Origin of the sequence: Aequorivita xiaoshiensis, from assembly GCF_022008395.1 — a bacterium.
In the GTDB taxonomy this organism is placed as follows: Bacteria; Bacteroidota; Bacteroidia; order Flavobacteriales; family Flavobacteriaceae; genus Aequorivita; species Aequorivita xiaoshiensis.
Genome location: NZ_JAIRBB010000002.1, coordinates 288357 through 346027 on the forward strand (window position 1 = coordinate 288357; position 57671 = coordinate 346027).

General features: G+C 33.6%; 51 protein-coding genes (2 of these 51 cut by a window edge). 10 read left to right on the top strand and 41 right to left on the bottom strand.

Annotated elements, in window-relative coordinates; genetic code table 11:
• A protein-coding gene (gene gyrA / locus K8344_RS04535; protein WP_237607075.1) for a DNA gyrase subunit A crosses the window boundary here: on the bottom strand, positions 1–1586 show its 5' portion. It extends 940 nt beyond the left edge of the window; the window shows 1586 of its 2526 coding nt (coding positions 1–1586); it begins with the start codon at positions 1584–1586; its stop codon lies beyond the left edge, outside the window.
• 255 nt (positions 1587–1841) lie between these two features.
• Here gyrA and K8344_RS04540 point away from each other — a divergent pair, with 255 nt between their 5' ends.
• Positions 1842–4394, top strand: a complete 2553-nt coding sequence (locus tag K8344_RS04540; RefSeq protein WP_237607076.1) for an ATP-dependent Clp protease ATP-binding subunit — start codon at positions 1842–1844, stop codon at positions 4392–4394.
• Positions 4395–4476: 82 nt separating this feature from the next.
• Here the strand turns inward: K8344_RS04540 and K8344_RS04545 are convergent, their stop codons facing one another.
• Together K8344_RS04545 and hutH are read right to left on the bottom strand one after the other, a co-directional pair.
• On the bottom strand, positions 4477–5361 hold the full coding sequence (locus K8344_RS04545) for a T9SS type A sorting domain-containing protein (RefSeq protein WP_237607077.1): 885 nt from the start codon (positions 5359–5361) through the stop codon (positions 4477–4479).
• 32 nt (positions 5362–5393) lie between these two features.
• Positions 5394–6905: a histidine ammonia-lyase gene (gene hutH, locus K8344_RS04550; protein ID WP_237607610.1), complete on the bottom strand. Its 1512-nt coding sequence runs from the start codon at positions 6903–6905 to the stop codon at positions 5394–5396.
• A gap of 106 nt (positions 6906–7011) precedes the next feature.
• On the opposite strand from hutH, the gene K8344_RS04555 reads away from it, so the two are divergent.
• Positions 7012–8379 carry a TlpA family protein disulfide reductase gene (locus tag K8344_RS04555; protein WP_237607078.1) on the top strand — a complete coding sequence of 456 codons (1368 nt, stop codon included), beginning with the start codon at positions 7012–7014 and terminating at the stop codon, positions 8377–8379.
• Positions 8380–8457: 78 nt separating this feature from the next.
• Here the strand turns inward: K8344_RS04555 and K8344_RS04560 are convergent, their stop codons facing one another.
• Entirely contained in the window at positions 8458–9993 is a 1536-nt protein-coding gene (locus K8344_RS04560; protein WP_237607079.1) for an NAD(P)H-hydrate dehydratase, read from the bottom strand.
• 189 nt (positions 9994–10182) lie between these two features.
• Here K8344_RS04560 and K8344_RS04565 point away from each other — a divergent pair, with 189 nt between their 5' ends.
• Entirely contained in the window at positions 10183–10587 is a 405-nt protein-coding gene (locus K8344_RS04565; RefSeq protein WP_237607080.1) for a glyoxalase, read from the top strand.
• Between the two features lie 90 nt (positions 10588–10677).
• Here the strand turns inward: K8344_RS04565 and K8344_RS04570 are convergent, their stop codons facing one another.
• From K8344_RS04570 to K8344_RS04655, 18 genes are all read right to left on the bottom strand, one after another.
• Positions 10678–11127: a KTSC domain-containing protein gene (locus K8344_RS04570; protein ID WP_237607081.1), complete on the bottom strand. Its 450-nt coding sequence runs from the start codon at positions 11125–11127 to the stop codon at positions 10678–10680.
• Between the two features lie 118 nt (positions 11128–11245).
• On the bottom strand, positions 11246–12559 hold the full coding sequence (locus tag K8344_RS04575) for a DEAD/DEAH box helicase (protein WP_237607082.1): 1314 nt from the start codon (positions 12557–12559) through the stop codon (positions 11246–11248).
• Positions 12559–13905 carry a DEAD/DEAH box helicase gene (locus K8344_RS04580; RefSeq protein WP_237607083.1) on the bottom strand — a complete coding sequence of 449 codons (1347 nt, stop codon included), beginning with the start codon at positions 13903–13905 and terminating at the stop codon, positions 12559–12561. Before K8344_RS04580 ends, K8344_RS04575 begins: the two co-directional genes overlap by 1 nt.
• 85 nt (positions 13906–13990) lie before the next feature.
• A complete protein-coding gene (locus K8344_RS04585; protein ID WP_237607084.1) occupies positions 13991–14446 on the bottom strand; it encodes a GNAT family N-acetyltransferase in 456 nt (151 codons plus the stop codon).
• A gap of 80 nt (positions 14447–14526) precedes the next feature.
• On the bottom strand, positions 14527–15567 hold the full coding sequence (gene arsB / locus K8344_RS04590) for an ACR3 family arsenite efflux transporter (protein WP_237607085.1): 1041 nt from the start codon (positions 15565–15567) through the stop codon (positions 14527–14529).
• A 4-nt stretch (positions 15568–15571) separates the two neighbouring features.
• Entirely contained in the window at positions 15572–16201 is a 630-nt protein-coding gene (locus tag K8344_RS04595; RefSeq protein ID WP_237607086.1) for a low molecular weight phosphatase family protein, read from the bottom strand.
• A gap of 198 nt (positions 16202–16399) precedes the next feature.
• The gene (locus K8344_RS04600) at positions 16400–16864 is read right to left on the bottom strand and encodes a tRNA (cytidine(34)-2'-O)-methyltransferase (protein ID WP_237607087.1); all 465 of its coding nucleotides are present in this window, start codon (positions 16862–16864) and stop codon (positions 16400–16402) included.
• Positions 16865–16973: 109 nt separating this feature from the next.
• Positions 16974–17270 (bottom strand): cupin domain-containing protein, encoded by a 297-nt coding sequence (locus K8344_RS04605; protein WP_237607088.1) that lies wholly within the window; start codon positions 17268–17270, stop codon positions 16974–16976.
• 136 nt (positions 17271–17406) lie between these two features.
• The gene (locus K8344_RS04610; RefSeq protein WP_237607619.1) at positions 17407–18078 is read right to left on the bottom strand and encodes a class I SAM-dependent methyltransferase; all 672 of its coding nucleotides are present in this window, start codon (positions 18076–18078) and stop codon (positions 17407–17409) included.
• Between the two features lie 255 nt (positions 18079–18333).
• Positions 18334–19251: a T9SS type A sorting domain-containing protein gene (locus tag K8344_RS04615; protein WP_237607089.1), complete on the bottom strand. Its 918-nt coding sequence runs from the start codon at positions 19249–19251 to the stop codon at positions 18334–18336.
• A 142-nt stretch (positions 19252–19393) separates the two neighbouring features.
• Positions 19394–20638, bottom strand: coding sequence for a threonine ammonia-lyase IlvA (ilvA, locus tag K8344_RS04620; RefSeq protein WP_237607622.1), 1245 nt, complete (start codon positions 20636–20638; stop codon positions 19394–19396).
• Positions 20638–21681, bottom strand: a complete 1044-nt coding sequence (gene ilvC, locus K8344_RS04625; protein ID WP_237607090.1) for a ketol-acid reductoisomerase — start codon at positions 21679–21681, stop codon at positions 20638–20640. Before ilvC ends, ilvA begins: the two co-directional genes overlap by 1 nt.
• 113 nt (positions 21682–21794) lie before the next feature.
• Positions 21795–22322: an acetolactate synthase small subunit gene (gene ilvN, locus K8344_RS04630; protein ID WP_237607091.1), complete on the bottom strand. Its 528-nt coding sequence runs from the start codon at positions 22320–22322 to the stop codon at positions 21795–21797.
• 6 nt (positions 22323–22328) lie between these two features.
• On the bottom strand, positions 22329–24023 hold the full coding sequence (gene ilvB, locus K8344_RS04635; protein ID WP_237607092.1) for a biosynthetic-type acetolactate synthase large subunit: 1695 nt from the start codon (positions 24021–24023) through the stop codon (positions 22329–22331).
• Between the two features lie 17 nt (positions 24024–24040).
• Entirely contained in the window at positions 24041–25717 is a 1677-nt protein-coding gene (gene ilvD, locus K8344_RS04640; RefSeq protein ID WP_237607093.1) for a dihydroxy-acid dehydratase, read from the bottom strand.
• Entirely contained in the window at positions 25714–26607 is an 894-nt protein-coding gene (locus tag K8344_RS04645; RefSeq protein WP_237607094.1) for a branched-chain amino acid transaminase, read from the bottom strand. Before K8344_RS04645 ends, ilvD begins: the two co-directional genes overlap by 4 nt.
• A 611-nt stretch (positions 26608–27218) precedes the next feature.
• Entirely contained in the window at positions 27219–27410 is a 192-nt protein-coding gene (locus K8344_RS04650) for a cold-shock protein (RefSeq protein WP_139854717.1), read from the bottom strand.
• Between the two features lie 382 nt (positions 27411–27792).
• Entirely contained in the window at positions 27793–28251 is a 459-nt protein-coding gene (locus K8344_RS04655) for a hypothetical protein (RefSeq protein ID WP_237607095.1), read from the bottom strand.
• A gap of 215 nt (positions 28252–28466) precedes the next feature.
• Here K8344_RS04655 and K8344_RS14135 point away from each other — a divergent pair, with 215 nt between their 5' ends.
• The 4 genes from K8344_RS14135 to K8344_RS04670 all read left to right on the top strand — a co-directional run bounded on the left by K8344_RS14135 (position 28467) and on the right by K8344_RS04670 (position 32909).
• Positions 28467–28601: a hypothetical protein gene (locus K8344_RS14135; protein ID WP_262913388.1), complete on the top strand. Its 135-nt coding sequence runs from the start codon at positions 28467–28469 to the stop codon at positions 28599–28601.
• 600 nt (positions 28602–29201) lie between these two features.
• Complete coding sequence (locus K8344_RS04660) at positions 29202–30257, top strand: Fe(3+) ABC transporter substrate-binding protein (RefSeq protein ID WP_237607096.1); 1056 nt, start codon at positions 29202–29204, stop codon at positions 30255–30257.
• The gene (locus tag K8344_RS04665) at positions 30238–31902 is read left to right on the top strand and encodes an ABC transporter permease (protein WP_237607623.1); all 1665 of its coding nucleotides are present in this window, start codon (positions 30238–30240) and stop codon (positions 31900–31902) included. Before K8344_RS04660 ends, K8344_RS04665 begins: the two co-directional genes overlap by 20 nt.
• Positions 31903–31904: 2 nt before the next feature.
• The gene (locus tag K8344_RS04670) at positions 31905–32909 is read left to right on the top strand and encodes an ABC transporter ATP-binding protein (protein ID WP_237607097.1); all 1005 of its coding nucleotides are present in this window, start codon (positions 31905–31907) and stop codon (positions 32907–32909) included.
• 149 nt (positions 32910–33058) lie between these two features.
• On the opposite strand, the gene K8344_RS04675 is transcribed toward K8344_RS04670, so the two are convergent.
• The 10 genes from K8344_RS04675 to K8344_RS04720 form a co-directional block, all read right to left on the bottom strand.
• The gene (locus tag K8344_RS04675; RefSeq protein WP_237607098.1) at positions 33059–33631 is read right to left on the bottom strand and encodes an MliC family protein; all 573 of its coding nucleotides are present in this window, start codon (positions 33629–33631) and stop codon (positions 33059–33061) included.
• Between the two features lie 166 nt (positions 33632–33797).
• On the bottom strand, positions 33798–34319 hold the full coding sequence (locus tag K8344_RS04680; protein WP_139854723.1) for a YceI family protein: 522 nt from the start codon (positions 34317–34319) through the stop codon (positions 33798–33800).
• Positions 34320–34362: 43 nt separating this feature from the next.
• The gene (locus K8344_RS04685; RefSeq protein ID WP_237607099.1) at positions 34363–34788 is read right to left on the bottom strand and encodes a DoxX family protein; all 426 of its coding nucleotides are present in this window, start codon (positions 34786–34788) and stop codon (positions 34363–34365) included.
• A 9-nt stretch (positions 34789–34797) separates the two neighbouring features.
• Complete coding sequence (locus K8344_RS04690) at positions 34798–35079, bottom strand: GNAT family N-acetyltransferase (protein ID WP_237607100.1); 282 nt, start codon at positions 35077–35079, stop codon at positions 34798–34800.
• Between the two features lie 26 nt (positions 35080–35105).
• Positions 35106–35819 (bottom strand): pirin family protein, encoded by a 714-nt coding sequence (locus tag K8344_RS04695; RefSeq protein WP_237607625.1) that lies wholly within the window; start codon positions 35817–35819, stop codon positions 35106–35108.
• A 387-nt stretch (positions 35820–36206) separates the two neighbouring features.
• Entirely contained in the window at positions 36207–37076 is an 870-nt protein-coding gene (locus K8344_RS04700) for an AraC family transcriptional regulator (RefSeq protein ID WP_237607101.1), read from the bottom strand.
• Between the two features lie 237 nt (positions 37077–37313).
• Positions 37314–38000, bottom strand: coding sequence for an urea transporter (locus K8344_RS04705; protein WP_237607102.1), 687 nt, complete (start codon positions 37998–38000; stop codon positions 37314–37316).
• Positions 38001–38222: 222 nt separating this feature from the next.
• Positions 38223–39299, bottom strand: coding sequence for a phytase (locus K8344_RS04710; RefSeq protein ID WP_237607103.1), 1077 nt, complete (start codon positions 39297–39299; stop codon positions 38223–38225).
• 1 nt (position 39300) lies between these two features.
• Positions 39301–40299: a metallophosphoesterase gene (locus K8344_RS04715; RefSeq protein ID WP_237607104.1), complete on the bottom strand. Its 999-nt coding sequence runs from the start codon at positions 40297–40299 to the stop codon at positions 39301–39303.
• A 24-nt stretch (positions 40300–40323) separates the two neighbouring features.
• Entirely contained in the window at positions 40324–43146 is a 2823-nt protein-coding gene (locus K8344_RS04720) for a TonB-dependent receptor (protein WP_237607105.1), read from the bottom strand.
• A gap of 198 nt (positions 43147–43344) precedes the next feature.
• Here K8344_RS04720 and K8344_RS04725 point away from each other — a divergent pair, with 198 nt between their 5' ends.
• Complete coding sequence (locus tag K8344_RS04725; protein WP_185098219.1) at positions 43345–43728, top strand: acyl-CoA thioesterase; 384 nt, start codon at positions 43345–43347, stop codon at positions 43726–43728.
• A gap of 262 nt (positions 43729–43990) precedes the next feature.
• Here K8344_RS04725 and K8344_RS04730 read toward each other — a convergent pair whose 3' ends face one another.
• Positions 43991–44863, bottom strand: coding sequence for a T9SS type A sorting domain-containing protein (locus K8344_RS04730; protein WP_237607106.1), 873 nt, complete (start codon positions 44861–44863; stop codon positions 43991–43993).
• 201 nt (positions 44864–45064) lie between these two features.
• Between K8344_RS04730 and K8344_RS04735 the strand changes: the two genes are divergently transcribed.
• Positions 45065–46837 carry an ABC transporter ATP-binding protein gene (locus tag K8344_RS04735; RefSeq protein ID WP_237607107.1) on the top strand — a complete coding sequence of 591 codons (1773 nt, stop codon included), beginning with the start codon at positions 45065–45067 and terminating at the stop codon, positions 46835–46837.
• Positions 46838–47603: 766 nt separating this feature from the next.
• On the opposite strand, the gene tyrS is transcribed toward K8344_RS04735, so the two are convergent.
• From tyrS to K8344_RS04770, 7 genes are all read right to left on the bottom strand, one after another.
• Positions 47604–48809, bottom strand: coding sequence for a tyrosine--tRNA ligase (gene tyrS / locus K8344_RS04740; RefSeq protein WP_237607108.1), 1206 nt, complete (start codon positions 48807–48809; stop codon positions 47604–47606).
• A 242-nt stretch (positions 48810–49051) separates the two neighbouring features.
• Positions 49052–50674: a GMC oxidoreductase gene (locus tag K8344_RS04745; protein ID WP_237607109.1), complete on the bottom strand. Its 1623-nt coding sequence runs from the start codon at positions 50672–50674 to the stop codon at positions 49052–49054.
• 394 nt (positions 50675–51068) lie between these two features.
• Positions 51069–51776: a DsbA family oxidoreductase gene (locus tag K8344_RS04750; RefSeq protein ID WP_237607110.1), complete on the bottom strand. Its 708-nt coding sequence runs from the start codon at positions 51774–51776 to the stop codon at positions 51069–51071.
• 168 nt (positions 51777–51944) lie between these two features.
• The gene (locus K8344_RS04755; RefSeq protein ID WP_237607111.1) at positions 51945–53105 is read right to left on the bottom strand and encodes a pyridoxal-phosphate-dependent aminotransferase family protein; all 1161 of its coding nucleotides are present in this window, start codon (positions 53103–53105) and stop codon (positions 51945–51947) included.
• 277 nt (positions 53106–53382) lie between these two features.
• Positions 53383–55380, bottom strand: coding sequence for a heavy metal translocating P-type ATPase (locus K8344_RS04760; protein WP_237607112.1), 1998 nt, complete (start codon positions 55378–55380; stop codon positions 53383–53385).
• Between the two features lie 154 nt (positions 55381–55534).
• Entirely contained in the window at positions 55535–56086 is a 552-nt protein-coding gene (locus K8344_RS04765; RefSeq protein WP_237607113.1) for a hypothetical protein, read from the bottom strand.
• Positions 56087–56388: 302 nt separating this feature from the next.
• Complete coding sequence (locus tag K8344_RS04770) at positions 56389–56892, bottom strand: DUF1648 domain-containing protein (RefSeq protein WP_237607114.1); 504 nt, start codon at positions 56890–56892, stop codon at positions 56389–56391.
• Positions 56893–57080: 188 nt separating this feature from the next.
• On the opposite strand from K8344_RS04770, the gene K8344_RS04775 reads away from it, so the two are divergent.
• Complete coding sequence (locus K8344_RS04775) at positions 57081–57602, top strand: DUF421 domain-containing protein (protein ID WP_237607627.1); 522 nt, start codon at positions 57081–57083, stop codon at positions 57600–57602.
• 53 nt (positions 57603–57655) lie between these two features.
• Here the strand turns inward: K8344_RS04775 and K8344_RS04780 are convergent, their stop codons facing one another.
• Positions 57656–57671: the 3' portion of a class I SAM-dependent methyltransferase gene (locus tag K8344_RS04780; protein WP_237607115.1), read on the bottom strand. 605 nt of this gene lie beyond the right edge of the window; 16 of the gene's 621 nt are visible here — the last part of the coding sequence; its start codon lies beyond the right edge, outside the window; it ends in the stop codon at positions 57656–57658.

The window sequence follows — 57671 nt, forward strand, 5'->3', positions numbered from 1 at the left end:
CCTACCCCTCCTCTATTTTGAGTTTTGTATTCTGAAAGTGACGTTCGCTTAATATACCCGGCGTGAGAAATGGTAATAACAACCTGCTCGTCTGCAATTAGATCTGTAATACTTACATCTCCTCCTGCATATTCAATTACTGAACGACGTTCATCGCCATATTTAGCTTTAATTTCCTCAAGCTCTTCTATTATAATTTCCATTCTACGTTCCTTACGAGCAAGAATGTCTTTATAATCTTCAATTGTTTTCATTAACTCTTCGTACTCACTGCGCAATTTGTCCTGCTCCAGTCCAGTTAATTGACGAAGACGCATTTCAACAATAGCCTTAGCTTGAATTTCAGAAAGCTTGAATGCTTCAATAAGCTTTTCTCTTGCTTCATCTGCATTGGAAGACGCTCGGATTAGCCTAATTACTTCATCGATATTATCTGATGCAATAATTAAACCTTCTAAAATATGTGCGCGCTCCTCTGCTTTGCGAAGTAAGTATTCGGTACGTCTTACCACCACCTCGTGACGGTGTTCAACGAAATAATGAATTAATTCTTTTAAATTTAATAATTGTGGTCTTCCTTTTACTAGTGCAATATTGTTTACACTAAAGCTTGACTGCAATGCTGTATACTTATATAAAGTGTTAAGAACGATGTTTGGTATAGCATCACGCTTCAATATATAAACAATACGCATTCCTTTTCTGTCACTCTCATCACGGATATTGGCTATACCTTCAATTTTCTTTTCGTTTACCATATCAGCGGTTTTTTTAATCATATCCGCTTTATTTACTTGGTAAGGAATTTCAGTAACAACTATACACTCTCTCCCATTTACTTCCTCGAAAGTTGCTTTTGCACGCATAACTACACGCCCGCGACCTGTATGAAAAGCCTCACGAACCCCTTCGTATCCATAAATTACTCCTCCTGTAGGAAAGTCTGGTGCTTTAATATGCTGCATTAACTCATCGATGGCTATATCATTATCTTTTATATAGGCAATGGTTCCATCTACAACTTCAGTTAAGTTATGTGGAGGCATATTTGTTGCCATACCTACAGCAATTCCAGAAGCACCATTAATTAATAGTCCAGGAACTCGTGTAGGTAAAACAGTGGGTTCTTTTAATGTATCGTCAAAGTTTAATTGATGATCTACAGTTTCTTTATCAATATCAGCAAGCATATCTTCAGAAATCTTCTGCATTCTTGCTTCTGTATAACGCATTGCTGCTGGACTATCACCATCTACAGATCCAAAGTTACCTTGACCGTCTACCAATAAATAGCGCAAACTCCATTCTTGAGCCATACGCACCATTGCATCATATACAGAGGTATCACCGTGTGGATGATATTTACCAAGTACCTCTCCGACAATTCTCGCAGATTTTTTGTGAGCCCCTGTTGCTCGAATACCTAATTCGTGCATTCCAAATAAAACCCTTCTGTGTACAGGCTTCATTCCATCACGAACATCTGGCAGTGCACGTGACACTATGACCGACATCGAATAATCGATGTAGGCAGATTTCATTTCATCTTCAATGTTAATGGGAATCACTTTCTCACCTTCCGTCATAAAAAATAGAATTAATTATCATTGTTAAACTAATGCAGCAAGATACGCATTTTCGCAGGTTTAACAGGGGGTATTGGCATGGTTTATTCACGAATTTATTAACAAATTTATGCCTATTAATCGTTAATAAGTATCGTGAATTATCTTTTGAAAATCCCTTTATATTTTGTCCTTTTACTAAAACGATATTAAAGAGGAACAGTATTTGCCTTAATTTGGTTAATTTAGTACCTAAAAGAAGAGAGGATTTAAAATATGGATGATAATTTTTCACCTAGAGTTAAAGATGTAATTGCATACAGCAAGGAAGAAGCCTTACGTTTAGGCCACGATTTTATAGGCACAGAGCATTTAATGCTTGGCCTTTTAAGAGATGGTAATGGTAAAGCGGTAACTATACTTAATGCACTTACCGTAGATCTTAACCACTTAAGAAGAAAAGTAGAGATATTAAGCCCAGCAAACCCGGGCGTGATTACAAATACTAACGACAAAAAGAACCTTCATCTCACCCGCCAAGCGGAAAGGGCATTGAAGACAACGTTTTTAGAAGCTAAGCTTTTTCAAAGCAATTCTATTAATACAGCACATTTGTTACTTTGTATTCTTAGGAATGAAAACGACCCTACAACCAAATTATTAAACAAAATGAAAGTTGATTATGACGGGGTAAAAAATCAATTCAAACTTATGATTACAAATGATGACGAATATATAGACACACCAAGTGCTGAGGCTTTTCCAAATGACGATAATGATTCAGCACAGGATGGTGGCAAGGAGAATTTATTTACAGGTTCTTCGGCTAAATCGAATAAAAAATCGAAAACTCCAGTATTAGACAATTTTGGTAGAGACCTAACCGCAATGGCGGAAGAAGGAAATCTCGATCCTGTTGTAGGCCGTGAAGATGAAATTCAACGCGTTTCTCAAATATTGAGTAGAAGAAAGAAAAACAACCCTTTACTTATTGGTGAACCAGGTGTTGGTAAATCTGCTATTGCCGAAGGTTTAGCACTTAGAATTGTACAAAGAAAAGTTTCAAGAATTCTTTACGATAAAAGAGTAGTTACTTTAGATTTGGCTAGTCTTGTTGCTGGAACCAAATATCGCGGTCAATTTGAAGAGCGAATGAAGGCCGTTATGAACGAACTTGAAAAGAATGATGACATTATTCTATTCATCGATGAGATTCACACTATTGTGGGTGCAGGTGGAGCTACAGGTTCGTTAGATGCTTCAAATATGTTTAAACCAGCATTAGCTCGTGGAGAAATACAATGCATTGGAGCAACTACTTTAGATGAATACAGACAGTATATCGAAAAAGACGGGGCTTTAGAAAGACGTTTTCAAAAAGTATTGGTTGAACCAACTACTGTTGAAGAAACAATCGAGATTCTCGAAAATATTAAAGATAAATACGAAACGCATCACAATGTAACATATACTCAAGATGCAATCGAAGCGTGTGTAAAGCTTACTAATAGGTATATGACGGAGCGTTTCCTTCCAGACAAAGCTATTGATGCTCTAGATGAGGCAGGGTCTCGAGTTCACATTACCAATATTCACGTTCCAGATAGAATTTTAGAACTTGAAAAACAACTAGAAGATGTTCGCGAACTTAAAAACACTGTAGTTAAAAAACAGAAATACGAAGAAGCAGCGAAACTTCGAGATGACGAGAAAAATCTTGAAAAAGAACTCGCTACGGAACAAGAAAAGTGGGAAGAAGATTCAAAACTTCACAGAGAAACTGTTTCTGAAGATAATGTTGCTGAAGTAGTTTCTATGATGACTGGGGTACCAGTAAATAGAATTGCACAAACCGAAACAACCAAATTGGCCGCACTACCTGATAGAATTAAAGGTAAAGTTATTGGTCAAGACGAAGCTGTTGCTAAAGTTGTAAAAGCAATTCAAAGAAACCGAGCAGGATTAAAAGATCCAAATAAACCTATTGGGTCATTTATTTTCTTAGGTCAAACGGGAGTCGGTAAAACACAACTTGCAAAAGTTTTGGCAAAAGAGTTATTCGATTCGGATAATGCTTTGATTCGTATTGACATGAGTGAGTATATGGAGAAATTCGCTATTTCTCGTTTAGTTGGAGCACCTCCTGGATACGTTGGTTACGAAGAAGGTGGGCAGCTTACCGAAAAGATTAGAAGAAAACCCTATGCTGTTGTGCTTTTAGATGAAATTGAAAAAGCACATCCAGATGTCTTCAATATGCTTCTACAAGTTTTAGATGATGGATATTTGACAGACAGCCTTGGTAGAAAAATTGATTTTAGAAACACTATTATCATTATGACTTCTAATGTTGGTGCCCGTCAGATTAAAGATTTTGGTCAAGGTGTTGGTTTTGGTACTTCTGCAAAGAAGAGTCAAGAAGAGGCACATACTAAGAGTGTTATTGAAAACGCTTTAAAGAAAACTTTTGCGCCAGAATTCTTAAACCGTATTGATGATGTTATGGTTTTTAACGCTTTAGAAAGAGAGGATATTCATAAAATTATTGATATTGAATTAAACAAGTTATTCTTACGCATTTCAGATTTAGGATACGACCTGAAATTAACTGAAAAAGCCAAGGATTATATTGCTGACAAAGGTTTTGACAAACAATATGGAGCGCGTCCTTTAAACAGAGCGATTCAAAAGTATATAGAAGATGCCCTTGCTGAAGAAATCATCAACAGCAATCTGGATGAAGGCGATTCTATAATTATGGATCTTGATGAAAGTAAAGATGAGCTTACCATAAAAATTAATAAGCAAAAAAAGACCACCGAGTCGTAACATAAGGTGGCTTTAAATTAAAAACTCTTCGCTGATAAATCAACGAAGAGTTTTTTTATGCAGTAAATTCAAATTTTACTACCTATTTTAAAACTTTAAAAGACTTCTTAGAATCTCCCGATCCAGTTGCTAAAAGTATGTATAAACCATTTTGATACGCTGATAAATCTACAGTAATTGAGCCATTTCCGTTATTATTTATATTAGTCAACAGCTTGCCGGATAAATCAAAAACCTTTACACTTTTCACATTCTGTGTATTACTTAAAATGCAAGTATTATTGTTAAATTGTTTTGTAACAGATACTTCTTCCAAATAGTTTTTTGTTACACCTAAATGAATTGGAATACAATCTTGAATAGAGTCTAAATTAGCATAAAAAACTTCTGTATCCTTAAAAAAACAGCTAAGCTCCCCTACTTCATTAATATTTGGATTCCCTCCGGGAGCATTTATTAATGATAAAGACCCTACTCCTTCAACCCAAATAGCATTATTGTTACTAGTGGTATTCCCAGGTGCAGGTGAAAAATAATAATGCTTATAACTATTTCCATCTTGTAAAGGTTTTGCTATAATAGAATCCACTACAAAAAGACCTCCATCACGTGGAAAAGGAGTGACAGGGTTTTTCATATCAAAAACATCTCCTTCATTCAATGAAAAATCATATAAAAGATACTCATCAGTTGGCTCAGATGTGGCTAACTTTATATATACCTTTTGGGTTGCTATATCTTCACGAAGTAAGAATGTGCGGGATATATAATGATACCCATCTAAAATCTTATAATTCTTTCCATTTACAATAGTATCACCATCCGTATAATAAGCGTCTGTTAAGCATCCAGAGAAGCAAGTTGTAAAATGCCATTCATTAATATTATCTAACAATGGTTTGTAACTCTGGGCAAATACAGAAGAATTTAAAATTAAAAAAACAAGAATTGATAATTTACTTTTCATAATTCGATATTTGGTTATATGCTCACGTTATATTAATCAAATATTATTTCAGAATCAACATCTAAAGATTGAATGAATGCAATTGTTGCATGAATATCGTCTGCCATAATTCTATCGTTCTCAATAAAAGGTACAATAGAACGATATGGTTTCAAGAATGATTCGATAAATGGAGATGAAGATTTTGGTTCTCTAAATTTTAAAGCTTGAGAAGCGTTCATCAACTCAATAGCTAAAATGTTTTCTAAGTTTTCAATTACACGTAAACATTTTGTTGCTCCATTAGCCCCCATACTCACGTGATCCTCTTGACCATTTGATGAAACAATAGAATCTACTGAAGCTGGAGAAGCCAATTGTTTATTTTGGCTTACTATACTTGCAGCAGTATATTGAGGAATCATAAACCCACTGTTTAATCCTGGGTTATTAACTAAGAAAGCTGGTAAATCTCGTAGTCCTGAAACCAGTTGATAGGTTCTTCTTTCAGAAATATTCCCTAGTTCAGACATTGCAATTGCTAAATAATCTAGTGCTAATGCTAATGGTTGACCGTGAAAATTACCGCCAGAAATAATTAAATCGTCTTTTACGAAAATGTTTGGATTGTCGGTAACCGAGTTTATTTCAGTTTTAAAAGTTTTGTTAACAAAATGAATTGTGTCTTTTGTCGCTCCGTGTACTTGAGGGATACAACGGAAAGAATATGGGTCTTGAACGTTTTTCTTTTCAGACACCCCTATTTCACTACCTTCTAAAAAGTCTAAAATTTGCTCCGCAGTCTTTACTTGTCCTCTATGTGGTCTTACCAAATGCACAAGAGCATTATATGGACTCATATTACAATCAAATGCATCTATTGAAATAGCACTAATTAAATCGGCTAAATAGGATAATTTGTAACTTTTAAGTAAACAGTAGACCCCATAAGCACTCATAAATTGAGTTCCATTTAACAATGCTAAACCTTCCTTCGCTTGTAACTTAATAGGTTCCCAATTAAATTTTTTCAAAATCTTTTCAGAAGCCAAACGCTCTCCACCATAATAAACTTCTCCTTTTCCTAATAAAGGAAGAGATAGGTGTGCTAATGGTGCTAAATCTCCTGAAGCTCCTAAACTTCCTTGATTATAAATAACAGGTAAAATATCATTATTATAAAAGTCGATTAATCTCTTAACAGTTTCTAACTGAACCCCACTATAACCATAACTTAAGGATTGTATTTTAAACAAAAGCATAAGTTTAATTATAGGTTTTGGAACCAACTCCCCTGTACCACAAGCGTGACTCATTACGAGGTTTTCTTGTAATTTTGAAAGGTTATCAGAGGTTATTTTCACATTACACAATGAACCAAAACCAGTATTTATACCGTAAATAGGAGTCTGGTTACCCTTTATTTTATTCGCTAAATATTCACGGGACTTATTAATATTAAGTTGGGCTTCTTCAGAAAGATCAAGCTTTTTATGATTATCTAGTATATCCTTAATTAGCTCTAAGTCAAGAATTTCAGAGCTGATGTAATGTGTATCTTGCATTATAATTATTTTGTTTTCACAAAAATACTGATTTTTGCTCGCCTTACCACCTTTTCTATCTTTCAAAAGCCCTAATTTTGTGAGTCAAAATTTTAAAATATTAAAAATGAAAAAATTAAGTTGGATTATTATAGCGCTTTTTATCATTTCTTGTAATACTGAAGAAAAACCTACTTATACCGTAATTAATGGAAGCGTAACAAATAACACTGGTGAAACAGCATTTGTTCGTGGTAATGGTTTTGAATCAAGGGTGCCAATTTCTGAAACAGGGAGTTTTGTAGATACGTTAAACATAAAAAAAGATGGATTTTATGAGCTCTATGTTGGACGCGAACGCACTGAAATATATTTAGAAAAAGGTAAAAACCTATCGGTAAGTTTAAATGCACAAGAATTTGATGAAAGCTTAAAATACACTGGAGATTTAGCCGATATTAATAATTTCTTGGCTGCAAAATATCTTTGGAAGGAGCAAAATGTAGATTTAAAAGCGTTATTCTCTAAAGATGAAAATGCATTTTTAAAACAAATAGACGAAAACCAAAAAAGTTTAGATTCTCTTTTCGACGAGAGTAAAATTGTTAATGATAACTTTAAGAAAAGCTTAGCTACAGAAGACAAATATGCGCGAGCCATTATGATCGAAAACTATAAGAATGGGCATCGTCATTTCTCTGGAAATAAAGAATTTGAAGTTTCAAAAGAATTTTACAATGAACTTAAGGACATAAATTTTAAAGACACTTTAGCTTTTAGAAATTCTGCAGCCTATCAAAACTTACTTCAAGTACATTACAACAGATTAGTTTCAGAGGAAGCTTCACAAAATACAGATGCGAACGAAACTATTCTTTTCTTAAATAAAATAAACGAAGATCTTCCAAACGGATATGCTAAGGACAGAATGATGAGTTCTTATTTACAGTTTGGCCTTAAAGCTGATGAGAGCCTAGAGGAAGCTTATAATATTTACAAGAACAGTAATCCGAATCCTGAAAATTTAGCCAAACTTACTGAGCAATACATCAAATTAAAAGTAATTACTAAGGGTAACCCCTCTCCTACTTTCAACTATGAAAACCATAAAGGAGGCACTACATCATTAGAAGATTTAAGAGGAAAATATGTTTATGTTGATGTTTGGGCAACATGGTGCGGACCTTGTTTACGTGAAATTCCTTTCTTAAAAGAAGTTGAGAATGACTATAAGGATAAAAACATCCAATTTGTAAGTATTTCTATAGATGAACCAAAAGACTATAATAAGTGGAAAAATATGGTTACTGAGAAAGAATTAGTAGGTATTCAACTAATGGCAGATAACAATTGGAAATCGAAATTTGTTGTGGATTACGCTATTCTTGGAATCCCTAGATTTATTTTGATTGATACCGAAGGAAATATTATTTCAGCCGATGCGCCTAGACCATCAGACCCTGAATTAAAAAAAATATTTGATGAGTTAATTTAAAAAGAATTTATCTAATTATATTGAACCACGAATAGAAGACTCTAATTATATCTGAATCTAATATTCGTGGTTTTTTTATTAGTTGTTTTCCCCTTCCGATTGGTCTTTTGCAAATAGCATCATATATGCTTCACCTATATTATTAATAATATCATTTGCCATAACAGCTTCATATCCCATTTGATTCACTGCTAGATCTCCTGCAAAACCATGCATATACACCCCAAATACACATGAAGTTAATGGATCATATCCCTGAGATAACAGTCCTGTAATTACTCCGCTAAGCGAATCTCCACTACCTGCTGTAGCCATTCCAGGATTCCCTGAGCTATTTAAATAAAGAGTGTCACCAAAAATTGTAATTGAATAAGCTCCTTTTATTACAACTAAAACCTCGTGCTTAATTGAAAACTCTTTTACTTTCTCTATTTTATCGTAATCATCCTTCCACTTACCAACAAGCCTTTGTAATTCACCAAGGTGTGGTGTTAAAATTGAATTTTTTGGAAGTAGTTTAAGCAACTCTTTATTTTCGGAAATTAAATTTATAGCATCTGCATCTATCACCATTGGCGATTTGTAATTTTTAAACAAGCTTTTTAATGCTTCAACTGTTTTATCACTTTTCCCGATTCCCATTCCAACTCCAATAGCAGAAGGTTCAAAGTCAACATTAATTTTACTTAGAAATTCTTCTTCTATATCGGTAGCAACCATTGCTTCAGGCACTGTATTTTGTAGAATAGAATATCCACATTTGGGAATAAAAGTAGTAACCATACCCGCTCCAATTCTAAAAGTTGCAGCTGTTGAAATAGAAGCAGCTCCAATTTTACCGTAACTTCCAGCTACAATCAACGCGTGTCCATAAGTTCCCTTATGTGCAAATCGTTCTCGATGCTTGTATAAGTTTTGTGCTTCAGGCTTAGAAATTATTTGTGCTAATGGCTTCGTATTTACAAGAAAATCTCTATCTAATCCAATATCTAATATGTCAAAACTAGGAGCAAATTGAGCTGTTTCAGGTAAAAAGAAAGCTAGCTTTGGAGTTTGAAATGTTAGCGTATGGTTTGCTCTTAAAACAGCATCTTCATCCTTTAGAGCTGTATTAGGAAACAAACCACTTGGAATGTCAACAGCTAATTTAAAAGCAGGACTAGCATTTAAATGTTGTATTAATTTCTTTACCCATCCATCTAGACTACGGTTTAGACCAATTCCGAAAATTGCATCTACTATTATATCTTCAGGATCAATTTCCGGAAAATCATTTTTATCCGTCATTAAAATAGGCCAATCCGTAGTTACATTTTTAATTAAATTATAATTGTAAAGGAAACTTTTAGAGCGTTTATCGCTACAATTAACCACATACACAATTACATTGTATCCAGCTTCAATCAATAATCTACCTAAAACTAAGCCATCTCCACCATTGTTACCAATTCCACAAAAAATACGAATTGGTACAGAAGCACCATTTAAACGTTCGTGAAACCAATTAAAAATTTGAGCGCCTGCTCGCTCCATTAACTCTTCGGTGGTAATTTGTTGTTGCTCTAAAGTAATTTTATCTGCTTCGTATAATTGTTCTGCGGAGAATATTTTCATATAATTTTATAGTTTCATCTTTAGTTTATAGATATTATTAAGCCATAAATATAATACCCCAGACCAGAGGTGGTCAAGTTTTCTTCAAATATAATAACATTATTTCCTATTGTTGAAAGAACGTTTATAACTAATTGAGGAATGCCTCAGTATAGGCTTGTTATTTTATAACTTTAAGAAAAACAAATTATGGAAACTCGTGATAGCTTACTGCTTTTAATGCGTCCAGAAATTGCTTCAGCTAAAGTCAACCCTCAAATGTCTGATGATGAATGTTTTCAAAACAAAACAATCAGACCAATTATCAAATTACAAGGCGATTTGTTACTAGCTGTATTTCGCAATTATATTACTAAGCATAAAAATGTATTTTATGATCTCAACGTTGAAAAAAAGCTAGAATACATTGATAATTCTATCAATAAAGATATTAAGTTTCGAAACTCTCTAAAAGGAATTATTATCGGACAATTTACTTTGGATGAATATCAAAAATATATTCAGAATTCATCTGCTTTAAATAAGCGAATGATGGATATTGTGAAGGAACGGATAAAAAGTAATATTCAATTATTAGAATTTGAATTTGTTTAAATAACCAATTCAATTTTATAAAAAAAAGCGCTTCATTTTAATTTGAAGCGCTTTGAATACTGTGTTATGTAAACTTGAGTTGCTCAATGATTAGGCATGCTCCAACATTTGTTTCGATTTTCTATACAAATACTTTGGATAAATGGTACGCCTAGCAAAACGGTTTAATTTGTCGCTATTTATCATTTTAATATAGATTGATCTAGTTACTCCAAAAAACTCATAAGTACTACCATCTAAGTAAGTAATTTCTAAAAGCATTCCTTTGTGCTGAAAATCCGCGATTCCAATATTTGTAATAGTATTGGTGAATTCTTCCAGGTTTGCAGCTTTAGTTTCTGGTGCTATGCTTACTAGAAAATGATATCCGTCAATAATTTTACGAGAATTTAACGCTGCTTCTTTACGTAGTGGATCACCTTCTTGAAATTTATCTGGGTGCCACTCTTTTATTAGATGGCGGTAACTACTTTTTAAAGCTTTTAATTCAATATCTTTTTCAACTCCAAAGAGCTTTTTATATTCGTTTATACGTTTCATAGGCTCGCTATTTTTGCGGCCGCGAAAGTACGTCTTAATATCTTATAATCAGCAATTTATAAAGTTTCATTTCATAAATCCTAATTACCATCATCAGACTGAATTTATATCCTTTTAGTTAAAGTATGTAAATTCTTACTTTTTTCTTTTTAAGTCGGCTGTTGTTTAATTTATTTACTAAACTATCCGCAAGCTCTAAAGGAACAGCTACAAAGGCACAGTCTTGTTTTAATTCAATATTTCCCAATTGTTCTTGAGTTATATTTCCTTGTTTAATAAACAACCCCGCAATATCACCTTTAGATATTTTATCCTTCCTTCCTCCAGAAATAAAAAGCGTCTCTAGTTGTTGTTGAACTTGTACGCTAACTCTAGGGATTTCTATCGGCTCTGTTTTTTCGATAAAATCTGGCAAAAGTTGATTTTTCCATTTTAGCACATAAGCTGTTCCCTTTTCATTTACTCTAGCTGTTCTACCGTTTCTGTGTGTAAACTCAACGGCCGAATGTGGAAGCTCGTAATGTATGATAAATTTTAATTCAGGGATATCTATTCCTCGGGCAGCGAGATCGGTAGATACAAGTATCTGACTCGTTCCATTTCTAAATTTTATAAGCGCTCTTTCTCTATCCTTTTGTTCCATTCCCCCTGAAAAACAAGTATGACTTATCTTATTATCATTAAGAAAGTCACTAACCATATCGATACTTTCGCGAAAGTTACAAAAGATAATTCCTGGCTGATTCCCCAAATACTTTACAAGATTCAATAAGGTTGGAAGTTTATTTTTTTCTTCAGAAATTACTGTTTTAATCGACAGCTTTGGGTGTGAAGTTTCAGTTAAAAAATCTAAAACAATTGGATTGGATAAATTCACAAAAGTTGGAACCCCAACTCCTTGTGTTGCAGATGTTAAAACACGTTTATTTACATTGTTTAATTCACTTAAAATTTCTCGCATTTCACTTTTAAAACCTATCTCCAGTGACTTGTCATACTCATCTAAAACTAAAGTATTTATACTTGCTTTAGAAAAGCGATCATCATCAAAATGATCTAAAATTCTACCAGGTGTACCCATTAATATTGCAGGGGTATGTTTGAGTTCAATTTTATCTTTACTCTTCGACCTACCTCCGTAAACTGCATTTACTTTAAACCCTGATCCCATATTTCTGACCACCTGCTCAATTTGAATGGCCAGTTCTCGTGTAGGAACCACAATTAATGCTTGAATTTCTGGATTATCTACATTTAAGCTATTTAAAATAGGCAATAAGAAAGCCAAAGTTTTCCCTGTACCCGTTGGGGATAAAAGGATTGTATTTGAATTTTTATTAATTGTTTCTATGGCTTTCTCCTGCATAGGATTTAAAGCTGAAATATTCAGCTTTGCCAAAATATCCTGTTGGTCCTTTATCTCGTTTGCCATTATTTCTTTTTCTTCTTTTTCCTTGTTGGTGCTTCTTCTTTTGGCGTTGCGTTAGTGGTTTGAGCTAGTTTATGAGCAAGAATTTTATCAATTAATTCCTCTTTGGTCAAATGATGAAATACAGTCCCTATTTTCTCTCTAAACTCAGGTGATATTGTTCGGTTTGGTTTTGTTTTAAAAATTATCTTAGCCCATAGTAAAGTATTGTTTTCTTCAGTACTTTGGGCGTCAGGCTTTTTTATTTCGTTAAAAACAATTCCTAATTCTTCTTCAAACTCAGGAATTTCAAACACTTCTTCTTGTTGTAAAATAGTAACTGAAAGCCCCTTTGCTCCTGCTCTAGCTGTTCTACCACTTCTGTGAACGTAAGTCTCATAAGTATCGGGTAAGTGATAGTTTACAACGTAACTAACTTCTCTTACATCAAGTCCTCTTGCCGCAAGGTCTGTTGCTACAAGTATATCGATATGTCCTTCTCTAAACTGACCCATTACTCGATCTCGAATGGGTTGAGAAAGACTTCCGTGTATAGCTCCTGACGAAAATTTATTTATAGCTAAATTCCTTGCTAGTTTATTTACAGCAGCTTTAGTTTTACAAAATATAATTCCTCGTTCTCCTCCTTTCGAACTTAAAAAATGAAGCAGAATATCAAGCTTTTCTATAGGTTCTACTACTAAAAACTGATGCTCTATACTTTGATTTCCTACGGTTTCCATATCCGCCTCAATATGAACAACATTTTTATTCATATAGTTTTGAACTAACTGTTTAATAGTTCCAGGCATAGTAGCCGTAAACAACAGCGTTCTTCGATTCATTGGAATTTCTTGAATAATTAAATTCAAATCGGTTTTAAGGGCTGTTACCATCTCATCCGCTTCATCTAAAACCAAATATGAAGTATTTTTAAGATCAATGGCATTTCTGTTTAATAAATCTACTAAACGTCCTGGAGTAGCAACTACGATATGAGTTGAGCCTTTTAATCGCTCTATCTGTGGTTTTATAGGAATACCACCACACACTGAGGCAATACTGATTTCCGGGCAATGAGAGCTAAAAGAAACTAAAATGGAATGTATTTGCTGACCTAGCTCTCGTGTAGGTGCAAGAATAACTATTTGAACATTATTATTTTGAGAATCTATAAGTTGCAAAAGTGGTAATCCAAATGCAGCAGTTTTTCCGGTCCCCGTTTTTGCTAGTGCAACAACGTCCTTGTTTTCACTTAAAATTAATGGGATTGTTTTTTGCTGAATATCTGTTGGTATAGTAATCTCTAATTCGGCTAAACGTTGGTGTAGTGTAAAATTTATTCCTAAATCGGAAAACGTATTGGACATAAAATAATTTTCGGCAAAGATACTTTGGGTTTTCTTGGTAAGCGGTAATTATTGCAGTAAGTTAACAGTTTAATAGTTAAGTACCCTAATTTATAGAGATCCTTTCAAAGGCGACTTTATTTATTCCGCTATCAGAGGCAAAATACGCAACAGGCTCAAACCCAAATTTAATATAGAGGTCTACTGCAGGTGTGTTATTCGTTGCTGTTTCCACTTTTAAAGAATAGCACTCAAATTTGGCAAGTACAAAGTTTAATAATCCTCCAGCAATCCCATTTCTAAAAAAATTTGGATGAACTACTAAGCTATTAATGTCAATAAAATTATCTAAAATTTCACATTCAATTACACCAACTAACGTTTCATTTTCAAAGTACCCAAAAAATATATTTTCACTATTTTGATAACTATCTAAAGTTCTTTTTAATGGAGGAAAATCATCTACTTTTAAAAGTTGAGCTTCAACAGCATAAGATTGGTGAAAAATTTTTTGAATTAGCCCAGCTACCTCTAAATTATTGTTATTTAATCTCTTAATCATTTATAAAGTTAGTTAAATTCTAACACCTAAATGATTCTATTTCTTGAAATATGCTGTAATAGAGATTTCAAAATCTACTCTCAATCCTTCTTAAAATACTTATCGCGTAACCAGAATGAAACACGAACTAATAATATCAATACAGGAACTTCTACTAAGGGCCCAATAACTCCAGCAAAGGCTTGTCCTGAATTCAATCCGAATACAGCTATGGCAACTGCAATAGCCAATTCAAAATTGTTTCCAGCTGCAGTAAATGCTACTGAAACAGTCTTATCATAACTTGCTCCTAATGCTCTAGTAAAGAAGAATGAAATAATATACATCAAGGAAAAATACAGTAGTAAGGGAACAGCTATTATAAGTACATCCATAGGTATTTCAACAATTAACTCTCCTTTTAATGAGAACATGACCACAATTGTAAATAATAGCGCAATTAATGTAATTGGTGAAATTGCAGGTATAAATTTCTTTGAATACCATTCTTCACCTTTTGCTTTTGCCAAGATAAGACGACTTAAAATCCCTAAAATAAATGGAATCCCGAGATAAATTGCTACACTTTCGGCTATTGTGGCTATTGATATGTCTACTATTGCGCCTTTAAATCCAAAATAAGGTGGTAAAATGGTTATGAAGATCCAAGCGTAAAAACTATAAGCAAATACTTGAAAAATACTGTTTAAAGCAACTAATCCTGCTCCATATTCACTATTCCCATCTGCCAGATCATTCCAAACTAAGACCATTGCTATACAACGTGCCAAACCAATTAAAATAACTCCAACCATATATTCTGGATAGTCTCTTAAAAAGGTGATGGCAAGAATGAACATCAAAACGGGAGCGATTATCCAGTTCAGAAATAAAGAAATAGACAAAATTTTTATGTCCTTAAAAATTTTTGGAAGCAATGCGTAGTTAACCTTTGCTAAAGGTGGATACATCATTAATATTAAACCTATGGCAATGGGAATGTTTGTAGTTCCGCTTCTAAAGGAATTAACAATATCTGGAAATGAAGGGAAAAAGTATCCCAATCCAACACCGAATGCCATTGCTACGAATATCCACAACGTTAAGTTTCTGTCTAAAAAACTCATTTTTTTTGATGCCATTCCTTTATAATTTTATTTGAGTAAAAATGTAAAATAATTCAGTTGCAATTTGCAAACTCCTTTCTCTGTATTTCTTAGTTTCTAGTGGGGTGTTATCATACACTTTAGGATCCTCAAATGTAATTGGGATTCGAATTTCAGCACCTGACACGAACGGACATGCTTCGTTAGCTGAGTCGCAAGTCATAATTGCTGCAAAATTGGATTTCGGATTGAAATCATCTTCCAATTTTTTGGAGAAACCTATAATAGGGTGATGATTATCCGCATACTTAATGCTATAAATAGGATTCTTTCCTTCTGATAATGTACGAACTTGAAATCCTGAAGTTGCTAATGTTTGTACTACTTTAGGATAAAGAGCTGTAGCTTCGGTTCCCGCTGAGTAACTGAAGAAATTATTTAGGTTAAAATAATAGGAAATTGCTTGCGCCCAAATTTGGGCAAAATGACTTCTGCGTGAGTTGTGCGTGCAGATAAAATTAAGACGGATACTTTCATTATTTGAAACTTTTAATTGAATATAATCAACTAAAGGTTGTAAACTTATTTTCCGCTCTTCGGTGATATCAGCTATATTCAGACAGCTAATTGTTTTTTCAATTTCTGAAAATAACACTACTTTATTGTTCATTTCTTAAGGTATGTTTACAAGTGGAAATTCTCGAAATAACATACTAAAAAATATTTCGTTATCCCCCTTTATCTATACATCGCAATATTACGATTAATAGATAAATGAGAAAAGAAATTTTTAAAGTTTAGTATAATTTATTTGAATGTATTGTAGCCTGACAAAGTTTGAAAAAAGATTCCTTCTTAAGTTCTAGCGCTATATGTTTCTGGCCTTAAGGTTTCTTATTCCTTCATAAACGACTATTCCCACTGCATTAGCAAGATTTAAACTTCGAATATGTGGGCTGTAAATTGGTATATTATAAAGTAAATTCTGATTTTCTGAAATAACCCGTTTAGGTAATCCTGTTGATTCTTTTCCGAAAATCAAAAACATATCATCTTTAAAATCTATTTCGCAGTAGTCCTTTGTTCCGTGACTGGAAAAATAAACAAAGTTTTTACCTCTATTTTTGGAATAAAATTCATCTATACTTTCATAAATATGAACGGTGATATGCTTCCAATAATCAAGACCAGCTCTTTTTAAACGCTTATCGTCAATTTCAAATCCAAATGGTTTTACTAAATGTAAATTTGATCCAGAACCCAAACTCAAGCGTCCAATATTACCAGTATTTGTAGGTATTTCAGGTTCAAATAAAACAATGTTAAATCCCATTTTTAAAATTGATTAAATAATTAAAGTGTAAAAATAGGTTTACTAGACGATTTATAATTATTTGAAGAAACTATTTTTTTAGCCTTCCCAAGATTCTATAAGAGAAGGTTTATTTTGTGAATTCGAATTGAATATTTTTAGGCATAATATGGAGTGCTTTAAAGTCTTGAATAACTTTAATTTGATGCCAAACATTTTGGGGTATGATTAAACTATCTCCTTGCTTTAAATAATGTTTGTCTTCTGAAAAATTAATTATGCACTCCCCTTTTCCAACAACCACAACCGATTCGTCTGACGCTTGATGCTTTGGTAAAAGTTGTCCACTTTTTGCAGACATCTGCTTAATTATTAACTTTTTGCCTTCTTCAATTAACTTTACTAATGGATTACTTATATTAGACATAACCTATTGATTTTTATATAAATAATATTCCATAAAGATAATTAATTGAAACTGCCTCAGCTAAAATCTCTAGTATCTATAAAGTTGTCTGTTTCAATCAAATTAAATGATAAGAGCTAGTATCAATTTTTACAGCCTAAAATAATTTATAAAGTGTTGTAACTATAACCCCTGGACGGTCTTTTAATTGAATAGCTAACAATTGTATTTCATCAATTACTTTCATGTTAAATGGAGGCAGCAACAAATTAATTCCACTCTGTTTTTTCAGCCTAATTCCTTGTCCTGATATTATATCTTTATTAGGAATGAATTCTCCCTCGGGTAGATGTTCTGTTAAAACAACATATTTATAAGCGCCTAGCTTACTTACTATTTGTTGTACTTCGGAATTCGATAAATGCTGAAGTACTTGCCTAAGCAACACACAATCACCAGAGGGTAAATTGTTAACGGCAATATCTAAGCAATAAAACTCTAAATTATCTGCTTTAAATAATTGTTTATTACGTTGAATTAATGCTTCAACTATATCTACGGCAATATATCTCTTAGTGTGTTTAAATAATTCTTTCCCTATATTAAAATCACCACAACCTAAATCACAAACTGTTATAGGTTCTTCAAAAGAATTTAGAAAAGAAGTTACCGCATTAATATATGGATCAACTAAATCGGGGTGGTGCGAACCTTCTCCTGAATAAAAATCTGTGTTATTGCTTCCCCAAAGTTTCTTTTCATATACCTGTGTCATGGCTGCTTTGGTGGGCCATGCTTTCTTTATCTTCTTATTTTCTTTCTTCAAAATTGATAAATTAATTCCACAAATTACTTTTTTAAACTTCAAGTTAATTTAGAAAATGTGAATTATAAAGAGTTCAAAATTTCTAATTAAAAACGTAATAGGATTTAGCCTACACGATAAAAAGAAACGCCATCAACGAAATTATCAATGTTAACTTACATTGCATATAATTTTGTTAATGGCGCTTATAGCGGTCCAAATTCAGGGATTAAAGTCGATACTTATATAGTATCGCTTATTAAAAAGTAATCAGAGTGATTATTTTTTAATAAACTTTTTTGTTACAGGACCATTCGGAGTGTCTAACTGTAGCATATAAATTCCATTTTGTAAATGACTTACATCAATTTGGTTTGTGAATTCATTGAATTGCTCTATTTTTTTTCCTGAAATATCAAAAATTGTAAGACTATGTGCTTCCTCTAATCCACTCAAATTTAAAACACTTTCTACTGGATTAGGATAAATGTTCCATGAGGTAGCAATTACATCTTGTACCCCGAGAGGAGAATAGTTTATTGAAATATCGTCGAAAAATGCACTACCTGAAAAATTGTCGTGTGCAAATCTTAAATCATCAATATTGTACAATAGTGCACCTTCATGTTTAAGCTCTCCATTCAAGTAATAAGATACTACTTCTCCCTCTCCAGAGATTGCAACATCATACCAAGTATCTTCTTGCCAGTTTCCAATTTCTGTAACGATAAATTCATTTCCTGCATTCTCTAGTATTAGGATTCTTCCGTCGTAAGAGAAATATATTTCTAAAACTAATTTTTCGTCTACAACACTACCACATTCTAATGCAAAAACCGATGAGTTTGCCCCTGGTGGATTCGCAACATTTATACTATAACTCATAGAAAAATTTGTTCTATCCATAGGTGTGTCTAAAGCGTAAAATGCTCCCATAATAGGAAATGGCTGTGATGATGCTTGTGGATCGTGATTAATCTTTAAAGATCTTTCTCCAACTTTGGCCAATTCGTCAGTAACTACTTGTAATTCGGTTCTTTCACCATTTCCAAGTCCTGTTGTTATCCATCCTTGCTGTCCGTCAATATTACCTAAGGTATACCCCTCTTCAGCCTCGAAGGAAAAGTATTCTTGAGCGTTAAGTAGGGAGACGTTTAGAATAGATACTAATACAAATAAAGTGTAAATTTTTTTCATAATATTTTTTTTTGATTTAGGTAACAAACTTAATATTTTTCAATTTACCCTTATAATTGTTAGAGGGGTAATTTTATCTTTTAACAGTATTCAAATAAGTTTGTATTATTAAAGTTTTAGATTTCTAGATTAAGGATTTGATTTAGATAATAAGATGTGTAAATAAGTCTTTATTTGCATTTAGATATTGGTAGGTATATTTTTTGGAATTTAGTTTTTCTTCAATGCGTAATAAGTCTTTCTTATTTTGTATTTCTATACCTACCACCACTGGTCCAGTTTCCTTATTGTTTTTTTTCGAATATTGGAAATAGGCTATGTCATCATTAGGGCCTAAAATATGATTCATAAATTCTCTTAAGGCTCCTGGACGTTGTGGAAATTGTAATAGAAAATAATGCTTTAAGCCTTCGTATAGAAGTGAACGTTCCTTTATTTCTTCTGTTCTTGTAATATCGTTATTGCTACCGCTTACCACACAAACCACATTTTTTCCTTTAATTTTATCTTTATAAAAATCAAGGGCAGAAATAGTTAATGCACCAGCAGGTTCTACAATTATTGCCTCTTCATTGTACAGCTTTAATATAGTTGAACAAATTTTTCCTTCAGGAACAAGGATAATATCGTCTAAAGTGTTCTTACAAATTTCAAAAGTTCTATCACCTACACGTTTAACTGATGCCCCATCAACAAATTTATCTATTTCTTCTAGGGTTGTATTAACCTTATTTTCAATAGAATTTTTCATAGAAGGAGCTCCGGCAGGTTCTACTCCAATAATTTTTGTTTGCGGACTCAACTTTTCAAAAACTGTGCTTACACCAGCAGCAAGTCCACCTCCACCAATAGGCAGAAATAGATAATCTATTGTTCTTTTTGAATCATCCAGTAATTCTAAGCCTATTGTACCCTGTCCTGCCATTACTTTTTTATCATCGAATGGATGGATAAAAATCGCACCATTTTTATCACAATAACGGCTTGCTTCCTCAAATGATTCATCGAAAGTATCGCCTTTTAAGACTATTGTAATTTTATCTTTTCCAAAGAGTTTTACTTGTTTCGTTTTTTGAAGTGGCGTTGTAACGGGCATAAAAATTGTCGCGCTAATATTTAGTTTATTGCAAGCATAAGCAACTCCCTGTGCATGGTTTCCAGCACTTGCACAAACGACTCCCTTTAATTTTTCATTTAGGGTTAACGAAACTATTTTATTGTATGCCCCTCTTAATTTATACGATCGAACAGGTTGCAAGTCTTCTCGTTTTAAGAAAACCTGAGCGGAAAATTCCTCGCTCAAGTTTTCATTTTTCATTAATGGAGTGTGAATTGCAATGTTTTTTATACGTTCTCTGGCTTCGTATATTTTTTCTAATAGCTCCATTATAGTTTGGGTCTTAATTTTCTTACTTCTAGTCCAGTTTGCCACAACTCGCTGTTTTTCATTACGTTTAATTCTTCTTCCAATTTTGTGCGATAATCAGGTTTGCTATTGGCTTCAATAACTATCTCAGCTTCTTTTCCTGACACAACGCTATCGTACAATTCATTTAAAACTGGTTCAGTGGCTTCGCGGAATTTCCCTTTCCAATCCAACGCTCCACGCTGTGCCGTGGTTGAGCAATTTGCAAACATCCAATCCATTCCGTTATCAGCGATTAGGGGCATTAAGCTTTGAGTGAATTCTTCTACAGTTTCATTAAAAGCTTCACTAGGAGAATGTCCGCGCTGGCGAAGAACATTATATTGCGCTTCAAAAATTCCAGCAACAGCCCCCATAAGAACTCCGCGTTCTCCAGTAAGGTCGCTATAAACTTCTTTCTGAAAAGTTGTTTCAAATAAATAGCCAGAACCAATTGCAATGCCTAAAGCCAAAGCTCGCTCCCTCGCCTTTCCTGTTGCATCTTGAAATACCGCATAACTAGAGTTTAAGCCCTGCCCGTTTAAAAACATACTTCTTAGTGATGTTCCTGAACCTTTTGGAGCGACTAAAACTACATCTACATCTTTGGGCGGTACTATGCCAGTTTTTTCGTAAAATGTCACACCAAATCCGTGAGAAAAATATAACGCTTTCCCCTTAGTTAAGTGTTTTTTAATTCCTTCCCAGGCCTGGATTTGTCCAGCATCAGAAAGTAAGTTCATTACAACAGTTGCTTTTTTACAAGCTTCTTCTACTTCAAATAATGTTTCTCCTTCTTCCCAACCATCTGCTAAGGCTTTTTTCCAACTTCCAGTACCTTTACGTTGTCCTACAATTACATTTACGCCATTGTCTTTTAAATTTAAAGCTTGTCCTGGACCTTGAACCCCATAACCGATTACCGCTACCGTTTCATTTTTTAGTACTTCTTGTGCTTTGTTAAGTGGGAATTCGTCTCGTTTTACTACGTTTTCTTGTACTCCTCCAAAATTAATTGTTGCCATTTTTTCTGTATTTGTTTTTTGTTATTTATGTCTCCTCGAGCGCAGTCGAGAGGCTCGATTAGACAATTTTATTTTTGTTTACTACTATTATTTATTTTTATTGAACATTCTTTCTAGCAATTCGATTCCTCCAATTCCTTTAAATAAGTACTAAATTCTTTCATCGGCTTAGTAACCGCCACTCTTCCAGAACGTGCAAACTCCAGCACTCTATAAGGTTTTAGTTTTTCGAATAGCAATTGTGTTTCTGCTACGTGCCCGGTTTTTTCGATAACCATAAATTGTGGGTCGACGGTTAAAATTCTAGCGTGATGTTCTCGAATTACCTTTTCAACATCACCATTGGTTAAGCCGGCTGTTTTAATTTTATATAAAGCAATTTCTTGATGTACTACCTCGGAATCTTCATGTACAAAAGCTTTAAATACATCAATTAATTTTTCAAGTTGCCCGATAACTTTATCTACCTGTTCTCTAGTTGTTCTTAAAACTATGGTATATCTAAACACTCCTTTCACTTCCGATTCTGAAGCTGTAATACTATCAATGTTTAAATGTCTACGCGTAAAGATTATAGTGACGCGATTCATCATCCCGATACTATTCTCAGTAAATACTGATACTGTATATGTTTTTTCCATTTCTTTTTAATTTAATCGCACTTCTGAAACTGAGGCTCCAGTGGTCATCATCGGGAAGACATTTTCTTCCTTGGCAACCATTACTTCCAATAAGTAAGATCCGTTGTGATTCAGCATTTTTAATAATTTATTTTTCAAATCTTCTCGGGCTTCAACTTTACTAGCCTCAATACTATAAGCCTGAGAAAGTGCTACAAAGTCTGGGCTTACCATGTTTGTGAAGGAATAGCGTTTTTCAAAAAACATTTGTTGCCATTGACGCACCATTCCTAAGAAACGATTGTTTAATATGATGACTTTTAGATTGATATCACTTTGCATAATGGTACCTAATTCTTGCAACGTCATCTGAAAGCCACCATCCCCGATTATCGCTACCACAGTTTTATCCGGCGCGCCGTATTTTGCTCCAATAGCTGCAGGAAGTGCAAAGCCCATAGTCCCTAATCCACCAGAGGTTATGTTGCTTTTAGTTTTGTTATATTGATAATACCTAGCCGTCATCATCTGATGTTGCCCGACATCGGTAACTACTACTGCTTCTCCATTGGTTAGTTCAGATAGCATTTTAACTACTTCATCCATTTTTAATTCTTCTGAATGAAGTTTCCTTGTACTTTCCAAAAGCGTTTCAACTTCTATTTTTTTAGCATCTTTAAACTCTTGTAACCATGAGGTATGTTGCTTTGGGACGACCAAATCAGTTAATATTCTTAAGGCTTCTTTAGCATCCGAATGTACAGCTACATCTGCTTTAATAATTTTATTCAACTCGGCAGCATCGATGTCTACATGAACAACTCTAGCTTGCTTAGCATACCTCGACACATCGCCAGTCACTCTATCGTCAAAACGCATCCCAATAGCAATCAACACATCGCATTCATTAGTTTTAATATTAGGAGCGTAATCTCCGTGCATTCCTAAAAACCCAACGTATTGCGGGTGGTTATTAGGAAATGCTCCTAGCCCCAAAAGTGTAGATGCCACTGGGATTCCAGATTTTTCAGCAAACTCCAATAACTCTTCTTCGGCATTAGAAAGCATTATACCTTGACCAATAAGTAAATAAGGCTTTTTGGCTTCATTTATTAGTTTTGCGGCTTCTTCGGCAACGGACTTATTTAACTTAGGTCTTGGATAATAACTTCGGATATTTGTACATTTTTTATAATGGAAGTCTGTTTCGCTAAACTGCGCATCTTTGGTTATATCTATTAATACCGGACCAGGACGGCCAGAACGAGCGATATAAAATGCTTTTGCAATTGCCGCAGGAATGTCTTCCGCTTTAGTTACTTGGCAATTCCATTTGGTAATTGGCATAGAGATACCCACTACATCCGTTTCTTGAAAAGCATCTGTTCCCAAAAGATGTGAAGCTACTTGTCCTGTAATACAAACCAATGGAGTTGAATCTATCATTGCATCAGCCAATCCTGTTATTAAATTGGTAGCTCCAGGTCCAGAGGTTGCGAAAACCACACCTGTTTTCCCTGAAGTTCTAGCGTATCCTTGTGCTGCGTGAATTGCACCTTGTTCGTGACGTACCAAAATATGATTCACTGTACTTTTATAATCATACAAAGCATCATATATCGGCATTATGGCTCCTCCTGGATAACCGAATATTGTATCAACTTGCTCAGCTAATAAAGATTCTACTACAGCCTGTGCCCCTGTTAATTTTATTAAGTTCATTATTCTTTTTATTATAATTATTTATCTGTAACACATCCTGTTGAAGCACATGAAACACATTTGGCATATTTGTATAAAACTCCTTTAGTTGCTTTGAGGTTTGGACGTTTCCATTCTTCCTTTCGTTTAGATAACTCCCTTTCACTTACTTTTAAATGAAGTGTATTATTTTTTGTATCAATAGTGATAGTGTCTCCATTTTTTACCAAAGCAATTGTTCCTCCGTCATAGGCTTCAGGGGTTATATGGCCGACTACAAATCCATGTGTGCCCCCTGAGAATCTTCCATCGGTAATTAATGCCACATCTTTTCCTAATCCTGCACCCATAATAGCGGAAGTAGGTTTTAACATCTCGGGCATACCAGGACCACCTTTTGGTCCGCAAAAACGAATTACTACTACATTGCCAGTTTTAACTTCTCCCGTTTTTATACCTGTAATAGCTGCATATTCATTGTCATAAACTTTGGCTATGCCTTCAAAATAACTCCCTTCATTCCCGCTAATTTTTGCCACTGATCCTTTTGAAGCGAGATTTCCGAAAAGAATTTGTAAGTGTCCCGTAGGTTTTAATGGATTAGTTAAGGACTGAAAAACATCCTGACCTGAGGTTAAGTCAGAAACATCGGCTAGGTTTTCAGCAACTGTTTTTCCTGTAGCCGTCAAGCATTCACCGTGTAGTAAATTATTTTTCAGTAAGTACTTCATTACTGCTGGCACTCCGCCCACAGCGTGTAAATCCTCCATCAAATATTTCCCACTTGGTTTTAAATCGGCTAAAACTGGAACTTTATCACTAATTCTCTGAAAATCATTTAAACTTAGTTCAATATCTACTGAATGTGCCATAGCTATCAAATGAAGAACGGCATTAGTAGATCCGCCGAGCACAGTAACCATAGTTATTGCATTTTCGAATGCTTTTTTGGTCATTATATCTTTTGGTTTAATGTCCTTTTCTAGTAAAATTCTAATTGCTATTCCCGCATCTAAGCACTCTTGGTTTTTTTCTTCACTTAAAGCAGGATTTGATGAACTATAAGGCAAACTCATTCCCAAAGCTTCTATAGCCGAGGCCATAGTATTTGCAGTGTACATCCCTCCACATGCACCAGCGCCTGGACAAGCATTTTGAATTACGCCTTTAAAATCTTCGGGAGTTATAGTGTTATTGAATTTTTTTCCTAATGCTTCGAATGCTGAAACTATATTTAAAGATTCGCCCTTCCATTTCCCTGAATGAATACTTCCGCCGTAAATCATTATAGATGGACGATTTAATCTTCCCATTGCCATAACAGAACCTGGCATATTTTTATCACATCCTACAACAGCTAAGACTGCGTCGTACCATTGTGCACTCACCACCGTTTCTATTGAATCTGCTATAACATCTCGTGAAACCAAAGAGAATCGCATCCCGTCTGTTCCATTGGAAATTCCATCACTAACGCCAATGGTATTGAAAATCAAACCGACTAAATTCTCTGCTTTAACTCCAAATTTCACGGCTCTTGCAAGATCGTTTAGGTGCATATTGCAAGTATTACCCTCATACCCGGTACTTACAATCCCTACTTGAGCTTTTTGCATATCTGCCTCTGTAAGTCCGATACCGTAAAGCATTGCTTGTGCGGCGGGTTGCGAATCGTCTTGCGTTATGGTTTTGCTGTATTTGTTAAGTGTTTTCATTGGTAAACTGAACTTAAAGTTTTATGAGATTTTCTCACCAATTTTGAATAGGCCTCTTGCAATTTTTTACCAAGTGAATCATTCCAGTTCAGTGGAAATTCTCTCTCATCAACCGAAGCAATTCCTATTACTTCAGCTGCAGTTCCACAATAAAAAGCACTGTCTGCTTCAGCTAACACTTCAGGAGTAAAGAGACCTAGTTTTACTTCCATCCCCAGTTCTTCTGCTAATTCCAAAACGGTTGCCCGCGTAATTCCTGGAAGAATGTTTCCTAATCGTGGCGTGTACAAAACACCATCTTTTTCAAAGAATAAATTTGCTCCTGGGCCTTCAGCTAAGTATCCATCACTATCCAATAATAAGGCCTCATCAAATCCTTTGTCTTTAGCTTCGGTTGTCGCAAGAATAGAGTTTACGTAATGTCCGCAAACCTTAGCATCAATTTTAATAGATCGTGGATGCGGACGACAGTAAGAAGATACTGTTACACGCAATTGTTTATCTCCTAAATAAGCGCCCCACTCCCAAGCACAGATCATAACTGAAACATTATTAGGTCTAGAGAGTGACATATTCGGATCACAAAAAACTAAGGGTCGAACATAAGCATCAGTTAAATTATTTTTTTCTAATAATTCGTATGTGGCATCTATTAAATCCTGAACTTCATACTTGAAAGGAATATTGATTAGTTCTGCTGAATTTTTTAAACGTTCATAATGCTCTTTGGCCTTAAAAATACTTGTGCCATCTGCTGTGGAATATGCACGAATACCTTCAAAAACACCATAACCATAGTGCATTGTTTGACTGTATAAGTCGGTTGAAGCTTCATTGGCCTTTACGAATTGACCATCTAGATAAATAACTGTGTTTTTGTTGTAATACATTTTATATGATTTTTAATTTTAACTTTTGGTAAAAAAAAAGCCTTTCTCAAAATGAATGAGAAAGGCTTAAAATTGGGTATACCAGCCTGACTCACTCAAGGAAGCGAATAATAATGCTGATAATAATAATGTTTGTATATTTCTTCATGGTTCGAATTTGTTTTAAATAAAAAAAGCCTTTCTCAACTGAATGAGAAAGGCTTAAAATTGGGTATACCAGCCTGACTCACTCGAAGGAGCGAATAATAATGCTGATAATAATAATGTTTGTATTTGTCGTCATTTAATAATCTCAGTAATAAAAAAGCCTCCTGATTTCTCGGGAGGCTTTTTAAATATATTGAATGTATACTATAACCTTCCCGTTGCAGATGTGATAATCACATTTACATTAATAATAGAAGAAATAATATTTAGATTGTTCATAGTTGCTTTCAATTGCGTGACAAATGTAAATAAATATTTTAATTCTCAAAATTTATTTTCTTAAAAACATTTAAGTAACCTCATAAGTCAACTATTAAAAATTGTTTTAAACAAAAAAAGGAGGCCATATAAATGATCTCCCTTTGTACTTTTACTATTCTATCTGTTAAGACAGTATATATAATTTAGTCTAAAACTTCTACGTTAATAGCGTTTAAACCTTTTCTTCCTTCTTGTGTGTCAAAAGAAACTTTATCGTTTTCCCTAATTTCGTGAGTTAAACCTGAATTGTGAACGAAAATTTCTTCACCTGATTCTAATGTAATAAATCCGAATCCTTTAATCTCGTCGAAAAATTTTACTGTACCTTCTTGCATTTTAATTTAATTTTAAATTGTTATTAATTTTTACAATAAACATCCTGATAAAACCTATGTTAACTAAAATGCACGCTGCACTTTATATGAGTAAACACTGTTAAAAAGTAATTGTAAAAATTTAATTGGAAAGAAGAGTAAAAACTCGAAATATACTAATTGCACTAAATACTAAAACTATGTAGGTGTTTTATTGAGCTGCAAATATACATCCATTTTCCACACCTACCTAATTATTTATCGATTATGTTTATTAATTATGATTTATTCGATAAATATTTGTTATAATATTCGATCTAATGTACTGAATATAGTACTTTACAATCTATGGTTTTTTTTATTCATTTATACAATTGTAGTTGGGTTAATCACTAATTAATCCTTAATTCTCGCTTAAGGCGATTATTTTAAAATTTAATTTATCATCTTCTAACAAGGTATATTCAAAAATAGCCTTTCCATACACGTGACCATCTTCAAAATCTGCAATTATCCATTTGTCACCTAAGAGTTGGATGTTATTATAGTGCATAGTCCCTCCTAATACTGCATCCATTGGAATTAAATCTTTATTTTCTCTAAGCGCCTGTTTAATATGTTTTCCAGGATCCTCTACCCCTAGATCTAAAAGTTTTCTCGAATCCGTTTCTGGATAATACCATTGTGGAGAATCTGTATTTTCAGTAACAGCTGTTTTTGCTGTAAGAACTTCTGTTAATGAGTCATTTTGAATCTGTAAACTATCAATTCGATTTTGTAAAATCGAATCAGAGCTTCTATTATTATTACAAGCTATTAGAGTTAGTAGCAAAAGCGATAATACTATTAATTTAGACTTCATTATATATTAGTTGTTTAGAGAAAGGTTAAATTTTAAATCAAATGAAAACTTATTCAACATCAACTAATTTACAAGGAATTAAATGTTCATGGAGTTCCTTTCTTAAAGTTTTAACAATTGAAGAAACTATCATTCTATTCCAAAAAATATGCAATCTTGATGACAGTGTTTACAGTTAAGTTGAATAAAACTTTTAAATAAATTGTGAATTAGTAATGAGACAAATAATTAAGATTGGGGTTTATACTTGCAATGAATGGTTGGATAGCCTTACCGATAATCCTATTAAACTAACGATTCATTTAAGTATTTATTCACCTGAAGAAGGATGTATAAATATAAAACTCTAAAAGCTATTAATTAATATTAAAATAGTTATAACTACATAATGATCAATAGGGTTGTTCCTACTATTAAAATAATATTTGTTATCAAAAATGAAATCAAATAAAGTTCCAATTTATCATCTTTAATCCATTTTAAAACGAGTAGAATCACACTTGTAATTCCCGTCATAAAGGAGAGAGTTATAAATGTTGTTAGTAAGTTGATTTCTCTATAAGTATCAGTTAAGAAATGATTACCACGAAGTCTAAAATCTAAAAGTAAATTCAAAGTAATTATTAATACAAATAATGTAAGTAGGTGAAAGAGGGTTTTAAGGATTTTTACTGGCAATATGTGTGAATTTATTTAATATTACTTTCTAAATATAGCATTTTTATTTTTTAGATTTCTAATTTATATTTTAAGAAAACCCTGAGGTCTTCATGGGTATAAAAAGTATTCAATAAACACCTAATTTACCTTTATATTGAATTAATAGATTAAGAAACACCCTCACTTCGCACTCATTATCAATGTGTAGAGATTATATTCAACAATGATGCAATCTGTTCTATTTATATCGGTTCTAAATTATTATATTTGCACTTCGAAAAAATAATTCTATGAAAAAATTACTTTTAGCAGTAGCAACGATTTCTCTATTAGTTGCCTGCGGAAACGACAAAAAAAAGAGTGAAACCTCAGTAACTGAGGAAACTACAAAAGACCAAGTAGTAAACGTTTATACTCACCGTCATTATGAGCCAGACCAAGATATTTTCAAAATGTTTGAAGAAAAAACGGGCATTAAGGTAAAGGTGATTAATGCAAGTGCAGATGAGCTAATCCAGAAAATGAAGATGGAAGGCAAACAATCTCCTGCCGATGTATTAATAACAGTGGATGCAGGGAGGTTGAGTCGTGCTAAAGGGGAAGGTCTGCTTCAGAGTATTAATTCTGACATACTAGAAAAAACAATTCCGGCTCATTTACAAGATGTAGATAATCAATGGTTCGGGCTAACGAAAAGAGCTAGAATTATTGCTTACGCCAAAGATAGAGTGAAACCCGAAGATCTTTCTACTTACGAGGATTTAGTAGATGAAAAATGGAAAGGAAAAATATTGGTTAGATCTTCATCAAACATTTACAACCAGTCTTTATTGGCGTCTCTAATTGCTAATAACGGTGAAGAAGCTGCACAAACTTGGGCAGAAGGAATTGTTGCAAATATGGCGCGTTCTCCAAAAGGATCAGATAGAGATCAGGTAAAAGCTGTGGTGGCTGGTGAAGGTGATTTAGCTATAGTAAACTCATATTATATCGGTAAAATGCTAAACTCTCCTGATGCAGAAGAAGTTAAAACAGCTCAACAAATTGGTTTGTTTTTTCCAAATCAAAGTGATAGAGGAACTCATATAAACGTAAGCGGAGCTGGAGTTGCTAAATATGCCCCAAATAAAGAAAATGCAATTAAGTTTATCGAATTTCTAATTAGCCAAGAAGCGCAACAAGTTTTTACTGAGGCAAATTACGAATACCCAGTGTTAGAAAGTGTAGAGGCAGTTAAGGATATTAAAGCTTGGGGAGATTTTAAAGAAGACAATTTAAGTCTAAACAAACTAGGTGAAAACAACAAAAAAGCAGTATTGATTTTTGATGCAGCAGGGTGGAAATAATAACGAAGCTTTCTCTCTAAAAACGAGAATTAAAAGACTAAAAAGAGATGTAAACAAATGGTCAGTATTTACACTGGCCATTGTTTTTTTCTTAGCCTTACCCATTATATTCATTGGTGTAGAGCTGTTTTCTGGTCCGGGAGAAACTTGGGGACATATAGTAGAATACCTTTTACCCGACTATATATGGAACTCTTTATATCTCGTTTTTATATGTAGCATACTCGTTTTGATTTTTGGAGTGTCGTCGGCGTGGTTTGTATCGCGTTACGATTTTCTTTTCCGAAAGCAAATGGAATGGTTACTTATATTGCCATTGGCTATTCCATCCTACATTGTGGGTTATGCTTATGCTGGAATTTTCGACTATGGTGGAAGTTTGGATTTATTATTCCGCAAACTTGGCTTGGAGTTTATCCGTATTGATATTATGAATAGAGCTGGGCTTGCATTTGTATTAAGTATTTCGTTGTTTCCGTATGTTTACGTAAGCGCCCGAGCTTTTTTTTTAAACCAAGCTAACAACCTCTTAGAAGCCTCTAAAATGCTGGGAGTTGGAGAGCGTAAAACATTTTTCAAATTAATGCTACCCCTTGCCCGCCCTGCTATAGTTGCTGGTTTGGTTTTGGTATTAATGGAAGTGCTAAATGATTATGGGGCAGCCAAATACTATGGTGTAAATACTTTTACCACCGGTATATTTAGATCTTGGTTTTCGTTGGAAGAACCACAAACAGCAGTGTATTTGTCGGCTTTATTAATCTGCTTTATTTTCGCATTAATCCTTTTTGAAAAATGGCAGGTTAGAAAGATAAAATTTACATCTTCAAAAACTAATAGCACTCAAATTCAGCGAAATAAAGCTAAAAAACCAATACAGTGGATGATTTTTTTAGTTGTTTTTCTTCCTATCCTTTTAGGATTTATTTTACCCGTAGCACAACTGATATATTGGGCGGTTATTACAGCATCTACAGTGTTTAACATGGAATTTGTTATGACTTCACTTCAAAGCTTTGCTATTGCTATTGCCTCGGCTATAATAACTGTTTTATTTGCTCTAATTCTTATTTATTTTTCAAAATGGAGTACGCTTAGTACAATTAAAAATATTTCTAGAATTGGAGTTTTAGGCTATGCTATTCCAGGTGCGGTAATTGCTATAGGAATAATGATTCCAACTTTAGCCTTAGATAAATGGTTAATTAATATGTTGGGCAAATTCGGAATAGATACAGGTTTAATCATCAACGGAACATTGCTTGCATTGCTATACGCATATGCAGTTCGTTTTTTGGCCGTTGCCTATAATCCTATAGATTCCACAGCGTTAAAGGTTGATAATTCCATTCCAGATTCATCAAAAGTTTTAGGAGTTGGAAACATAAGAACCTTTTTTAAGATTGATTTTCCTTTAATAAAGACGGGAGTGTTTAGTGCTGTAATATTGGTTTTTATAGATGTAATGAAAGAGTTACCTTTAACATTAATTCTGAAACCTTATCATATAGACACCTTAGCGGTAAAAGCTTTTGAATATGCTAGTGATGAGATGGTAATGGAGGCCTCTATCCCTTCACTTTTCATTATCTTTACGGCTATGATTCCTGTGATTTTTTTAAATAAATTATTGATTAAAAAATAAACATGCTAACAATAAACTCTATTTCCAAAAGCTTTGACAAGGGTAAAACTTACGCCCTTGAGAATGTATCTTTCAATTTAAAAGCTGGACAAGTATGCGCCATAGTTGGAGAGAGTGGTAGTGGAAAAACTACTTTAGTGCGTTTAATTGCAGGACTGGAAAGACCAGATCACGGGAGTATTGCGATGAATAATAAAATTATTGCTTCTCTAGATAAATTTGTACAGCCGGAAAAAAGAAAAATCGGATTGGTTTTCCAAGAATATGCACTTTTTCCTCACCTGACAATTTTGGAAAATGTTTTATACGGAATTTCTAAAATTAGAAACAAAAAGAAAAAAGCTCAAGAGATGCTCGATTTGGTCGGTTTAAGTGATATGGGGAAACGTTACCCGCATCAATTATCTGGCGGACAACAGCAGCGAGTAGCATTAGCAAGAGCACTAGCGCCAGAACCCTCGTTGTTAATTTTAGACGAGCCTTTTAGTAATCTTGATACTATGTTGCGTACTCAACTGAGAAACGAGGTTTTCGAAATTATTAAAAAAACAGAAGTCACTGTGTTATTCGTTACCCACGATACCCAAGATGCCCTTTCAGTTGCAGATGAAATTTTAATTCTTCAGAAAGGAAAAGTAATTCAAAAGGATGTAGCGGCAAATCTTTATGTTAAGCCAAATACTTTATACGTAGCTTCATTATTTGGAAGTACTGTACATATCAATAAAAATTTACAGAATGCTTTTCGCTGTCCTTTAAAACAAGATTGTTGTCACGCTATTCGCAACGAGAAAATTATAGTAAGCCCCTCCTCTGCTGAAGCCGATTGTGAATACATTACAGCTGCCCAAGTGATTAAAAAAATTCAATTAGGTGATTCAACGCAATTGGTTTTAAAACTTGAATCTGGAGAGCAACTAACTGTAATGACACAAGATAAAAATATTGCGGATACTATTTATGTAGGATTTAATTCTAAAGATATTTTAGAATTCGAGGAGGAATAATTATTTTTTTCTACAATGTTAAGTCTAATATTTATAGATTCCGAATTCGAGGTTTCTCATAGAATCTCTTAATCGAATTTGTAAAACACAAAAACGGTTTGAGTTTAACTCAAACCGTTTTTTATTTATACGCTAGCAGAGAATTTTACTTAATTCTTAAAAACAGTTTCCCCGTCTTTAGTTAATTCCAATTTTTCACCTTTTCCTCTTAATTCGTAAGTGTCGTTTTTATACCAAATTCCAGATGCTGCTTTCTCAGCAACCAGATCGATTTGTTCTCCACCATTAAGATAAGCCTTAACCGTTCCTTCGGTATTGTTGAAAGTTAGATCTAGTGTCTGGCCTTTGTCATCCTTTAATGATGATTGTACGATATCATCTTGGTGTTCGAAAACAATTTCATCCCCCTTTTTAAGTTGGATATCATTCCCTTTACCTCTTAACTCATAGTTTTCATTTTTGTACCAAAATCCTGATGCTGATTTCTCCTGTTGCAAATCGATCGTCTCTCCATTAAAAACAAGAGTTGCTGTTCCTTTTGTATTATTAAATACAACTTCTAATTCCTCACCATCTTTGTTTACAGTAGTTGTAGTAACAAAATCATCCGAAACTTGCTCAACAGTTTCTTTTACTTCAACATTTTCCTGTTGAGGTGTATCTTTACAAGAGCTTAAAACCAATGCTGAAAGCATAGTGATTGTTAAAATATTCTTTGTCATTTTTTAATTTAGATTTTAAAATTATGTTTTATTTCTGCATATAGGTTGCAAATACTCTGCCAAAACCATGCAATTTTATAATGTATTTTTTATAAATTAATAAACGGTCAGAGTTTAGTACTTGACCGTTTAAGTTAACTTAATTAAAGTATGATCTATTTAAAGTTTAAGCTTGTTTTGTAAATTGTACATCTACAACCATTTTTACTTTATCAGAAACTACAATACTTCCTGCTTCTGTTACAGCGCTCCAAGTTAAATTGAAGTCCTTTCTGTTAATAGTACCAGTCATTTCAAACCCAGCTTTTGTTTGTCCGTAAGGATCTACAGCCACACCATTTAATTCTGCGTCCAATACAACTTCTTTTGTGATGTCTCTTATTGTTAAATCACCTACTAATTTATCACCATCGAATGATTTTGAAACGAATTTCAGTTCTGGAAACTCCTCAGAATTGAAGAAATCGTCCGATCTTAAATGTGCATCTCTATCCTTGTTTTTTGTGTTGATAGATGCTGTTTTTGCTGTAAATGTAAATTCTGCATTTTTAAAGTCGTCTCCATCCGTTTTTGCAGTTGCTTCAAAATCTTCGAAATGTCCTGTTACGGTTGAAATCATCATGTGCTTTACTTTGAATGCTATTTCTGAATGCGCGCTGTCTAATGACCAATTTGTGTTCTTACTCATTCTCTTACGTTTTAAAATTATTATTTTGGTTTGTTTGATTTATTTACTTTTTTAATATCCAGTTATCTAAAGAATACTTCCCTGCGCCAATTAATGCTATGGAAATATATATTGCTGCATAAAGAAGGGGTAGTTCTTGTCTTCCAAAGCCATCATTAGCATGTACTATAAATGCTGCAACGAGCATGGTAATAGCCAATGGGATAGCTGCAAGTCTAGTACTTAAGCCTATGATTAATAGAATAGCACATAATACCTCTGCAAAAACGGCGAGTGCTAGGGAGGCCGATGCTCCTACACCTATAGGATCTCTGAATTGAATTGGTTCTCCACTAAAAAAAGCTTCAAACTTTCCTAAACCATGTGTTAACATAAAAGCTCCTCCTACTACTCTTAGTACTAATAACGCTATACTGATATTGGTATTAGTAACTCCTGAATTTAAAGATTTCTTTATAATTGCTCGCATCTTTAATAGTTATTTTAATACGTCTTGAATATCTTCTAATTTCTTGAACATTGCAGAAGCAAATGGACATAAAGGAGTGATTTTTATATCTTTCTCTCGAGCCATTTCTACAATTTTATAAAGCAATTGCTTACCTATATTTTTTCCTTTAAATTTTGGATCAACTTCGGTATGGTCGATGATAATGTGATTTTCTCCTGCTATAGAATACGTCATCAACCCAGCTCTTTCATTGCCTTCTCGGGCCATTGCATACCCCTTATTGTCTAATTCTTTAATTATAAATTCCATTTTTTTAATATCTAGAAAGTTAGTTATTACATTGTCATTGGTACGTCCATAAGCAATATACGGGCGTCATCTGTGGCTTTTACATTAATGCCGTCTGTATCCCAAATTCCCATACCATCTCTTTTAGAAAGTTTTTCACCATTAATTTCTACTTCACCTTCTAAAATAAAGGCATAAACACCATTTCCTTCTCTTTTAATCTTGTACTCGTCAGACTTCCCTTTTTCAAACTTTCCAATATGGAACCAAGCATCTTGATTGATCCAAACTCCTTGATCGTCTTCATTAGGTGAAAGCACTTGATAAAATTCATTCTCCTTTGCAATATCTCTAATTGAGATTTGATCGTATCTAGGCTTAACTTCTCTTTCTTTTGGAAAAATCCATATCTGAAGAAACTTTACTTCCTTATCTTTATTCTTATTGTATTCAGAATGTGTGATTCCAGTTCCAGCACTTAATACTTGAACATCTCCTTCTTTAATTACTGCCACGTTCCCCATACTATCCTTATGCTCTAAATCACCTTCTAGTGGAATAGATATAATTTCCATATTGTCGTGTGGGTGAGTTCCAAATCCCATTCCAGCTGCTACGGTATCATCGTTTAGTACGCGTAACACACCAAAGTGCATTCTTTCTGGATTGTGATAGTTTGCGAAGCTAAATGTATGGTGTGAGTTTAACCAACCGTGATTAGCGTGTCCTCTTGTTTCTGCTTTGTGAATTACTGTATTCATAGTATATATATTTTTATTTGGTAAATGATTAAATCCTACTTGTTGCATCAATTTATCGTAAGTCGATTTTATATTTTTGTTTTTATCTGCCTTAAGCGTTTGAGGAGCAATTGCGCCAACAACACCAGTTAATAAAACATTTTTTATAAACTTCTTACGATTCATAGTATTTGCTTTAAGTATGATACAAAGATATAACCCTTTCTAAGTGTGGGGAATATGAAAAAAAGGGATAGACTTATAAAAATCCGATGTTTACCTTAAAAAGACCAAAAGAATGTAGCTATAACATTATTTGATATACAAATACTATCTGCTGTCTACTACAAATTACGACATTCGACTTGTAAAGAAAAGTCTGCTAAGAATCTCTTAACAAACTTATATTTAATTCTGATTAAGCTTAAAGTCTGAAGGAGATACCTTGGTGTTCTTTTTAAAAAATGCACTGAAGTTTGCAGGAGCATTAAATCCTAACTCGTATGCAATTTCTTTAGTTGTTAAATCGGTAAAGCATAGTAATCTCTTTGCTTCTGTAATTATTCTTGCTTGAATATATTCTTTAGCTGTTTTACCTATTCTAGATTTAACGGTACGATTTAAATGATCTGGAGTTATATGTAATTCATTAGCATAAAATGTAGTTGAGTGTTCTTTTTTATAACCTTTCTCCACTCCTTTTTTAAATGCTCTTATCAAATTATCTCCTGTGCTATCAACATCAGATTCTATCGGATTTATAGAACAGATATTGTTACACTCTATAAGTAACAGTTTCAAAAAAGCTCCAATAGACAACAGTTTCATGTTTTTCTCACTGTTGAATAATTTGAAAATTTGATTACTATAGTTTGTTATTGTTTCAAATTGTTCTTTCGTTGGAATTAACGGCGGACTTTGACCGTAATTATTAAAGAGATTTAAACTATCAATAAAAGATAATCGAATTAAGTTTTCAACTAAAAATTGATTCGAAAACGTCATCGCATAACCATACGATTTTTCATTTTCAACAACTTGATGTACTTGACCTGGAGCAACAAAAAATATCTGATTATCCCCTAAATCGTAAGTATTAAAATCAATTATATGTCTTCCTCTAGCTTTCTTAACAATTAGAACTGTATAGTAATCATGTCTATGAGGCACGTCCACTTCTCCATTTCTTCTTGTGTAAATATCTTCCATTCTAGATATACCAAAACTCACGCTGTGTTGATTGATATTTACGTTCTGATATGTTTTTACGCTATCCATTTAAGTGTTTTCTACACAAGTTATGTTTTAAGAGACTTCTTCAAAATTACAATTTTGTATTAAGTCTGTAATATTAAATTATGATTTTGGAGATTTTTTTATGCTTCTTTTTACTAACAATATTCCCCAAGTAGTTAAAACAAATGGTGCCGTAAGCGTTATTATTCCTGTCGCACCTAAACCCATATTCACTAATGATGAGAGAATAATGGCTAGTGAAATCCAAATAAAATCACTTCATTTTTTACCAAATAGCGCAATTGAACAAAGTATGGCGTTATATCCCATAAGGCCGGCGTTAATGCTGGTTGCAGATTCTGATAATATCAATGCCGTTAAAGAGCCTAAAACAGCGGCATAAATAGCATATGCAGCCATTAGTTTATTGTTTACCGAAATTGCTAGTAGAAAAAATAGTCCTGTTATTATGTTTTCTTGAAACATCACTTGCCCAAAACTATTACTTACTGCTGCAACAAAGTTAAATGTGGTATCGCTTATTGGAGAATATGAAATCAACGGATATTGAAAAACTAACAACAGAGTGTAAATCAGTAACCATGTTATGATTACAAAAGGTGATGTAAATGGAGGAATGCGCTTTTTTAAGAAGTTCATTACTAAAGTTGACAAAACCGAACCCAACACCAGTGCTGTTGCGGTTATTAGATTTAGCTCAAAAAAGCATAATACTGCAATCCCTGTAAGCGTTCCATTAAATCCGTAAAGACCATTTTTAATATCATCCTCGGAGTATTTCAAGTATTGTGCTGTAACAGTACTTATTACAGTACCGACAAGGGCTGCTAATCCCATTAGCCAGGAGTTGTAAAAGATTCCAATAATAAATAAAAGTCCAGAGAAAATATTATTTTGAAATATTACCTGACCTATACCCCGTAGAATTGAATCTATAAACTTCATTTACAATTGCTGTATTTACTTTTAGGTACGAATATAGCTTTATAACTAAAATCTAAATCAATTTTTCATGAATACTAAGATAAGTTTAATGAATTCTATTTTAAAAAAAATTAAAAGCAATAGACTATATACAAAAAAAACACCTAAAATAATTTGGATCCCCCGTTCCAAACCATTCTAAGTGTTTAAAATCAACACTAAGTTTAGCATTAAAAGTATTGTTTACAGCGCATTATCAATTTCATTTTGAATTTGTCTCCAATCGTAAAAATGAAAAGATTTTCCGTTAGTCATGGCCACTAGCATTCCGTTAGGAAAGTGCTCTCCTAAATTTACATTAGTTGCCTCTACCCCATCACATTCATCTGTAGAAACAGAAACAGAGGTAATAAGGTTATGCGTATGTCTATCATTTGAAGCACCTTCACGTGGATATACTAGAAACTTATTTGCTTGCTGATCTGAAACCAATATATATCCTATTCCTTTTCCAGTAGTGTAAATTGCAATTCCCTCATGGTCCCGCTTTGCATCTTCTTGTGCAAAAAATGACAATTGTGTGTTATCGTTTAAGGCTGGATCGGCATGATATTTACGAATACCCGCGGTTTCATCAGAGTAATACACAAACCCCAATTCATTATCTACCGCTATGGCTTCAATTTCTTTCTTTCCGCTATATTCACCAAATTCTCTTATTTTCTTTCCTTTTACAGCCTTATTTTCATCAGTAGAAAGCTCGTATTGCCATAAATAACTCCCTGATGGCCCCGACTTTCTTCCTACTATAGCATACACTTGAGAGATAGAATCGGTAGTCTTTGTGTATAGAGAAATTCCCATAGGTTCATTGTGTCCTTTGCCTTTTTCATTTTCAAACACTTTAATTCCTCCAGCATCAATTGGTGTGAGATCGGGTAATTGAAAAACTCGAATACTATTTGCCTTGCGTTCGGTAAGTACAGCAATATCAATCTTTTCTCCTCCCCAATTATAGCCATAAGCGATATCAACGTTGTTCGGACGTTTTAAATTAAGGACTTTATGGATGATGTTTCCATCTAAATCATAAGCATATAGCCCACCATTCATATCCTTATCAGTTCCCAAAACAATACTTTTTTTAGGATCTGTAGGATGGATCCAAATAGCAGGATCATCGGTATCATTTGGTGTTTGCTCTGTTATAACAATTGGTTTTAAAGCGTTTAAATCTGTTGTTTCTGCTGTATTCTTACAAGAAATTAAACAGGAAAACCCAAAGCCTAATAGTATAAATCTATAGATTGTTTTTATCATCTTACTTCTTTTTTAATTCCATTTTGTGTAATATTTCTGCACGGTTTTTATGTGCTTTTATAGTCTGAATTTCTATAGAATCTCCATTAACTGTAAAGCTCATAAAACCTGGTTCTGCTTTTGAAAAGATGGTGCCTTCACGATTTCCTGCTGGGCGCGTTTCACTTCCTCCACCGGATAAAAACTGGGTAGTAAACCTGCCTTTTGGCTTTATTATTTGTAAGTCGTGTTCATGGCCACAGATGTAAGCATCTACTTTTAAAGAATCGAATAAATCTGCAAATTCACTTTCAAAATCCTTGGTGTCTTTATATTCTTTACGTTTTCCACCACTATATAATGGATGATGACCTACAACTACTTTCCAAGCAATTTTTTCATCTTTTGTACTTAACGTTTCTATAATCCATTGCTTTTGCTTTTCAGCAACTTGGGATTCAAGATGTGGATATTTTTCGTTTTTACCTTGATAGCTTGGTATAAACGGACTAGTATCCATAACCACTAAAAGTAGCTTTTTTCCGTCATTTAATTCAAACGTTTTACTGTAATAAGGAGCCGGCATATTCCAACGACGACTGATATCCGAATATGCTATTTGCGCATCAATATTCCCTCTGTGATCGTGGTTTCCTAAGGCTGCATACCAATCTATATACAGCGATGGATGTGTATAAATATTATTAAATGAAGCATGCCAGTGTTCATCGTAAATACTTGCTACACCGTTGGGATAAAAATTATCGCCAACGGTAACAATAAATTCTGAATCTAACATAAAAGCAGCATTTCCCAGTTGTTTAGCCACTTCTTTTTGATAGTATTCTCCTACGCGACCAAAATCGCCGAGAACTAAAAAGTTTAAATCTTCATTTTCGTTTTTAAGCTCGGGAATAAAGTCGCCTTTATATCCAGCCGTTTTTTTAGTTTCTATAAATGCCTCTTGTGCAAATAAGGATTGCAGCAAAAGGAAGAATATAATAAAGTGTAATTTTTTCATAATAATTTTAATGTTTTAATAATTTTATAAATCGAATTTTAAACCTAAATTAAACTTAGGAAGGTAGTATTCAGCTTGCATTGTACGCTCTGAAACTCCTTGGTAATAGCGCAATGGCTGATTCGTTAAGTTGTTTGCTTCAGCAAAAACACGCAGGTTTTCTGATAGTTTGTACGACGCATTGGCATCTAAGAAAAACTGTTGGTCGTAGTATCTATCTTCAAACTCATTTCCTCCTAATTCGTCTATATAATCTGAGCTGTAGTTTGAAGAAACTCGAATAGAAAATTTATCATTTTCCCACGAAAGTGAAGCGTTAAGCATATGGGGTGCAGTACCTGGTAAATCAATTCCTTTTCTTTCTTCACCATCTTCGTTTGTAATTCCCTTAGTTTTCGACTTCGTAAATGTATAATTTACATATACCCTTAAAGATTTAAAGAAGTCAAACGGAATGAAATCTAATTGTCTTTGAAGTGCCACTTCAAACCCATATACATCTACATTATCGCCATTTTTTGACTGAACAAAGTCCCAGTTTTCACCATTGGAAATTGGATTGGATTGGTTTGGAAAATCTGATGCGAATTTGTCTTGGGTATATTGTGAATCGCTTGCAGTATAAATGAAGCTTTTCATATTCTTATAAAATACGCCTCCAGATAAAATCCCAACAGACTTAAAATATTTATCCACCATTAAGTCAAAATTAGTAGCATTTGTAGCATCCAATTCTGGATTTCCTGCTGAAATTTCATTGTCTTCAGTATTCACATTAACATAAGGTGCCAATGAATAGTAGTTAGGACGAGCCAATGCTGTTGAAATTGCAGCTCTCAATATTAAATCTTTTTGGATATCATATTTGATAGCTAAACTCGGCAAGATGTCTGTGTAGGAGTTTATATTAGAAATTTGTCCTACTAGCTCCTCTTCTTCTTTAACATAGTTTCCTGTATAGTCAATATTAGTATGTTCAACTCTTACACCAGTAATAATCGAAAATTTATCAGATAAATCTTGATCCCAACGAAGGTACGCAGCAGAAATACGTTCTTTAGCATTATAGTTAGCAGACAAATATTCTGAAGGATCTAATTCACCTTCAAATAAATTTGTATTGGATAGGTTTAAATTTCCCAGAAAAGATTTATCTACAAAAAATCCTGGAAAATCGTTCGGTCCCGCTTGCCAATTATCACCTCCGTAGTAACTAAGTGGAAGATCTGCTAATGTCCCGAAAGATGTTATTGGTTCATACTCGTAAAAAATATCATCTCTTTTCTTATCTTTGATTCGCAAACGAAGTCCAGTTCTTAAACGTCCTTTTTGTCCCTCAATTACAGAAAATGGAATACGAATGTTCACCTTAGCTCCAAATTCTTTTTCTTCAGTAAAATTGTGATTTTCTGACAATTGATTCATCTTGAAAGTATCAAGATCATCATCTATAGCATTTACTAACGGAAAGTTTAAGTCACTTAAGTTTTGATGTAAGTCCAACCCTTTCGACTGAAAACTTAAATATCGTTCATTAGGTCTATCTTCACTAGCTGTAGCATAGTTTAATTGCCAATCTAAATCTAACTTAGCGTTAATTAAGTGTTGACCACCAACAGAATAATTTTGAACACGTTGGTCTTCTAAACGCGTGTTTTTATTGCGATTGTTATCAATCCCACCCTTTGTCTCTCTACGAATATCTCCTGTAAATCCGGTTATATTATCCTGATCGTCATATAGTGGTTTAATTTTTCTGTAACGAACTCTGTATCTATTTTCCCTATCGTCCCTCCAATTGTACATTGAATTAAGAAACAGCGTGTTGTTTGAATCCAGATTATAATCTAGTGCTAATGCAAAACTTCTTCTTATACGTTGCACATCGTACTTTCGGATATCTTTTTCACTTACATATACCTGTCCTTTCTCACCTTCTTTCCATTCCGCTTCAATATTATCAGAACCGAAATTATTGTTATTGTAGGAAGCACTAAATACCGCCCCTAATTTATCATCGAAAAATCGATTTCCGTAAACAAAGCCTGCAGTATAATTTCCTTTTTCACGAATTGGAGCATATCCACCAGCCAATGTTGCTGAAATTCGCTCCCCATTTGGTGAAGCTCGAGTAATTAAGTTTACCGAACCTCCAATAGCATCAGCATCCATATCTGGAGTAAGTGTTTTGTTTACCTCAATAGTAGAAATCATATCGGAAGGAATTAAGTCCATCTGAACGTTTCTGTTGTCACCTTCAGCAGAAGGAATTCTATCGCCATTTAATGTAACCGAATTCAACTCTGGTGCTAAACCTCTAATAATTAAGTTTCGAGCTTCCCCTTGATCGTTTTGAACGGTGATACCAGGAACACGCTTTAATGCATCCCCTACATTTGCATCTGCGAACCTCCCTACTTGGTCTGAAGAGATTACGTTAGTTATGTTCTGATTGTTTTTTTGTTGGCTTAACGCCTTCGCCTGCCCCTTAAGCCTTTCACCTGTAATTACAACTTCATCCAAACTTTCTAAATCGGAAGACATTATAAAGTCTAACTTTGAGTTTTTTCCTATTTCAACTCTAGCTTCCAAAGTATGAGGTAGGAAGCCTAAATATTGAACCGTAACACGGTAAATTCCTTCAGGTACATTTAAAAACTCATAATATCCTATTTGGTTTGAAATAGTATATCTATGTCCACTATCTAGTGTTACAGTTGCACCTGGTAGTGATAAATTTCCTTGTTTATCAATAATTTTACCTGAAATAACTCCACTACTTTTTTGTGAAAATGCACTAAATGCAATGAGGAGTGAAAAGAATAAAATTGTAATTTTTTTGGCCATTTTATTTTTTGTTTTATTTATTATTGCCGCCAAAACTACCTATCAAATGTTACCTCTATGTTATACAATTGTTTCCATATTAAGAACATAGTTTGTTACTGAAAGCAGCTGTATTATTAGCAGAAAAGGGTACCGTTTTCATTTTACAATTATATCTTTAGGCCTTTAAAAAACCGATTTATTTCAACATAAACTCCAATGAATAAAGCTGAACGAATTAAAAACGCAACAACTACAATCTTTAAAGCTGTATTTCCTAATACAACAAATCACTACGACACGCTTTTTGGTGGAACGGCAATGCAAATGATGGATGAGACAGCCTTTATAGCCGCTACCCGCTTTAGCCGACAACAAATGGTAACTGTAAGTAGTGATAAGATAGATTTTAAAAAAGCGATTCCAGCGGGAACAATTGTTGAATTAGTTGGTTATATAACCCACGTTGGAAACACCAGTTTAAAAGTTAGAGTAGATATCTATGTGGAAGAAATGTATTCAGATTATAGAGAGAAGGCTGTTTCAGGAGAGTTTACATTCGTGGCAATAGATGAAAATAAAAAACCTGTGAAAGTTATTTAAGAATTTCGACTACCATATACTATCAATACCTCTAAAATAATGATTGAAAGCATTGCGAAACCTGAAGCTTGTAAATAGTAGTAAGGGAGAGATAATTATGTAGAAGCCACCATGTTATTTAATGGAGAAAAGATATAATAATTGCTATGTGGTTTTTGCCATCTGTTTTTAAAAGTTTTCTAATAAAAAACACGGGCAGAATACCCGTGTTTTTTGTTTAAAAGCTTTTATTGAAGCTTAAATAGCTATAATAATTTTAAATCTATTTTACGATTTTAAAAGAATGCCACTGATTATTCATTTTTAAACGTACGATATATAATCCAGAATTTAAAGCTGATAAGTTAATAGACTCTTGAATGTTGTTTAGGTTTTCAGTTAGCACTATACTGCCTAAGGCATTATAGATTTCAACCTGTTCCATAGAAATTGAACTTTGTAAGTTCAAAGTATTATTTTGAATAAAGTGCGAAAACGGAGTTTCTTTAAATTTCCCTGTATTCAAAACATTATTAGATTTAAGATTATCTATGTACATATCTTCAAAAAGGAAGGCCTCAAAAGAATACTCATCAATTGCTTCCTGTGAACCCCAAAGCGTATCTTGATGAATTTCTACACCATTTGCGTAATAAGTAATAGTTTCATTGGTATAATTAAATTTCAGTTTTATCTCATTGAACTGACCTACATTTATTAAAGCCATTGCAATAGGCACAGGATTAACCACATTCACTACGGCAGGAAAAACATACTCTTCTTGAATGATTATAAAGGCAGCATATTCATCATTAGACATCACTTTCCAGTAAAGTGTTGTATTACCTCCTGGCACATATATGTCCATAGAAATTTCTAAATCATCTTGTACAGGAAGTGCTTCCGTAAAATTCCAATCTGCAAAAATTAAGGGCTGACTAGCATCATAAGTCATTTTTAAAGAATTTTCACCTTCAGAAGCATTTTCACTTGATACATAGAAGTAATTTGATGTATCTGAAGTTTCTTGCCATCCATTAATTCCGTCCACTAATGCTCCGGGAGTATACCCTTCAGATGCTTCAAACGATGTTTGTTGAGATTGAGCCGAAATTGCTGCTATTGCTAAAGCAAAAATTATTGTAATTTTTTTCATAAATATTCAATAAGTTAAATTATAAAATGCAAGTATAATCTTATTCCTAATTAACTGCACACCCTACTCTAAATTTTTTGGGATAAGCCGATTTTTCTATAAAATATATTTAGGTAAAGTAAAAACTTCTTTTAGCGAAGTAATCTCCCTTGACGCTTCTTTAATGAGTATTTTTGCTCATTCTACTATTTACAAAGAAATATGCAGCACTATAAAGAAACCACCAAAAAGAAAGAAAATTCACAGCCAAAGGTTACTATGCTGCAAGCATTCAAGACCATAATTTGGCCAAGGCGAAATTTAGTTTTTATAGGATTAATCTTAATCGTCCTAAGAAGTTTATCAGGATTAGTCTTACCCTGGCAAAGTAAAGTGTTACTAGATGAGGTTGTACCCAATAAAGATTTATCTCAACTCTATACCTTAATCGCCATAGTAATTACCGCAATAACCGTTCAGGCATTAACCTCGTTTTTACTTACTAGAATACTAAGCGTTCAAGCCCAATATTTAATTAGTGAATTAAGATCGCAAGTTCAAAAGAAAGTGCTTTCCTTACCAATTAGTTTTTTCGATAACACCAAATCTGGAGCCTTAGTATCTAGAATTATGACCGATGTTGAAGGAGTAAGAAACCTTATAGGAACAGGTCTAGTACAATTAGTTGGGGGTTCGTTTACAGCCATAGTCTCCATGATTATTCTAATAAAGTTAAATGCCTGGATGACGCTTTTTGTGTTTGTCCCATTATCTATATTCGGTTTTATTGCTTTAAAAGCCTTTAAATTTATCCGACCAATTTTTAGAGCTCGAGGCAAAATTAACGCCGAAGTTACTGGTAGATTGACAGAAACTCTTGCAGGAGTTCGTGTGATAAAAGCATTTAATGCAGAGGAACAAGAGAATATTGTTTTTGAAAGAGGCGTTGAAAAACTGTATCAGAATGTAAAAAAGAGTTTAACAGCCACTGCTCTTATGACAAGTTCTTCTACCTTCTTAATTGGAGTAGCCACCACAGGAATAATGGGAATTGGAGGTTACTATATGATGATTGGTGAAATGACTACTGGAGACTTCCTATTCTTCACATTAATTCTTGGGTTTATGATTGCGCCAATTATACAAATGAGCAATATTGGAAGTCAGCTAACCGAAGCTTTAGCCGGTTTAGACAGAACGGAAGAGCTAATGAATAAGATGGCAGAAGAAGACAATCCTGAAAGAAACATTCAGATAGATACTTTAAAAGGTGATATAGAATTTAAGGATGTTTCATTTTCTTATGAAGAAGGAAAACAAATATTGCACAACATTAATTTTAAAGCGTCAGCAGGTTCTGTTACAGCTTTAGTGGGAAGTTCAGGTTCTGGAAAATCGACAATAGCAGGGCTTTCAGCTACCTTCCTAACGCCACAATCTGGAAAAGTCATTATCGATAATCAAGATTTATCACAAGTTAAATTAAGCAGTTACCGTCAGTATTTAGGTGTTGTTTTACAAGATGAGTTTTTGTTTGAAGGCACCATACGTGAAAATATAATGTTCCCTAGGCCCAATGCAACAGAAGTTGAGTTGCAAAATGCGGTGGAGGCAGCTTATGTAAACGAATTTACCGATAGATTTGAAGATGGCTTAGAAACTTTAATTGGAGAAAGAGGCGTAAAACTTTCTGGTGGTCAAAGACAGCGTTTAGCGATAGCTAGAGCTATATTAGCAAATCCAAAAATTATCATTCTAGACGAAGCCACATCTAGTTTAGATACTCAAAGTGAAGCATTAATTCAAAAAAGTTTGGCTGAATTAATCAAAGATAGAACGACTATTGTTATTGCTCACCGCTTGAGTACGATAAGAAAAGCAGATCAAATTTTGGTTATTGAAGCAGGACATATTGTTGAACGAGGTACTCACGAACAATTAATTGCAAAAGAAGGTAGATATTATGAATTGTATACCTACCAAGCAAAGATTTAAAACTATTAGTTTAAGATTTTTGGCAAGAAGCTAATTGCATAACCTATAGCGATATACTAAAAGAAATAATCTAATTAAACCCCAAAAAGTCAAATTGCTAATGGGGTTTAATTAATTGAGGAGATAAAAGCCTAAGCTTAATGTCAAATATAGTAATTAATTTCAATAATCCTAATAAAAAATCTCCTCCCTATACTATCAAATTATTTTCTCAACATTATAAACTCTTTTTTACTTGAATGATTATTAAAAATTAGAAATTTTAAAAAGATAGTTTCGCTTCCTCAAAGTTTCCAATTTCAATTTTTAAGTACTCAATTTATCCTACTTCCTCCTCGTCAGTTTTCGTATATAGCTAAAAGTTTGTTGGAAACTTTATGTGTAGCGGCATGAGTAAGCCTTGCTTAACGGGATTTAAAAGTTAAAAATGCTTTTTTATACCATTTTAGACCTGTGGCTTCCTTTTTAAAATCGTCGTGTGTTGCATTTTCTAATTTATTGCCGTTGAGCGAAGTATGTGTGCTATAAACTCCAATTTCAAAATGTTTAGACGCCGATGAATAACTTCGAAATCTAACTCAGAAAAATGACAAATAGTATCTCTATCATCCCGTCATTCATATTTTTGAAATCTGTACATGTATTTTTTGCTTAAAATTCGATTTGTTCCATTGTTGGTTCTGTACATGGATTGTTGCGGTTATTTATCTTATAGAAATTTAGGATTTTGCATTTTAAATGTGAATTTCGCTCTTACTTACTCACTCTATTTCAGTTCGTAATAACTTCGCTTTCCCATTTTAATTTTGGTTTCACTTTGTAAGTCAACACTCATAAAAGGATCAGTCACTTTTTTTTCGTTAATTTGAACAGCTCCGCTACTAATAAGTCTTCTAATATTCGATTTACTCATCTCCCCATTTAACTCAGAACACAAGTCAAGTAAACTAATCGTGCCATTTTCAGTTTGAATTGTATTTAAGTCAATAGGTTCGAATACTTTTTCTTGAAAATTTTTGTTCTGAAATTGATTACTAAAAAAAGCTTCTGCTTCCTCTGCTGCAACTTCATTGTGGTATTGTGTAATAATATTTTTAGCTATCAACTTTTTAATGTTCATCGGGTTCTCCCCTTCTTCCATTCTTTTTAAAATAGCTTCTATCTCCTCTATAGAAAAGTCTGTGGCTAATTCTAAAAATTCATTAATCAAATTGTCTGAAATTGACATCGTTTTTCCAAACATATCGTTTGGAGAATCAGTGAGCCCAATGATATTATTTAGAGACTTACTCATTTTCTCATTTCCGTCTAGTCCTTTTAACAAGGGCATACACATTACAGTTTGCGGACTCATATCGAATGTTTCCTGCAACTGCCTTCCCATAGTACAATTAAAAAGCTGGTCTGTACCTCCCATTTCGATATCTGCTTTAATTTTCACCGAATCGAAGCCTTGTAGAATTGGGTACACAAGTTCGTTCATCGCAATAGGAGTATTTTCAGAAAAACGCTTATTAAAATCGTTTCTATGCATTAATTGAGCAACGGTAACCTTAGATAATATCTGTATTACTTCTGTAAACTCAAGCTTATCTAACCACTCTGAGTTAAAAACTATTTTAGTTTTTTCAATATCCATAATTTTGGATAATTGATTGAGGTAAGTTTCAGCATTGTGTTGTACCTCGCCAATGCTCAACGGCATCCTACTTTTATTTTTACCCGTTGGATCTCCAATACGGGCAGTAAAACTTCCTACCAAAATCACAATTTGGTGACCTAAATCTTGAAATTCTCTTAGTTTTTTTAAAACCACGGCGTGTCCCAAATGTAAATCTGGAGCAGTGGGGTCGAAACCAAGCTTAATTATTAATTTTCGATTTTCCTTTTCAGCTTGTTTTAATTTTTCCTCCAATCCATTTTCTGGAAGAATAATTTCAACGTTTTGTTTTAGTTTTTCAATAGTTTCCATTTTTTCTTAAATAAAAAAGCCCGAGCATTTGCTCGGGCTTTAGATTAAAATATAGTGTTTTTAACTTCTTAAATTTTATTTAAAACATATACATAGCCATTCCGAGCAGATATTATTTGGTCATAATAAGTGCTGAAATAAGGCAGGCGTAGTATGTTATTTAAAGTTTTCAATTCTGACCACAAAGTTAAGTGTTAATATAATGCTGAACAAATAAATATAGCTACACCCAAAATCATGTGCTAGTTACATTGTTGGTAATCACTTTTAATTATTTCGTCCATACAGTATTCAGCAACTGCAGTAATAGTTAGAAAAGGATTTACACCAATGCTTGCAGGAACTAGAGCGCCGTCGGTTATATACAAGTTTTCATATCCTTTAACTCGACCATATAAATCGGTTGTTTTACCTAATACTGCACCACCTAGTGGATGATAACAAATATCTGGTCCATAACCACCCTTCCATAACAACCCAGAAGGAGTTCCACCGTTTGCTTTATTCATTTTCTTGATAAAATACTTGGCGTTTTTTACAGTGTGCTTGTAATTTTTCTTTTCCCAATTAACTATGATATCATTTATCTTTGGATTATATGAAATACTTCCAGGTGTTGGTACTTTATTAATTATTAAATACAGAGCCGTATATACCTCCATTCCCATTGGTAAAGGAGAAATTTCAGCAAAAAATGAATGTTTCTCATCCTCCCAATTGTCAATCCCTGAAACTGGAATTGTAGATTGTTTAACCCCCGTACCTGGTCGGAAATTGCTATCGGTAGCCTCATTTTCTACTCTATTAAAAAGAGTATTTACCATATTTCTTCCAGTCATTACATTTCCGTTATTCCCCCAATATTCTCCTAAACTAGGATCAAAATTGTTCATTTTACCTTTGAATTTTGAAGCCAATAACAGTTTTGTAGTACCAAGACTTCCTGCGTTTAGGAATAGTTTTTTACAGTTTATAGTTTTCTTTTCAACTACTTCGCCTTCAGTATTTAAAACATTTACATATACAGCATAGCCTTTCTCCGTTTGCTGAAAGTAATCAACTTGATGAAGATCATGAATGCTCAACAATCCAGTTGTAAGAGCTTTTTTTAAATACGTTTTTTCAAGGCTTTGTTTCCCGTGGTTATTTCCGTAAATCACCTCTTTAGCAAGTGCAGACTTTGGTACTTTTCCTGCTTCTTCCTTCTTCATATAATCGAAAGAGTATACATTAGGAACTCGTATAGTCTTAAATCCAGCTTTCCTTGCTTCACTCTCACCTACTCTCGCAAATTTATAATAGGGAGTATCATTGTAATATTTATCCGAAATTTGATTTACATCTAATTCTTTTTGTGCTAATGGGAAATAAGTTTTCCAAAATTCTTCGACATCTAAATCTGGAAATATTTCTTTAAAATATTGTTTTTTAGGCTGTACGGCCATTCCTCCATTTACCAATGAGCCCCCTCCTACGCCCCGACCAGCATAAACCTTAACATTTTCAAAATCCATTCGATCGAGAACACCAGTAAACTTTTTATTAAATCTAGAAATGTTCATCATTGGGGCTTGAGTCGATTTTCTAAGCCAAGTAGAATTGTTTTTAGGTGTAATTAAGTTTGAAAATGGCTTGTATTTACCTCCCTCTTTTTCCCAATCTAATCCCATTTCTAACATCACAACCTTTTTTCCTGCTTGAGTAAGACGCAACGCAGCTACTGCTCCTCCATATCCTGAACCAATAACTAGGTTCTCGATATATTCGTTTGTTTTTGTTGTCATTAATTCACTTGCTAAAACACTAGGAACCATAAGCCCCATACTTAATCCTGAGGTTAGTTTTATAAAGCTTCTTCTTTTCATTATAATTCAACCGATTTCTAGTGGTATTAATTTTTATCTTTTCTGAGCGGTTTCAAACCCTTGTAATGTGACTAATATACGAATGATAAGAAAGCTAACAGATAAGAAAATTCTGAAAATATTCTTAATTATTTCTTGAGGACGGAAATTATAGACTTTTAAAGAAAACGTCTTTAATGATTAAGAAAAATAATAACAGGTTTATCCCATAATCCACCAATCAACTATTTAAGTAGCTATAAAAAAACCTAACAGATTTTTCACCTTCACTATTTTGCAATTGTGAAGAAATGAAACCTGTTAGGTTATAATAATGTTATTGTTCGAAAATGAAGTAATTTAAAAGACTATCTTATTTACGAAATAGAATTAACTCCTCAATTTAAACTTCAGTCTATTCACAAGTGCCATCTGGGCTACAACTTTGGCCTTGTGTAACTTCTAATTTTGTTTCTGGATTAAGTTTTCTCCATTCGTCAAATGCAACTTCTAGGTTTTCTAAGAATGCCTGAGGTGGTTGCGCTCCAGAAACTCCATATTTTCGGTCAAGTACAAAAAACGGAACTCCCTGAACTCCTAGCTCTCTAGCTTCCTGAATATCTTGTTTAAATAAAGACACAAATTTCTCATCGTTCAATGCTGCTTTTACTTCGGCTTCACCTAGCTCTAATTCTTTCCCAATTTGAACTAAGGTATCAATATCAGCTATATTTTTCCCCTCTGTGAAAAATGCAAGAAATAGTTTTTCTTCTGCTTGATCTCCTAAACCTTTGGTTTTGGCAAACTGAATAAACTTATGAGCGTTTAATGAATTCACCATTACTGCTTTATCAAAATTGTATTCCAAGCCAACCTGTTTTGCCGAAAGGGTAACGTTATCTAGCATTCCTTTTACTTGCTCTTGGCTCATTCCTTTATTTTTAACAAGATAGTCTTGGTAGCTGTCTTTTGGTTCCTCAGGAATATTAGAGTCTAATTGGTAACTTTTCCAAACTACCTCAAGTTCATTTTTATGCTCGAATTGTTCGAGTGCTGTTTCAAAATTTCTCTTCCCGATATAGCAAAAAGGACACATTACATCACTCCAAATTTCTATTTTCATTTTGTTTTCCATTATTCATTTAAGATTTTAATTCACTTATTTCTTTCTTCTCCTGCTCAATAACTTAGCCTAAAGTTTTCAATAAAGCAACAGGTTCTAATAAATTCCTATATGTCGGTTCAACTAATACTTCATTACAGAAATATCTACCAAAAACATAGCCAATTATTAAAAGTGCTTTATTACTTGGGCAGTACCAATTCCTAATTCGTGTTGATAACCATTACGCTTTAAAGCAGTTTCAATAGCACCTACAGTTGCGAGTAAATCTGTTTTGTTTATTGAGCCCATATGACCAATTCTAAAGTAATTGTCTTTTAATTCTGGCAATAGACCACCTGCTAATACTATACCATTGTCACCCACTACTTGTAAAAATGCTTTAGCATCCATATTCTTAGGATATAATGGAGCTGTTAAGGTGTTTGCTACTGTTTCAGCATTCTTAGTTAATAACTCCAATCCTAAAGCTTTGATAGCTTCACGCATAGCCTTTCCTGCGCGTTTATGACGATCAAAACGATGTTCTAATCCTTCCTTTAAAATTAAGTCCAAACTTTTTTCTAAAGCAATAATAAGGTTTACCGGAGGCGTCCCAAAATATGAGGCTTGCCTGTTTTCGTAAGCTTGCATTATAGGAAGCCAGTTTGTCCAATCGGAATAATAGTTGGAAACTGGACTTTTACGATTTTCAAAAGTTTTGATTGCATTTGGAGATGCTACCAAAAGTGCAAGTCCAGGTGGAACTCCTACTGCTTTTTGAGATGCGGTAACTACAACATCTATTCCCCATTCTTCTTGCTTAATTTCTTCACCCGCTACCGAGCAAACTCCATCGAGAATTGTCAACACCTTGTATTTTTTTCCTAATGCACCTATGCTTCTAGCATCATTTAATACCGCAGTGGAAGTATCGACGTGAGTAAATGCCAAAATTTTATAATTATTAGATTTTAGTTGCTTCTCAACATCATCTATAGGGACAATATGGCCCACCTCGGATTCAAGAATATCTACATCTGCTCCATAGCGTTTTAAAATTTCAGCATATCGAAGCCCAAAGTATCCTGTAGAAACCACTAGCACCTTATCGCCAACTTCAACCAAATTGGCTGCCGCCATATCCATAGCAAGTGTCCCTGTTCCTGCTACTATAAATCCCTGTCCAGAAGGACACTGACAAATATCCTTTAACAACTTTAAACTGTTTGCAAATACAGCTATAAAATCAGGGTCGATATGACTAGGTGTAGGAATAGCCATAGATTGTAAAACTTCATTTTTAAACTCTATTGGCCCTGGAATCATTAACAACTTCCTTGAATTCATATACTTTGTTTAAATTTTTTCTGCAATGCAATTAATATAATAAAATTTACAAGATGAGATATTCCGTTAAGTAATTATTAACCTTATTTATCCTAAAGGAAACTAAGAATTGCTAGATTAACGATATACAATTTTGGATACAGAATGAAAATTCGAAATAAACCATTAAACACAGCAACGTAACAAGAAATTGTGTTAAATGTCGTAATTAAAAATTAAAAATCTCAACATATTTTTTACGCTTCAAAGCAAATTGTAAGCATAGGAGTCTGAAAACCTATTGCAACTCATACCGTAACAATCTCAATGCATTCAATACAACTACCAAAGTTGATCCTTCGTGGAAGACAACTGCTGGTCCTATTGCTATGGTTCCCATAATTGTTAATGGAACTAATATAGCTACCATTCCCAGACTAATTATTAAGTTTTGTTTAATAATGCTTTTTGCTTTTCTACTTAGGCCAATTGCAAAGGGAAGATTATCTAATTTATCTGCCATTAGTGCTATATCTGCAGTTTCTAAAGCTACATCAGACCCTGCAGCTCCCATGGCAATTCCTACTGTACTTTTTGCCATTGCAGGGGCGTCATTCACACCATCTCCAACCATAGCCACTCCTCCACTTTCTCCTTCCTTAAGTTTTTCTATTGCTGTAACTTTATCTTCAGGAAGTAAACTTCCCATCGGATCGGTTATTCCAATAATTTTTGCAACAGCATTAGCTACTTTTTGATTATCGCCCGTAAGCATAACCATTCGTTTAATACCTATTCTTTTTAAAGCGGTTAAGGTTGAAATCGCTTCTGAACGGGCTACATCCATGGCTGCAATAACACCTAAGTAATCATTCTCTTGATGAACAATCATTGCTGTATTTCCTTCCATTTCAAGCTCAGCCATTTTTTGGTCTATTTCCTCAGGTACTGCCGTTCCTGTTAACTCTTCAAAAAGTCTTCGATTACCAATATGAACAAGACCACCATTGTAATCGGCTTGAATTCCTCGTGCGGTTAAGGCCTTTAAATTTTCAGCTTTCGGAATATCGATATCTCCTAATTCTTTTTTCCCGCCCTCTACTATAGCTGCCGCTAATGGGTGATCACTAAGTGCCTCTACAGCTACAGAAACCTTTAGTAATTGTTCGCTACTTATATTTCCAAAAGGAATAGCGTGTGTTAGTTTAGGTCTACCTTCGGTTAGAGTTCCTGTTTTATCAAATGCAATTGCACTAACTCCGCCTAAATCTTCTAATGGACGACCTCCTTTTATCAACACTCCTTGCCGAGCTGCTCTTGCAATTCCAGCCAACACAGCACTAGGTGTTGATATAGCCAAGGCACATGGTGAAGCGGCAATTAAAACTGACATTGCTCTGTAAAAACTCTGCTCGAAAGTTTCGTCAATTACAACAAAACCGAATAGTAGTAGAATTACTAAAATTAACACCGACGGCACGTAGTACTTTTCAAACCTGTCTGTTAGATGTTGTGTAGGTGATTTTTGGGTTTCGGCCTCTTTCACTAAATAGATTAATCGCGAAAGTGTGCTGTCTTTTGACTCCTTTAAAACTTTAATTTCCAGTGCTCCACTGCCGTTAATTGTACCCGCGAAAACTCTATGTTCAGGCAATAAATTCTTAATTTCGATGTCATCTTTCCAGCTATCGCTTGGGAGTTTGGTAATTGGCATACTTTCTCCGGTAATTGAAGCCTGATTTACTGCACTCGTTCCTTTTGCTACTACTCCATCAGCTGCGATAGTTGAATTTGGCTTTACCACAATTATGTCTCCAACTTTAAGTTGTTCAATGTGAACTTCTTTCAGATTTCCATTATGTTTTACAAGTGCGGTTGGAGGCGCTAATTCTGAAAGAGCAGAAATAGACTTTCGTGCTCTTTTCATTGCGTAATGTTCTAGAGCGTGTCCTAAACTAAACAGAAATAGTAATAAGGCACTTTCGCTCCACTTTCCCAATGCAGCTGCACCAATAGCTGCAAAAAGCATTAAGAAATCAATTTCAAATTTTCCTTTTAAAAGACCGCTAATAGCAGAAGAGAAAGTGAAAACTCCACCAAAAATTGCTCCGATAATAAAAACCGGAGTTACAATGGATTCAGAAACGCTAGAGATAAACGATAAGATGACCCCAGTAACCCAAAATACTCCACTGATTATTGCGAAATAGAGTTCGGTGTTTTCTCCTAAAAAATTGAGGTTAGCATGACCGTGCTCACTGTTTTCTTGATGTGAATCCTTACTGGCATCTTTCATATTATTTTTGATTTCTTAGTTTTTATAAACCTAAATGTTCTTTTAAATTTTTTTTATTCTGTATAAAGTATATTGAGAAAGACTGTTAATTGTTCAATTACAAATGGTAACGCTTTGGTTCTATCAAGCTTTTACTGTTTCCCGCAAATAAAAATTAGTCTTGTGTTCCTAAATTAGTTTTTGAAGATGTGTGTTCCTCGAGATAATAATTATCCTCAGAATTTATTGGTCTAAAATCCTGATTACTGAAAGGAGAAGTTTCAGGGATTTTCACAACATTGTATTCAAATCCCACTGCTATATGGCATTTATTACATGTATTTGTAAGTGAGATAAAATTTCTTTTAAAAGCTTCTGAATTTTTTTCATCAATGGCTTTTTCAATGTTTTCTAAAGGTGAATTTAACATTCCTATCATTTCACTTTCTTTACGACCAGCTTGATACTTTTGAATGTCTTCTATAGCTTCTTCTAATTCGTGGATTTCAAAATCGGCGAGATCCCAGTTTTTATTTTGTCCTGCGAACCACAATTTTGCGTGATGTGTTTGTATAGATCCCATAAAATCTCCAAAACCTGGTTTATAAGCGTCTGCAAGTTTACTTTCTAACTTGTTTATGCGCTCTTCCAAATCTTTTGTACTATCTGTTTGCTGATTACAGGCTAATAAAGATAAACTCAATAAAATTAAAAGTAAATGTTTCATTTACAGAGGTTTTATTTATTCTTATTAAAATGATTTTAGTAATCTCTTTCTGTTAGAAATTACTCTAAGTTCAAATTACATCAATTTAATATATAATCAAATTTTAAGCATCGAGAAATCTACTAAATATATTGATTTTAAATATAAAAGGGATGGGGATAAAAGATATACTTCTTCTCTTTAAAAATTAATCAATTTTAGTATGAAACTGCTAAAGTTAATTCGGGAGTTGTTCAATGAGAAAATCGAGTGGATTGACTATTTAACCATTCTTTCTTAGGGGTGCCTATAAAATTATTTATCTATTTCTTGTTGAAGATTAATATCCTAATCGCGAAAAAAATTGGAGTTGCAACTAATAAAATTGGAAATAAAGGTGTGAGATAGTTGTCGAGGTTATTTTCTATTTCAAGACCGTCTAATAGCGACAAAACTGTGACTGTAATACACAAAAGTGCTATTAATAATCCCACAATTCGAAGCATTAGTGTTGCTTGTTTATAGTTATACCTAGCATTTTTATCATTAATTTCAGTGGGATAATTAAAAATCCAAGGATATTGATTGAGTTTAAATACTGCGAGAGTGATAACACCACAAATTATCGGGCTCGTCCATAGCACACTTTTTGCTCCAAATCCATTTTCATCTTTTGAAGGCCAATTAAAGTGAATAGCAATCTTTTCAGGTAGTTGATTGTAAAAATATCCTATTAAAATTGTCGACGCTATTATTAGCAGAAATGTAATTACTTCAATAAACTTATCAATTGTAGTTTTCTCGATTTTAATTTTTGGACGCGTCATTTAATTAATTCAACTTTAAAAAATGAATACTTTAATTGCACGAATTTGATGTGTGTATTAAAGCTTACTAGAATAGCAAGGGTTAAACCTTTAATTAAATTTTTCCTAATTTATTACTAAATTAAGAATTTATGGAATAAATTAAATTTAACTTTATGGAAATCGATATAAATATTATTAAAAGTAAAATGGAAAAGTTGTTTAGTATTTCTAATTCCGAAGTTACTAGTATTGTAATAAGTGCGATTGCTGTTTATGTGGCTGTAATCCTTTATACTAGAGTTTTTGGAAAGCGGAGTTTTAGTAAAATGTCAAGTTTTGATTTTGCAATGACAGTAGCTATAGGTTCTTTAATTGCATCTACAATTCTTACTTCAAGTGTATCTATTACAGAAGGAGTTTTGGGACTTTTAGTAGTTTATGTTTTACAATTAACAGCAGCTTATTTTAGAAGGTTTAAGTTTTTTGCCAATACTATAGATAACACACCTTTACTGCTAATGGATGGTCCTAGTATACTTCATGAAAATTTAGCAAAGGCTAGAGTAACAGAGGGAGATTTGAGAGCAAAACTTCGCGAATCAAATGTGCTAGAATTATCTCAAGTGCGAGCTGTAATATTTGAAACTACAGGTGATATAGCTGTATTACATACTTCTGAAGAATCACAAGAAGTTGAGTCTTGGCTTTTAAAAGATGTGATGAAATAAATTTCACAATAAATTATTCCTTAAAAACAAATCCGATTACCATGAATCTCAATTTATGTTTTTGAAATT

What these genes read in the sequence shown, in the direction of transcription:
- K8344_RS04680 (WP_139854723.1), bottom strand. Translation starts at nt 34,319, where the DNA reads ATGAGTAAGAACACAAATTGGTCATTAGACAGCGCGCATTCAGAAATA.
- ilvA (WP_237607622.1), bottom strand. Translation starts at nt 20,638, where the DNA reads ATGGAGCTATTAGAAAAAATATACGAAGCCAGAGAACGTATAAAAAAC.
- K8344_RS04770 (WP_237607114.1), bottom strand. Translation starts at nt 56,892, where the DNA reads ATGACGCGTCCAAAAATTAAAATCGAGAAAACTACAATTGATAAGTTT.
- hutH (WP_237607610.1), bottom strand. Translation starts at nt 6,905, where the DNA reads ATGCAAGATACACATTACATCAGCTCTGAAATTCTTGACTTAGAGCTA.
- K8344_RS04560 (WP_237607079.1), bottom strand. Translation starts at nt 9,993, where the DNA reads ATGAAAATATTCTCCGCAGAACAATTATACGAAGCAGATAAAATTACT.
- K8344_RS04600 (WP_237607087.1), bottom strand. Translation starts at nt 16,864, where the DNA reads ATGGGATTTAACATTGTTTTATTTGAACCTGAAATACCTACAAATACT.
- K8344_RS04750 (WP_237607110.1), bottom strand. Translation starts at nt 51,776, where the DNA reads ATGAAAATAGAAATTTGGAGTGATGTAATGTGTCCTTTTTGCTATATC.
- K8344_RS04715 (WP_237607104.1), bottom strand. Translation starts at nt 40,299, where the DNA reads ATGAAAAAATTACACTTTATTATATTCTTCCTTTTGCTGCAATCCTTA.
- K8344_RS04615 (WP_237607089.1), bottom strand. Translation starts at nt 19,251, where the DNA reads ATGAAAAAAATTTACACTTTATTTGTATTAGTATCTATTCTAAACGTC.
- K8344_RS04670 (WP_237607097.1), top strand. Translation starts at nt 31,905, where the DNA reads ATGCTAACAATAAACTCTATTTCCAAAAGCTTTGACAAGGGTAAAACT.
- K8344_RS04575 (WP_237607082.1), bottom strand. Translation starts at nt 12,559, where the DNA reads ATGGCAAACGAGATAAAGGACCAACAGGATATTTTGGCAAAGCTGAAT.
- K8344_RS04690 (WP_237607100.1), bottom strand. Translation starts at nt 35,079, where the DNA reads ATGGAATTTATAATTAAAGAATTAGACAATAAGGGGTATGCAATGGCC.
- K8344_RS14135 (WP_262913388.1), top strand. Translation starts at nt 28,467, where the DNA reads ATGAGACAAATAATTAAGATTGGGGTTTATACTTGCAATGAATGGTTG.
- K8344_RS04675 (WP_237607098.1), bottom strand. Translation starts at nt 33,631, where the DNA reads ATGACAAAGAATATTTTAACAATCACTATGCTTTCAGCATTGGTTTTA.
- ilvD (WP_237607093.1), bottom strand. Translation starts at nt 25,717, where the DNA reads ATGAAAACACTTAACAAATACAGCAAAACCATAACGCAAGACGATTCG.
- K8344_RS04595 (WP_237607086.1), bottom strand. Translation starts at nt 16,201, where the DNA reads ATGAACAATAAAGTAGTGTTATTTTCAGAAATTGAAAAAACAATTAGC.
- K8344_RS04605 (WP_237607088.1), bottom strand. Translation starts at nt 17,270, where the DNA reads ATGTCTAATATAAGTAATCCATTAGTAAAGTTAATTGAAGAAGGCAAA.
- K8344_RS04705 (WP_237607102.1), bottom strand. Translation starts at nt 38,000, where the DNA reads ATGAAGTTTATAGATTCAATTCTACGGGGTATAGGTCAGGTAATATTT.
- K8344_RS04565 (WP_237607080.1), top strand. Translation starts at nt 10,183, where the DNA reads ATGGAAACTCGTGATAGCTTACTGCTTTTAATGCGTCCAGAAATTGCT.
- K8344_RS04645 (WP_237607094.1), bottom strand. Translation starts at nt 26,607, where the DNA reads ATGTATTACAACAAAAACACAGTTATTTATCTAGATGGTCAATTCGTA.
- K8344_RS04755 (WP_237607111.1), bottom strand. Translation starts at nt 53,105, where the DNA reads ATGAATTCAAGGAAGTTGTTAATGATTCCAGGGCCAATAGAGTTTAAA.
- K8344_RS04585 (WP_237607084.1), bottom strand. Translation starts at nt 14,446, where the DNA reads ATGATTAAGAGATTAAATAACAATAATTTAGAGGTAGCTGGGCTAATT.
- ilvC (WP_237607090.1), bottom strand. Translation starts at nt 21,681, where the DNA reads ATGGCAACAATTAATTTTGGAGGAGTACAAGAAAACGTAGTAAAACGA.
- K8344_RS04725 (WP_185098219.1), top strand. Translation starts at nt 43,345, where the DNA reads ATGAATAAAGCTGAACGAATTAAAAACGCAACAACTACAATCTTTAAA.
- K8344_RS04555 (WP_237607078.1), top strand. Translation starts at nt 7,012, where the DNA reads ATGAAAAAATTAAGTTGGATTATTATAGCGCTTTTTATCATTTCTTGT.
- K8344_RS04730 (WP_237607106.1), bottom strand. Translation starts at nt 44,863, where the DNA reads ATGAAAAAAATTACAATAATTTTTGCTTTAGCAATAGCAGCAATTTCG.
- arsB (WP_237607085.1), bottom strand. Translation starts at nt 15,567, where the DNA reads ATGGCATCAAAAAAAATGAGTTTTTTAGACAGAAACTTAACGTTGTGG.
- K8344_RS04655 (WP_237607095.1), bottom strand. Translation starts at nt 28,251, where the DNA reads ATGAAGTCTAAATTAATAGTATTATCGCTTTTGCTACTAACTCTAATA.
- ilvB (WP_237607092.1), bottom strand. Translation starts at nt 24,023, where the DNA reads ATGAACTTAATAAAATTAACAGGGGCACAGGCTGTAGTAGAATCTTTA.
- tyrS (WP_237607108.1), bottom strand. Translation starts at nt 48,809, where the DNA reads ATGGAAACTATTGAAAAACTAAAACAAAACGTTGAAATTATTCTTCCA.
- K8344_RS04650 (WP_139854717.1), bottom strand. Translation starts at nt 27,410, where the DNA reads ATGCAAGAAGGTACAGTAAAATTTTTCGACGAGATTAAAGGATTCGGA.
- K8344_RS04695 (WP_237607625.1), bottom strand. Translation starts at nt 35,819, where the DNA reads ATGAATACAGTAATTCACAAAGCAGAAACAAGAGGACACGCTAATCAC.
- K8344_RS04720 (WP_237607105.1), bottom strand. Translation starts at nt 43,146, where the DNA reads ATGGCCAAAAAAATTACAATTTTATTCTTTTCACTCCTCATTGCATTT.
- K8344_RS04545 (WP_237607077.1), bottom strand. Translation starts at nt 5,361, where the DNA reads ATGAAAAGTAAATTATCAATTCTTGTTTTTTTAATTTTAAATTCTTCT.
- K8344_RS04685 (WP_237607099.1), bottom strand. Translation starts at nt 34,788, where the DNA reads ATGCGAGCAATTATAAAGAAATCTTTAAATTCAGGAGTTACTAATACC.
- K8344_RS04580 (WP_237607083.1), bottom strand. Translation starts at nt 13,905, where the DNA reads ATGTCCAATACGTTTTCCGATTTAGGAATAAATTTTACACTACACCAA.
- K8344_RS04760 (WP_237607112.1), bottom strand. Translation starts at nt 55,380, where the DNA reads ATGAAAGATGCCAGTAAGGATTCACATCAAGAAAACAGTGAGCACGGT.
- ilvN (WP_237607091.1), bottom strand. Translation starts at nt 22,322, where the DNA reads ATGGAAAAAACATATACAGTATCAGTATTTACTGAGAATAGTATCGGG.
- K8344_RS04765 (WP_237607113.1), bottom strand. Translation starts at nt 56,086, where the DNA reads ATGAAACATTTACTTTTAATTTTATTGAGTTTATCTTTATTAGCCTGT.
- K8344_RS04660 (WP_237607096.1), top strand. Translation starts at nt 29,202, where the DNA reads ATGAAAAAATTACTTTTAGCAGTAGCAACGATTTCTCTATTAGTTGCC.
- K8344_RS04710 (WP_237607103.1), bottom strand. Translation starts at nt 39,299, where the DNA reads ATGATAAAAACAATCTATAGATTTATACTATTAGGCTTTGGGTTTTCC.
- K8344_RS04665 (WP_237607623.1), top strand. Translation starts at nt 30,238, where the DNA reads ATGCAGCAGGGTGGAAATAATAACGAAGCTTTCTCTCTAAAAACGAGA.
- K8344_RS04745 (WP_237607109.1), bottom strand. Translation starts at nt 50,674, where the DNA reads ATGAAAAGAAGAAGCTTTATAAAACTAACCTCAGGATTAAGTATGGGG.
- K8344_RS04570 (WP_237607081.1), bottom strand. Translation starts at nt 11,127, where the DNA reads ATGAAACGTATAAACGAATATAAAAAGCTCTTTGGAGTTGAAAAAGAT.
- K8344_RS04775 (WP_237607627.1), top strand. Translation starts at nt 57,081, where the DNA reads ATGGAAAAGTTGTTTAGTATTTCTAATTCCGAAGTTACTAGTATTGTA.
- K8344_RS04735 (WP_237607107.1), top strand. Translation starts at nt 45,065, where the DNA reads ATGCAGCACTATAAAGAAACCACCAAAAAGAAAGAAAATTCACAGCCA.
- K8344_RS04700 (WP_237607101.1), bottom strand. Translation starts at nt 37,076, where the DNA reads ATGGATAGCGTAAAAACATATCAGAACGTAAATATCAATCAACACAGC.
- K8344_RS04540 (WP_237607076.1), top strand. Translation starts at nt 1,842, where the DNA reads ATGGATGATAATTTTTCACCTAGAGTTAAAGATGTAATTGCATACAGC.